Origin of the sequence: Maribacter algicola, from assembly GCF_003933245.1 — a bacterium.
GTDB lineage: Bacteria > Bacteroidota > Bacteroidia > Flavobacteriales > Flavobacteriaceae > Maribacter > Maribacter algicola.
The window spans coordinates 2075903-2133414 of record NZ_QUSX01000001.1; the positions used below are offsets into that span (position 1 = coordinate 2075903).

Annotated in this window: 59 protein-coding genes and 1 tRNA gene (2 of these 60 running past the window's edge); 32 read left to right on the top strand and 28 right to left on the bottom strand. The window is 38.5% G+C overall.

Going from position 1 to position 57512, the window contains the following annotated elements:
- Both DZC72_RS08755 and cls (DZC72_RS08760) read right to left on the bottom strand, forming a co-directional pair.
- Positions 1-393 carry the 5' portion of a hypothetical protein gene (locus tag DZC72_RS08755; RefSeq protein WP_243641683.1) on the bottom strand. It extends 207 nt beyond the left edge of the window, so 393 of the gene's 600 nt are visible here — the first part of the coding sequence; the start codon lies at positions 391-393; its stop codon lies beyond the left edge, outside the window.
- Positions 394-405: 12 nt separating this feature from the next.
- Positions 406-1830: a cardiolipin synthase gene (gene cls / locus DZC72_RS08760; RefSeq protein ID WP_125222444.1), complete on the bottom strand. Its 1425-nt coding sequence runs from the start codon at positions 1828-1830 to the stop codon at positions 406-408.
- A gap of 135 nt (positions 1831-1965) precedes the next feature.
- Here cls (DZC72_RS08760) and DZC72_RS08765 point away from each other — a divergent pair, with 135 nt between their 5' ends.
- Positions 1966-2370 carry an arsenate reductase family protein gene (locus DZC72_RS08765; RefSeq protein ID WP_125222445.1) on the top strand — a complete coding sequence of 135 codons (405 nt, stop codon included), beginning with the start codon at positions 1966-1968 and terminating at the stop codon, positions 2368-2370.
- A 58-nt stretch (positions 2371-2428) separates the two neighbouring features.
- A complete protein-coding gene (locus DZC72_RS08770; protein ID WP_125222446.1) occupies positions 2429-3985 on the top strand; it encodes a DUF748 domain-containing protein in 1557 nt (518 codons plus the stop codon).
- Positions 3986-4034: 49 nt separating this feature from the next.
- Here the strand turns inward: DZC72_RS08770 and DZC72_RS08775 are convergent, their stop codons facing one another.
- Entirely contained in the window at positions 4035-4217 is a 183-nt protein-coding gene (locus DZC72_RS08775) for a hypothetical protein (RefSeq protein ID WP_125222447.1), read from the bottom strand.
- A gap of 48 nt (positions 4218-4265) precedes the next feature.
- Positions 4266-4427, bottom strand: coding sequence for a DUF1328 family protein (locus DZC72_RS08780; protein ID WP_125222448.1), 162 nt, complete (start codon positions 4425-4427; stop codon positions 4266-4268).
- 250 nt (positions 4428-4677) lie between these two features.
- Here DZC72_RS08780 and DZC72_RS08785 point away from each other — a divergent pair, with 250 nt between their 5' ends.
- Both DZC72_RS08785 and DZC72_RS08790 read left to right on the top strand, forming a co-directional pair.
- Positions 4678-5721 (top strand): helix-turn-helix domain-containing protein, encoded by a 1044-nt coding sequence (locus DZC72_RS08785; RefSeq protein WP_125222449.1) that lies wholly within the window; start codon positions 4678-4680, stop codon positions 5719-5721.
- Positions 5722-5882: 161 nt separating this feature from the next.
- On the top strand, positions 5883-6911 hold the full coding sequence (locus DZC72_RS08790) for an AraC family transcriptional regulator (protein WP_243641684.1): 1029 nt from the start codon (positions 5883-5885) through the stop codon (positions 6909-6911).
- Between the two features lie 5 nt (positions 6912-6916).
- On the opposite strand, the gene DZC72_RS08795 is transcribed toward DZC72_RS08790, so the two are convergent.
- The gene (locus DZC72_RS08795) at positions 6917-7591 is read right to left on the bottom strand and encodes an SOS response-associated peptidase family protein (protein ID WP_125222450.1); all 675 of its coding nucleotides are present in this window, start codon (positions 7589-7591) and stop codon (positions 6917-6919) included.
- A 227-nt stretch (positions 7592-7818) separates the two neighbouring features.
- On the opposite strand from DZC72_RS08795, the gene DZC72_RS08800 reads away from it, so the two are divergent.
- Positions 7819-8856 (top strand): helix-turn-helix domain-containing protein, encoded by a 1038-nt coding sequence (locus tag DZC72_RS08800; protein WP_125222451.1) that lies wholly within the window; start codon positions 7819-7821, stop codon positions 8854-8856.
- A 33-nt stretch (positions 8857-8889) separates the two neighbouring features.
- Here the strand turns inward: DZC72_RS08800 and DZC72_RS08805 are convergent, their stop codons facing one another.
- Both DZC72_RS08805 and DZC72_RS08810 read right to left on the bottom strand, forming a co-directional pair.
- A complete protein-coding gene (locus DZC72_RS08805; protein WP_125222452.1) occupies positions 8890-9339 on the bottom strand; it encodes a ferritin-like domain-containing protein in 450 nt (149 codons plus the stop codon).
- A gap of 66 nt (positions 9340-9405) precedes the next feature.
- Positions 9406-9663 carry a hypothetical protein gene (locus tag DZC72_RS08810; RefSeq protein WP_125222453.1) on the bottom strand — a complete coding sequence of 86 codons (258 nt, stop codon included), beginning with the start codon at positions 9661-9663 and terminating at the stop codon, positions 9406-9408.
- A 291-nt stretch (positions 9664-9954) separates the two neighbouring features.
- Between DZC72_RS08810 and DZC72_RS08815 the strand changes: the two genes are divergently transcribed.
- Positions 9955-10164, top strand: coding sequence for a hypervirulence associated TUDOR domain-containing protein (locus DZC72_RS08815; RefSeq protein WP_125222454.1), 210 nt, complete (start codon positions 9955-9957; stop codon positions 10162-10164).
- Positions 10165-10181: 17 nt separating this feature from the next.
- On the opposite strand, the gene DZC72_RS08820 is transcribed toward DZC72_RS08815, so the two are convergent.
- The 3 genes from DZC72_RS08820 to DZC72_RS08830 all read right to left on the bottom strand — a co-directional run bounded on the left by DZC72_RS08820 (position 10182) and on the right by DZC72_RS08830 (position 12852).
- Positions 10182-11072 (bottom strand): mechanosensitive ion channel family protein, encoded by an 891-nt coding sequence (locus DZC72_RS08820; protein WP_125222455.1) that lies wholly within the window; start codon positions 11070-11072, stop codon positions 10182-10184.
- Between the two features lie 10 nt (positions 11073-11082).
- Positions 11083-12171 carry a DNA topoisomerase IB gene (locus tag DZC72_RS08825; protein ID WP_125222456.1) on the bottom strand — a complete coding sequence of 363 codons (1089 nt, stop codon included), beginning with the start codon at positions 12169-12171 and terminating at the stop codon, positions 11083-11085.
- Positions 12172-12270: 99 nt separating this feature from the next.
- Positions 12271-12852: a hypothetical protein gene (locus DZC72_RS08830; protein ID WP_125222457.1), complete on the bottom strand. Its 582-nt coding sequence runs from the start codon at positions 12850-12852 to the stop codon at positions 12271-12273.
- A 258-nt stretch (positions 12853-13110) separates the two neighbouring features.
- Between DZC72_RS08830 and DZC72_RS08835 the strand changes: the two genes are divergently transcribed.
- From DZC72_RS08835 to DZC72_RS08845, 3 genes are all read left to right on the top strand, one after another.
- Complete coding sequence (locus DZC72_RS08835; RefSeq protein ID WP_125222458.1) at positions 13111-13716, top strand: DUF2652 domain-containing protein; 606 nt, start codon at positions 13111-13113, stop codon at positions 13714-13716.
- A gap of 127 nt (positions 13717-13843) precedes the next feature.
- A complete protein-coding gene (locus DZC72_RS08840; RefSeq protein WP_125222459.1) occupies positions 13844-14326 on the top strand; it encodes a Dps family protein in 483 nt (160 codons plus the stop codon).
- Between the two features lie 176 nt (positions 14327-14502).
- A complete protein-coding gene (locus tag DZC72_RS08845; RefSeq protein ID WP_125222460.1) occupies positions 14503-15549 on the top strand; it encodes a helix-turn-helix transcriptional regulator in 1047 nt (348 codons plus the stop codon).
- Positions 15550-15558: 9 nt separating this feature from the next.
- On the opposite strand, the gene DZC72_RS08850 is transcribed toward DZC72_RS08845, so the two are convergent.
- The 3 genes from DZC72_RS08850 to DZC72_RS08860 are packed head-to-tail and all read right to left on the bottom strand — an operon-like array spanning position 15559 to position 16439.
- A complete protein-coding gene (locus DZC72_RS08850; protein WP_125222461.1) occupies positions 15559-15753 on the bottom strand; it encodes a hypothetical protein in 195 nt (64 codons plus the stop codon).
- A 2-nt stretch (positions 15754-15755) separates the two neighbouring features.
- Positions 15756-16103, bottom strand: a complete 348-nt coding sequence (locus DZC72_RS08855; protein ID WP_125222462.1) for a hypothetical protein — start codon at positions 16101-16103, stop codon at positions 15756-15758.
- Positions 16104-16439: a YtxH domain-containing protein gene (locus DZC72_RS08860; protein WP_125222463.1), complete on the bottom strand. Its 336-nt coding sequence runs from the start codon at positions 16437-16439 to the stop codon at positions 16104-16106.
- 205 nt (positions 16440-16644) lie between these two features.
- Between DZC72_RS08860 and DZC72_RS08865 the strand changes: the two genes are divergently transcribed.
- The 6 genes from DZC72_RS08865 to DZC72_RS17760 all read left to right on the top strand — a co-directional run bounded on the left by DZC72_RS08865 (position 16645) and on the right by DZC72_RS17760 (position 24343).
- On the top strand, positions 16645-18006 hold the full coding sequence (locus DZC72_RS08865; protein WP_125222464.1) for an NAD-dependent succinate-semialdehyde dehydrogenase: 1362 nt from the start codon (positions 16645-16647) through the stop codon (positions 18004-18006).
- A gap of 91 nt (positions 18007-18097) precedes the next feature.
- Complete coding sequence (locus DZC72_RS17755) at positions 18098-18268, top strand: hypothetical protein (protein ID WP_165869292.1); 171 nt, start codon at positions 18098-18100, stop codon at positions 18266-18268.
- 35 nt (positions 18269-18303) lie between these two features.
- Complete coding sequence (locus tag DZC72_RS08870) at positions 18304-22041, top strand: ShlB/FhaC/HecB family hemolysin secretion/activation protein (protein WP_125222465.1); 3738 nt, start codon at positions 18304-18306, stop codon at positions 22039-22041.
- A gap of 21 nt (positions 22042-22062) precedes the next feature.
- Positions 22063-23274 (top strand): Pycsar system effector family protein, encoded by a 1212-nt coding sequence (locus DZC72_RS08875; protein WP_125222466.1) that lies wholly within the window; start codon positions 22063-22065, stop codon positions 23272-23274.
- Positions 23275-23669: 395 nt separating this feature from the next.
- Positions 23670-24113, top strand: a complete 444-nt coding sequence (locus tag DZC72_RS08880) for a BLUF domain-containing protein (RefSeq protein WP_125222467.1) — start codon at positions 23670-23672, stop codon at positions 24111-24113.
- 92 nt (positions 24114-24205) lie between these two features.
- The gene (locus tag DZC72_RS17760; protein WP_162850207.1) at positions 24206-24343 is read left to right on the top strand and encodes a hypothetical protein; all 138 of its coding nucleotides are present in this window, start codon (positions 24206-24208) and stop codon (positions 24341-24343) included.
- 78 nt (positions 24344-24421) lie between these two features.
- Here DZC72_RS17760 and DZC72_RS08885 read toward each other — a convergent pair whose 3' ends face one another.
- Complete coding sequence (locus DZC72_RS08885; protein WP_125222468.1) at positions 24422-24955, bottom strand: lipid-binding SYLF domain-containing protein; 534 nt, start codon at positions 24953-24955, stop codon at positions 24422-24424.
- A gap of 349 nt (positions 24956-25304) precedes the next feature.
- Here DZC72_RS08885 and DZC72_RS08890 point away from each other — a divergent pair, with 349 nt between their 5' ends.
- Both DZC72_RS08890 and cls (DZC72_RS08895) read left to right on the top strand, forming a co-directional pair.
- Complete coding sequence (locus DZC72_RS08890) at positions 25305-25490, top strand: CsbD family protein (RefSeq protein ID WP_125222469.1); 186 nt, start codon at positions 25305-25307, stop codon at positions 25488-25490.
- 197 nt (positions 25491-25687) lie between these two features.
- Positions 25688-27094, top strand: coding sequence for a cardiolipin synthase (gene cls / locus DZC72_RS08895; RefSeq protein WP_125222470.1), 1407 nt, complete (start codon positions 25688-25690; stop codon positions 27092-27094).
- A gap of 28 nt (positions 27095-27122) precedes the next feature.
- On the opposite strand, the gene DZC72_RS08900 is transcribed toward cls (DZC72_RS08895), so the two are convergent.
- From DZC72_RS08900 to DZC72_RS08930, 7 genes are all read right to left on the bottom strand, one after another.
- A complete protein-coding gene (locus DZC72_RS08900; RefSeq protein ID WP_125222471.1) occupies positions 27123-27758 on the bottom strand; it encodes a hypothetical protein in 636 nt (211 codons plus the stop codon).
- A gap of 95 nt (positions 27759-27853) precedes the next feature.
- Entirely contained in the window at positions 27854-29224 is a 1371-nt protein-coding gene (locus DZC72_RS08905; RefSeq protein WP_125222472.1) for an MBL fold metallo-hydrolase RNA specificity domain-containing protein, read from the bottom strand.
- Positions 29225-29227: 3 nt separating this feature from the next.
- Positions 29228-30070, bottom strand: coding sequence for an ATP cone domain-containing protein (locus DZC72_RS08910; protein WP_125222473.1), 843 nt, complete (start codon positions 30068-30070; stop codon positions 29228-29230).
- Positions 30057-30971 (bottom strand): mechanosensitive ion channel family protein, encoded by a 915-nt coding sequence (locus tag DZC72_RS08915; RefSeq protein WP_125222474.1) that lies wholly within the window; start codon positions 30969-30971, stop codon positions 30057-30059. Before DZC72_RS08915 ends, DZC72_RS08910 begins: the two co-directional genes overlap by 14 nt.
- An 11-nt stretch (positions 30972-30982) precedes the next feature.
- A complete protein-coding gene (locus DZC72_RS08920; RefSeq protein WP_125222475.1) occupies positions 30983-31393 on the bottom strand; it encodes a hypothetical protein in 411 nt (136 codons plus the stop codon).
- Between the two features lie 149 nt (positions 31394-31542).
- Positions 31543-32391 (bottom strand): universal stress protein, encoded by an 849-nt coding sequence (locus DZC72_RS08925; RefSeq protein WP_125222476.1) that lies wholly within the window; start codon positions 32389-32391, stop codon positions 31543-31545.
- Positions 32392-32395: 4 nt separating this feature from the next.
- Positions 32396-33232, bottom strand: a complete 837-nt coding sequence (locus DZC72_RS08930; protein WP_125222477.1) for a universal stress protein — start codon at positions 33230-33232, stop codon at positions 32396-32398.
- Positions 33233-33434: 202 nt separating this feature from the next.
- On the opposite strand from DZC72_RS08930, the gene trxA reads away from it, so the two are divergent.
- Positions 33435-33734, top strand: a complete 300-nt coding sequence (gene trxA, locus DZC72_RS08935) for a thioredoxin (RefSeq protein WP_125222478.1) — start codon at positions 33435-33437, stop codon at positions 33732-33734.
- 24 nt (positions 33735-33758) lie between these two features.
- Here trxA and DZC72_RS08940 read toward each other — a convergent pair whose 3' ends face one another.
- Together DZC72_RS08940 and DZC72_RS08945 are read right to left on the bottom strand one after the other, a co-directional pair.
- Complete coding sequence (locus tag DZC72_RS08940; RefSeq protein WP_125222479.1) at positions 33759-34604, bottom strand: universal stress protein; 846 nt, start codon at positions 34602-34604, stop codon at positions 33759-33761.
- Positions 34605-34714: 110 nt separating this feature from the next.
- Positions 34715-35560: a universal stress protein gene (locus tag DZC72_RS08945; protein ID WP_125222480.1), complete on the bottom strand. Its 846-nt coding sequence runs from the start codon at positions 35558-35560 to the stop codon at positions 34715-34717.
- A 192-nt stretch (positions 35561-35752) separates the two neighbouring features.
- Here DZC72_RS08945 and DZC72_RS08950 point away from each other — a divergent pair, with 192 nt between their 5' ends.
- Positions 35753-36529, top strand: a complete 777-nt coding sequence (locus DZC72_RS08950; RefSeq protein ID WP_125222481.1) for an RNA polymerase sigma factor — start codon at positions 35753-35755, stop codon at positions 36527-36529.
- 22 nt (positions 36530-36551) lie between these two features.
- Here the strand turns inward: DZC72_RS08950 and DZC72_RS08955 are convergent, their stop codons facing one another.
- On the bottom strand, positions 36552-37265 hold the full coding sequence (locus DZC72_RS08955) for a VIT1/CCC1 transporter family protein (RefSeq protein ID WP_125222482.1): 714 nt from the start codon (positions 37263-37265) through the stop codon (positions 36552-36554).
- A 509-nt stretch (positions 37266-37774) separates the two neighbouring features.
- Between DZC72_RS08955 and DZC72_RS08960 the strand changes: the two genes are divergently transcribed.
- From DZC72_RS08960 to DZC72_RS08980, 5 genes are all read left to right on the top strand, one after another.
- The gene (locus DZC72_RS08960) at positions 37775-38326 is read left to right on the top strand and encodes a helix-turn-helix domain-containing protein (protein WP_125222483.1); all 552 of its coding nucleotides are present in this window, start codon (positions 37775-37777) and stop codon (positions 38324-38326) included.
- A 10-nt stretch (positions 38327-38336) separates the two neighbouring features.
- Positions 38337-38777 carry a response regulator gene (locus tag DZC72_RS08965; RefSeq protein WP_125222484.1) on the top strand — a complete coding sequence of 147 codons (441 nt, stop codon included), beginning with the start codon at positions 38337-38339 and terminating at the stop codon, positions 38775-38777.
- An 80-nt stretch (positions 38778-38857) separates the two neighbouring features.
- The gene (locus DZC72_RS08970; RefSeq protein ID WP_125222485.1) at positions 38858-40411 is read left to right on the top strand and encodes a sensor histidine kinase; all 1554 of its coding nucleotides are present in this window, start codon (positions 38858-38860) and stop codon (positions 40409-40411) included.
- Positions 40412-40560: 149 nt separating this feature from the next.
- Entirely contained in the window at positions 40561-41562 is a 1002-nt protein-coding gene (locus tag DZC72_RS08975) for a helix-turn-helix domain-containing protein (RefSeq protein WP_125222486.1), read from the top strand.
- 124 nt (positions 41563-41686) lie between these two features.
- Entirely contained in the window at positions 41687-42088 is a 402-nt protein-coding gene (locus DZC72_RS08980) for a hypothetical protein (protein WP_125222487.1), read from the top strand.
- A gap of 15 nt (positions 42089-42103) precedes the next feature.
- Here DZC72_RS08980 and DZC72_RS08985 read toward each other — a convergent pair whose 3' ends face one another.
- Both DZC72_RS08985 and DZC72_RS08990 read right to left on the bottom strand, forming a co-directional pair.
- Complete coding sequence (locus DZC72_RS08985) at positions 42104-42541, bottom strand: BLUF domain-containing protein (protein ID WP_125222488.1); 438 nt, start codon at positions 42539-42541, stop codon at positions 42104-42106.
- Positions 42542-42707: 166 nt separating this feature from the next.
- A complete protein-coding gene (locus DZC72_RS08990) occupies positions 42708-43157 on the bottom strand; it encodes a response regulator (protein WP_125222489.1) in 450 nt (149 codons plus the stop codon).
- A 269-nt stretch (positions 43158-43426) separates the two neighbouring features.
- Between DZC72_RS08990 and DZC72_RS08995 the strand changes: the two genes are divergently transcribed.
- The gene (locus DZC72_RS08995) at positions 43427-46657 is read left to right on the top strand and encodes a WD40/YVTN/BNR-like repeat-containing protein (RefSeq protein WP_207891719.1); all 3231 of its coding nucleotides are present in this window, start codon (positions 43427-43429) and stop codon (positions 46655-46657) included.
- An 11-nt stretch (positions 46658-46668) separates the two neighbouring features.
- Positions 46669-47400, top strand: a complete 732-nt coding sequence (locus DZC72_RS09000) for an SOS response-associated peptidase (protein ID WP_125222491.1) — start codon at positions 46669-46671, stop codon at positions 47398-47400.
- A 244-nt stretch (positions 47401-47644) separates the two neighbouring features.
- Here DZC72_RS09000 and DZC72_RS09005 read toward each other — a convergent pair.
- Positions 47645-47717 (bottom strand) — tRNA-Met (locus DZC72_RS09005).
- 145 nt (positions 47718-47862) lie between these two features.
- On the opposite strand from DZC72_RS09005, the gene DZC72_RS09010 reads away from it, so the two are divergent.
- From DZC72_RS09010 to DZC72_RS09035, 6 genes are all read left to right on the top strand, one after another.
- Positions 47863-49227, top strand: a complete 1365-nt coding sequence (locus DZC72_RS09010; protein WP_125222492.1) for an alanine/glycine:cation symporter family protein — start codon at positions 47863-47865, stop codon at positions 49225-49227.
- Entirely contained in the window at positions 49214-50098 is an 885-nt protein-coding gene (gene era / locus DZC72_RS09015) for a GTPase Era (RefSeq protein WP_125222493.1), read from the top strand. The genes DZC72_RS09010 and era overlap by 14 nt, the downstream gene beginning before the upstream one ends.
- Before the next feature lie 174 nt (positions 50099-50272).
- Positions 50273-51007 carry an acetyltransferase gene (locus DZC72_RS09020; protein ID WP_243641685.1) on the top strand — a complete coding sequence of 245 codons (735 nt, stop codon included), beginning with the start codon at positions 50273-50275 and terminating at the stop codon, positions 51005-51007.
- 56 nt (positions 51008-51063) lie between these two features.
- Positions 51064-52368, top strand: coding sequence for a ribosome biogenesis GTPase Der (gene der / locus DZC72_RS09025; RefSeq protein ID WP_125222494.1), 1305 nt, complete (start codon positions 51064-51066; stop codon positions 52366-52368).
- Between the two features lie 74 nt (positions 52369-52442).
- Entirely contained in the window at positions 52443-54725 is a 2283-nt protein-coding gene (locus tag DZC72_RS09030) for a hypothetical protein (protein ID WP_125222495.1), read from the top strand.
- Positions 54726-54845: 120 nt separating this feature from the next.
- Positions 54846-57161: a hypothetical protein gene (locus DZC72_RS09035; RefSeq protein ID WP_125222496.1), complete on the top strand. Its 2316-nt coding sequence runs from the start codon at positions 54846-54848 to the stop codon at positions 57159-57161.
- A gap of 63 nt (positions 57162-57224) precedes the next feature.
- On the opposite strand, the gene DZC72_RS09040 is transcribed toward DZC72_RS09035, so the two are convergent.
- Positions 57225-57512, bottom strand: the end of a protein-coding gene (locus DZC72_RS09040; RefSeq protein ID WP_125222497.1) for a TPM domain-containing protein. The gene runs 576 nt beyond the window's last position; the window shows 288 of its 864 coding nt (coding positions 577-864); its start codon lies off the right edge, out of view — the gene reads right to left on this strand; its stop codon occupies positions 57225-57227.

Here is a 57512-nt window from a genome sequence, read left to right on the forward strand (position 1 = left end):
TGTTAAGTATTTAATTCCAAAACCAATTAAATTAAGTCCGCTCCGATCTTTAAAATCCATGATATGACCTAGTTCATGGCCCAACCAGCCTATCATGATTTCAGAAGGCATATCCGTAGTGCTGTATAGTGTATCCGCTATTTTGATTTTTTCACTGATAAGGATCTTATAGCTACGTTTCCCTTTTTTCTTAAAAACACTCCAAAAAGCGGGCTGTGCCTGCATCGTGGATTTTTTTATATGCTCCTTGAATTTAAACTCGATAGGTGTATCTGCAAGTTCGGGGTAATGCGATAGGGCCACTAGGGCCTCTCTTCTAATTTCATCGGGTATGATATGGGGTTCCAAAGTGGGCATAAAAAGAGCAACAATTACATGTATCAATAAGAGCAAATCATCAAAATTTTAGAGCAAAGGGCTAAAGAATTTGGCAAGGCCTTCCATAAACTTAAAGTAAATGGACCGTTTTTTAAAGGACTCCTTTTCCAGCAAAATTTCCTTTTTACAGTGGCCGAAAAAAAACTTTTCAATTTTTTGGGCAATCTCCTTATCGTAGACAAGGACGTTGGTTTCAAAGTTATGTTCAAAACTTCGGTAATCAAAATTTCCAGAACCCACCGATGCAATTTCACCATCGATGATGATGACCTTACTGTGGGAAAAATCGGGTCTCAGGTAGATGTTGGCCCCAACGTCGAGCAAAGCCTCGAATCCTGAAAACATACTGTATTTGGCCAGCAGGGAGTCCGATACTTTTGGGGTCAACAGATTCACCTCAACACCGCTCAAGGCGGCTATTTGTAGGGCTTCGCGCACGGGCATACCGGGTATAAAATAAGGGTTTGCAATGCAAATGCTTTTTTTGGCCGTATTGATCATAGCCAAATATTGCTGCATGATGGCCGGATACTTGGAATCCGGGCCACTGGAAACTACCTGGGCTATGCTGGTACCATGGGCCTCGATTTTTGGAAAATACGTATCATTTAAGAGTATGTCCTCATCACCTGCAAAATGATAATCTTTAATAAAAATACGTTGTAAACTGTTTACCACCGGACCTTCCAGTCTCAAATGGAGGTCTTGCCAGAGACCAAGATTGGAAATAGGATCAACATACTTGTCCGAGACATTAAATCCTCCTGCGAATCCTACCTTGCCATCAATGACCACAATTTTTCTATGATTGCGATAATTGAGCGTAAACAATAGGTTCCCAAATCGTATGGGCATTGAGGAGAATGCTTTTACACCTATATCCTTAAAGCGTTTTACCACCTTTCCGCGCAGTGAATGACTGCCCAGGGAATCATAGAGCATTCTGATCTCGACCCCTTCTTTCACCTTCTTTGAAAAAAGGTCATAGAATCTATCCAATAATTTGCCTTCCTCTAAAATGTAATATTGGATGTGAATGAATTTTTCAGCCTTTTCGATGGCCTCAAAGATGGCTCCAAAAGCCTCTTCGCCATTATTTAACAAGTCGATCTTGTTTCCCTCATAGGGAGCAAAATAGCTGTTTTTTCGTATTAGGGAAGCAATCTTATCGTGTTTGTAATTATCAAAGTCATGTACGCTTTTCTCGCCACCCTTAAGTTCCTTATAGGTTTCTGAATAGAGTTTTCTTTTTTCGGTCTGTTTTAGTTTAAAAAGCTTGAATTTTCTGCGGTTGATACCAAAGAGATAGTACAAAACTGGGCCCAAAAAGGGCAATATTATTACGGTAAGGGACCAGCTTATCATCTTGGTGGAACGCTGGCCGTAGAATATAATATTGACTATACTCCAAATGGTAACGGTAAAATAGCCTATCCACAGAAAGGTGTTCATTTTGTATCTTTAAAGGAATCAACAAGATAGTGCATTTTAGGGTGTTTGTTGGGCTGGCATAGCGTTTCGAATACTTTTAATGCGATATGAGTTAAGTTTTGGCAGGTGTAGCTATTAATTTTAAAAATAAATTATATGGGAGTTATTGCAATGGACAAAAGACAGATTACCTTATACTACAGTTCAAAAAATTCAATCGGAAAGCAAATCCATGCCTATGTTGAATCATCCGGCAAGAAAAACTTGGCCATCGACATATCCAAAACCAATGTCACGGGCACCCAATGGGCGGAAATAGCTTCCGGACTTAACATACCAATTAGAGATCTTGTTGCCCAGCACCATCCTGATTTTTTAGAAATCTATGGGGAAAATAAACAGGATTTGGATGAAAATGATTGGCTTAAAATTTTGGAGAAAGAACCCCATCTATTAAAGCACCCCATTGCCATTGATGGCGAAAACTATATTGAACTTGAAAGTGCGGCTAGTTTTAAAAAATTTATGGAACCCGATAGTGCCGGTTTGGAGAAATCCTAGTTACACCTTTGGTGTAAAGGGTAGGATTTAATTGAACCTATTAAATGCTTGGTAGCTTATGAATTTTAAACGTATTATTACATGGGCGCTGGGTGTTATAATTTTCTCTATAGGACTATACTTTTTGGCCCAATGGCAAATGAAAAGGGCCATTGTTGAATTCTTGGAACGAAAAGTTCCTAATCATATCCAATATTCCTTTGAACAAATAGATATTAACCTTGTCAAGGGTGATTTGAAGTTTGGAAATACTAATGTCAATAGTACCGGACGCCAAACGGCTTCTTGTGAAATCCTACTACAAACCAACGGAATCCTTGTAAAAGGATTTAGTTATTGGCGATTCTTTTCAAAGAACCAAATCCATGCCCGTAAAATCGAATTGGTCAAACCCTTTTTAAACTTCAAGACCTGTTCAAAGGATACTACCAATATTGGTAAAACAAACTCCATTAACCTCTTAAAACCCATTTCCGTAGACGAAATAGTATTTAGGAAGGGGAGCGTGGAGATAACGGATTCATCTGGGGAAAAGAATCTCCTAAAGGTGGAGACCATAGATTTTTCCATAAAAGATGTAGGGACAGATGCTATTCAGATTAAGAAGTATATACCATTCAAATTTGAGGATTATCATTTGGCTTTCTCCAATGTAAGTGGTCCCTCGGGTGAATTTGAAGAATTTTTTATTGGTAACTATATTATGGATAGCGCTTCCATTGAAATTTCGGACTTGAAGTTCAACACAAAATATTCAAAACAGGAATTAAGTGAAAAAATAAGGTATGAGAGAGATCATTTGAAATTAAAAATACCATCTATCCGAATAAACGGGCATAATCTAGATGTGGTAGATGAAATCCTTTATTTAAATTTTGATACGATAAACGTAGAAAAGCCCAAATTTGATGTGTACCGGGATAAAGAGTTATTGGAAAACCAAATAAGACGTCCATTATATGCAGAGTTGATTAGGGGGTTACCGGTAAAACTCCGGATTGCGCAGGTAGCCATACGTGAAGGGTATTTATCTTACGAAGAAAACGCTCCAAATAATGCCAGACCTGGAATCCTAACTTTTGAAGATTTAGGTGTAACCGTAACCAACTTCTCGAATATACAGGGAAATGATGATATGCTAAGCATTAAAATTAACTCTGCATTCATGGGGAGCGGCATGTTTACCATGGATTGGAAGTTTAACGTTTTTGATCAAAAGGATGAATTTATAGTTTCTGGGGGACTTAGTAATTTGGAAACGTCCAACTTAAATGATTTTTTGATTCCCAATGCTAGGTTAAGAGTGGAAGGGACCATAGACCAAATGTATTTTACAATTAGCGGAGGAGAATATACCGCGCAAGGGGATATCAAAATGAATTATGAGGACTTTAAACTGCAATTATTGGACAAGGAGCGTGATCATGTTAAAAAAATAATTTCCTTTCTTGGCAATTTGTTCATCAATGATGGTTCCAAGGCAGATGATAATGGTTATAGGCATGGCACCATAGAAGTGGGAAGAAACCGTAATAAATCTTTTTTTAACTATTTATGGATTGGTCTGGAAGATGGACTTATAGATGTCATTACCGGGAGCGGTAAAAAGGAATAAAAAAAGAGGGCTTTTAACCCTCTTTTAATACGTGTTTATTGTTTAGCTGTTAATGATCGTCGGCAACGTCTTCAACGGCATCCTCAACTTCTTCGGCACCATCTTCAATACCATCACCAATATCTTCTACGCCTTCTTCAATTTTTTCACCTGTTGATTTTTCTTCCCTACAGCTCAGCGCAATTCCTATTGTCATTAGACAAAAAAGGAACATAAATAATGACTTTCTCATGATTTTTGTTTTAAAATTATTAATTGGGTAAAGGTTGTTGTGTAGTTTCTATACCACTTTTTTCCCTCTGATAAGGGATACAATGAAAAGAACTATAAATATAAAAAATAGCACTTTTGCTATACCTGCGGCTCCCGCAGCTATTCCTCCAAATCCTAAAATCCCGGCTATAATAGCCAATATTATAAAAGTTATCGTCCAGCGTAACATAGTATGTGTGTTTAAAAAGTTAATATACTAAGGGGACTATCCCCATTTCTATATTTCAAAGATCATGTAAATGTTCGTATAGTGTTTGTTGTAAAAAAGTTATGATTGACTCATTCAAAGGGTTCCCCAATATCTCTAATGAATTGATTCATCCACACTTATAACAAATGGGATTATCTTTAACACTATCGGGCTAGGATTTTTCAGTTGACTGTATTTTGTTATATCTTGTGGGTTATTGCAACAGTATATGGGCGATAAAAAGGAACTTAAAGAACTCAACGTAGTTGATGTTGTAAAGGATATTGCAAATCGTTTACATGTGGACTATGAGACCGAAAACAATGAGATCTGTATCGATATTCCAGAAGATGCCGGTACAGGTACCATAAGGGCCATGTCCTTTTCCCATGGCGTAGGTCTAATGGATTTGAACGTTCGGCTTAAAAATGATATACATTTTGAGCTTAATCAATCTTTGGTCCAACCCTTGGAACTCATTTACAATAGGGAATCCAGCTTTAGACATAGATTCAACGGTAAGGAAGACGCCCATGATATAAACCAGTTGGAAAGTGCCATGTTGTCCAGTAATGGGAAACATTCCAATTTGGTGGTGTTACCGGCCAAGGAACCCATATGCTTCTTTTTTATCGAAATTAACCGAAAGCGTTTTGAGGAAAAGATCGGTGATTTTCTACCGGATATGAACTCCGATCTTGAGGCCTTGTTTCGGGATGTCAATGGTGTAAACCTTTTTTTTTACAAGAGCAATTACAGCCTAGACATTGCCAAGTGTATCGAGGAAATTATGGAATGCGAACATACAGGTTTTCCAAAAAGTGTTTTTATAGAGGGAAAGTGTTATGAAATGTTGGCACATCATTTAAGACAATATATCGATGATTCTTCCGATGATGATAACAGAAAAATTTTAAGGCAGGCCACCGTTAAGAAGTTGGAGCAAGCCACCGATATAATTTCTGCCGAACTTGAACAAGTGGATAATATAATAGCCTTGGCCAAAAGGGTAGGGCTGAACCAGAATACCCTTCAGAATGGATTTCAACACCTATATGGAATGTCCGTCAATCAATACATTAGAAACGAGCGAATGGAAATGGCCAAGAACCTCATGGAGAAAACCGATTTGAATATCACCGAAATAACCTATAAAATTGGAATAAATTCGAGAAGTTACTTTTCCAAGCTGTTCAAGGAGAGGTACGCCATGACCCCTACCCAATACTTGAAGCAATTGAAATCCAAAAAAAACGGGATAAAAACCGCATGACCCATAGATGCTTACCTTGGGAAATTCCCTTCTTATTAATTCATTTAACAAAATATTTATTCCAAAAACATCGCAAAAGTGTTAACGAACGTTTCATTATTGTTAATCTAAACCGTCAATTTATAATTTCTTTGCCCTAGTTGTTTTTAAGTTAAATAGCTTTGAAAGAGATTGTTATACATAGTGTTAAGGATGAGGATTTGCTCATGGGCTTTAAAGAGTACCTAAACGGTACACTGGTGGAGCAGTGGGGCGAGAAGGTCGTTACCTTTGACAATGATTTGGCCAAAGGAAGTATTAGAAACATAGAATTTGACTGGGGCGTATCCCTTTTTGATTGTCATATCACCTTTTTTGAAGATGTAAAGCTTACAGTTAAGTCCAAGGGAATTGCCCCGTTGGAGTTTATTTTTATTTCCAAAGGGAGATTCTTTTACAAGGAAGGTCATTTGGGGGAAAAAATGGAGTTGGAACAATTTCAAAACATTATTTTGTCATCGGAAAGGTTTCAGGAAAAAAATTTCATTTTTCCATCTAACAGGGAATTGAAGGTGAATAGTATAAGAATATTCAAAAAGGAATACCTTAAAAAGAAAAATAATAATGTAACCTACCTGAACGAATTGCTCTTTTCTATTTTCAAGGATGAGAAGAATACATTTCCATACTCCCACGGTGGGAGCTACAGCCTCAAGATTGCTGATGAGGTTAAGAAATTGGAGAATGTATATGAGTCTGGTATCATGCGAACCTTGTCCATTGAAGGAAGGATATACCTCATTCTTTCCTTGCAATTGTTGGAACACCACAATTTTGAAAGTAAGGATACCGCTAGGGAATCCTTATCCAAGGAAGATATTAAAAAAGTACATGTCCTTACGGAATATATTATAGACAATATTTCCGGACCTATTTCCATAGAGGTGCTTTCCAGAAAATCAGGCCTGAGCCCCAAAAAATTGCAATTGGGCTTTAAGGTCCTTTATTCCAAAACGGTAAACGAATATATAAGGCAACTGAAACTCGAAGTATCCAGGGACCACTTGAAAAACTCGAATTTGACCATTTCTGAAATCGTCTATCTTATCGGTATAAAGAGTAGAAGTTATTTCTCGAAAATATTTCATGAAACCTATGGAATTCTGCCAACGGACTATCGTAAACATTTAAAATCTGGAAGAATGGAATGAATGGACTACGGGCGATTGAGAAATAATTCAGTGTTCCCATAATTGTAATAACTATCCGAAATGGAGGTTGCCCTAAAATCCTGTTCAATATGTTTTTTCAAGATTTGCCGCGTTCTTAAAGGTGTTGTTTTGAGACTTAGCCATTCCTCCATTATATCGTCAGAAATGGTTATAGGCATGGTGTCCACCACGTTCTGTACCTGTTTAATAAAGTCATTGGATTGGCCCACCAAAAGGGAACAGGTTATGAATCCGTCCTCCAAAACCGTATAGATTCCAGCTAAATAAAACGGATTCCCATTTTTAAGTCCGATCTTGAAATGGTAGGCTTCCCCATTTTCTATAAAAGTGGTAAAGTAACCAGTCACAGGAATTAAACATCGTCTGTCTACCAGTGATTTTGTATACCATAATCCCGAATCCATGGAGGTCTCGTGGAAATTTAGCGTGTTAAAACTGTCTTGGAAAAGGCTCCAATCGTCCGTATGATTTTCAGGTAAAAGTCCCCAAATGGCCAACGAAAGTTCTTTGTGGTCCTCCATGGTGATGATAGGAATGGTAACTTCTTTTAGTCCGTGGATGATATATTGTGGCTTGTAAAGGTTTGGATATTTAAAAGAGGCCTTAGTCATCCTCTCCAAATTTTCCTTCTCTGCTGTATTCGACAGTTTAAAATACATGTGCCTCCTCAATTTTGTCCTTGCAAGTAAATCAAACTTTGGAATTGGTTTTGATTGAAACACCAGAAAAGGTAACCCATTAAAAATTAGCAACTTATTTCCGTTCAAAAATGTAGGTGTTTACCGTATTTCGTTAAAGATTTATGGTATTTCGGCAAACTACCGGATAAAATCAGGTTATCTTTAAAATAAGGTAAATTCCTACAAAATAAAGAAATAATACCCATATGAAAACACGAAGAAGAAATGCTTTACACGAGCTTAACCTCTTAAACGAGAGGTTTAAAGGTGAAGTTTCAAATGACAATGGAGTTCCGGTTTTGGTTGTAGGTTCATCACTTGGCTCAGGACAAATCAATATAGTAAATCTGGAAAAAGGCTTAATGGCCATGGAGTTTGACCTTTCCTTAAAACAGGATTTTGAACTCCCTATGGATCAGACGGACGATGAGACCGTATTTTTGTTTTACTGTCTTAAAGGAAATTGCCTGCATAAATTCAGCGGTGGCGAAATAGTAACCAAGTTGGAAGAATTGCAAACGGCGGTCGTATTTGATGATGATGCACACACTAGCAAATTGATCTTTAAACGGGATGCCCATGTTATCTTCAATTGTCTTAAAGTGAATATGAGGGAATACCAAAAAGGTACGGAGGATTCTGAACGGGAAACGGTGGCATCCCTGTTGAATTCCTATGACAAGAAAATTATGGGACATCTGCATGTAGGAAAATTCAATTTGGAGATTGGCGAACTTATCAAAAAATTGGAGGATGCCAAATTTGCAAATTCACTTTCTTCCCTAAGCTATTTTAACGGCGTCTGCCATATGATCTTGGCAAAACAGATAGAGCAGTTCCAAAAGGATTTGGAAAAGGGTCTAAAACCGGCTACTACCCTTCTTAAAGCGGAACTGGAAATGATCAGCGAACTAACGGATTATATAAACAACTATCCTGAGGTGGAACATAGCATTAGTAGCATCTCTGAAAAATCCGGGCTTTCCCCTTCAAAATTGCAGCTTGGATTCAAGTTTATGCATGATACCACTTTGGGCGAGTACATCAGACTCGTGAGACTGGAAAAAGCTGAAGAGCTTATAAGGACGACAGATCTCAATATATCCCAAGTGGTGTACTCCATAGGTTTTACCAGTAGAAGTTATTTCTGTAAAATATTCAAGAAGAAATATAGATGTAGTCCCAAAGCCTATAAAAAGAATGCAAACAAAATCGCGCTACAAAATGAAAAGAAGGCTGCTTAGCCTTCTTTTTTTCATATCAAATCGCTTTGGTTTTTATGCCAGGTCTTCCAATGTTTTAATATTGGAGAGCCCATTTTCTATTGCCATCTTTTGACTTTTCAATAAAGTGGACGTGCTGCTTGGCAAGGAAGTTTCCCTTAAAACATCATCGTATTCCTCAATGGCCGCTTTTTCTCCCCGAATGGCCTCCTCTAGCATGGCCTCCGCATCGTCCGATGTAAACATCGCCTTAATGTCCATCCAGGTTCTATGGGCTTTGCTGGTTAGACTGTCTCCCTTTTCCACTTTCTGACCAAAGCTTGTGATTTCGCCTTTCAACTCGTGTCCAAAATCATAACGTTGCTTTGCCTTGTTTTCAAAATAGGTTTTAAGGGCAAGGTTGTCTGTATTGTCCGCGGCTTTTTTAAAACCTTTTTCGGCATCATAGGTCTTTTCCAAAATGTCGTTTAATTTATCCCCAACTTTTTCAGTGTATGTACTCATATCAATTTTCATTTAAGTGATAGGCCTTTTTACTGGGATGTAGGCCATTTAACATCCTTTGATTTATTATGAATGGTAGAATTTGTTCCTTAGTTTAAAAGATTCCAATCGTCTTTTTTTTTCCCGTATTTTCTCCGGATTGTCATTGGTGGACCCATCTACCGTGAGGTTATCCATATCCATATTTATAAAGGATTCACTGTTATTGGTTTGATGAAATCCAAGTCCTTGTTCGTTGTTTTTTTCAAAAACTGTTTCCTTGATGAAAATTACAAGAAACCCTAAAGCGGTAAAGATGGATACCGCCCCAATTATTTCTACCATGGCGATCATGTTTTATTTTTTTACAAATCTAGTTGGCAATTAATCTACCTTTTGGCTTGATAAATTTGAGTTTTGGCTCAAACCGATACGGTCAATTATACTAGTAAATGCGTTAAAATTGAAGGCGCTAATAGTGGGCAACTATCATAAAATTTCAGAATTTCACACTCATAGTTAATATTCCAAATTGGTTAGAATTTGTGGGTTGCCTAAAACCATCTTCCCATTGCCTTGTTCTCCAAAAAATTTTGGCAGTGGGAAGCACAAGTTCAAAAGTCGACAATCTTAGTTATGATTAAAAAAGGAGCGGAAGTACAGTGGAAATGGGGCAATGGCTATGCCAAGGGTAAGGTAAAGGAAACCTTTGACCATGAAGTAACAAAAAAATTAAAAGGAACCGAGGTAACTAGAAAAGGAAAACAGGGCGATAAGGCCCTTTACATTCAACAAGATGATGGAGATTATGTACTTAAACGTGAAAGTGAGGTTGAACACATTTGAGTACTATCCAAGAAAATTTATTTCTCATCTTCCTTCCCCGATACAATTTTCAATTTTTGTGGTAAGTCCAGTGTTCTAATAGGGAACGGTATGTTGATTCCATTATCATCAAACGCTTTCTTGACCGCGATCATAGCAGTGGTCTTGGCTTTGGCCACTTCTAAGGCTGAGGTTGATTTTATCCAAAAACGTGTTTCAAAATTAATTGAACTGTCCCCAAACTCCTCGTATAGAAATATAATGTCCTCTTTATTCTCTATTGAGTCGAAATTTTCCAAAATGGTTTTTTTCACCAAATCCCGAACAAAGGTCAAATCTGATTCATAGCCCACCCCACATTCCAAAATTACCCTGGACTGGGCCGTGGTAGAATAGTTTTTAATTGGATTTTCAACTACCAATTTATTGGGCAGAAACACCAGATTATTGTCCGGCTGTCTTAAGGTTACAGATCTAAGGTCTAAATCGATTACCTCCCCTTCAAACCCATTGCTTTCTATCCAGTCACCAAATTTTATATGTTTAATGTATGACAGCACAATGCCGGAATAGGTATTGGCAAGAGCTCCTTGAAGAGCTAAACCAACAGCTAATCCCACTACGCCCGCACCTGCCAAGACTGTATTGAGGGCCTTGCTCAAATTTAGGATTCCCAAAACCAAAAATAGCCCCAATAATACAACTGTGATTGAAACGATTTTTGACAACAAGCTTCTCATCGAGGCTTGTAATTTTGTTTTTTCCAGAAGTCTGGAAACACCCTTACTAATGTATCTAGATATAATAACCGAAATTGTAAAGACGACAATGGCAATTATAATATTAGGTAGATTAAGGATAAAGGTATCAAACCAACTCCCCAGTTTTTCCAACATTTTGGACCATGCTTCGGAAAATTTTTCGTTCATGTTTGTTTTTTTAAAGATTCTTTAATGGTTTGTAATCCTTTATAAGTTTTAGGATTTCTTTCTCCGTATTAGTTAGAAAGGTAGCTTCGCTCGTTTCTTCGGAATCTTCTGTTTTCAGATTAAGATCTCCTTGTTCGTATTTTTTTACTACCAAAGGATGGACATAGTATTTTCGGCAAACATTCCTGGTATTCCCTAATTCCTTGGCCGTCCGGTCAAAGGCAGCCAATATATTTTTTTTAATGTTTTTGGTCGAAGTAGCTTTTGGCAGTTCAATTAGGGTTTCATAAAAGATTATAGTTCCTGACCAGGTTCTAAAATCCTTTGCCGTGAAGAGATGCCCACTTATCTCATGAATATAGTCGTTCACCATACTGCTATCTACACTGGTTTTAATACCATCCTCATCATAAAATTGAAACAATTCCCAACCAGGTATTTCCTCACATTTACTCACCAGACTCAGGAGTCTTTTGTTTCTCAATGTTATTTTATGTTTTTTTCCCTTTTTTCCGGTGAATTCGAATCTGAGTTTCTCCTTGAAGAATTTAATGTGTTTTTTTCTAAGCGTAGAGAGACCATAAGTTTTATTTCTTTTGGCATATTGTTGGCTCCCAATTCTTATATGGGTTTCCTCCATAAGCTTTAAAATTAGGGCCATGACCTTTTTTCTTGGCCAACCGCTCAATGATAGGTCTATTTCTATTTGCTCCCTAATCTTGGGGAGTGACTCCCCAAAATGTACCATTTTAAAGAACTTGGTGCGATTCCTGATTTTCACCCAAATAGGGTGGTACTTGTATTGAAGTCTACTTTTAATGTCATATCCAATTGCCTGTAAATGGGCATTTTCAAAAGAGGAAATTTTCACATCCTCCCATGCGGGTGGTATTGCCAAACGATCAATTCTATCCAATTCCCTTTTTTTTTGAATCGGTTTCTTATGAAGAATATAGTTGAACCTTTTTCCATTTCTGACCCTAAGTATAGATAGGTTTTCCCTTGCCACATATCGAAGGTCCAAATGAGACGCAGCCTCACTGGGTTGGTTCATGAGTTTCTCAATGAAATCTATATCGTAAGTAAGATTTGTTTCCATTTTATGCAATACTTGGTATTACGTTGAAATCGAAAAAAAATGACTCAAATATGTATTACCATACGAGAATCATTTTTCATCAACCAATCAACCAAAATTTTATTTCTCGTAAATCACTTTATTGTCCTTCATTTCATTTTCAATTTCAGACATGTTGTTCACATATTCATATTTGGTATTGAACATGTTATCCGGTCTTTGTCCAACGATGTAATATTTTACATCCAATTCAGGAGCCTTTAATACTACCTGATCGGAAACCCTCATCGTTTTGTCGGCAATGGAGGTATCCGTACTTGTTAATTCCGAAACAACATATAGTTTGTTGCCTGAGGCATAAATCTTCGTTATATCGAGTTTATGTTCTTTATCCGTAACTTCTGCCTCCACCATAATGGTTCTTTCAGATATTTGGGTACTATCGCTTTCTGGCATGTCAAAATCAATAAAGGGAACTTCTACTTCTTCCTCTTCCATTACAACGACTACTTTAGGTACATTGACCGTTTTGGTGGTGGTGCCTACATCGATATCTGCCCAATTAACTTCGTACTCCGGTAATTCACCTGCATCTGCCATGATATCTACATCAACTTCTGGCATTTCACCTTTTTCCTCTTTCTTAATATTACAACTTGTGATGAGAACTCCCACTCCCATAATGAATATCAATTTTTTCATTTCTCTTAGTTTTATGTTCTACTTTGTTTCCTTACAAAACTAAAAGGACAATACTGATTCCCTTTGCTGTATCCCTAGCAATCTTGACGTGAATACGTAGCATTTAGGACTTAATTTTCCCTTATTTTGTACGTAGCAATAATTTTGCTTTTTGAGTTACTAAACACTTTGAAAAAAGAATATTTTCGACTAGTTGAGCAAGTCCATTAACATGATTAAAGTTGACTTATAGCTGACTAATTCCAATAAAAATTGAAAATGAAAGCGACGCCTACCTTACTGTGTATACCCGATATAAGTGGTTTTACGGAATTTATGAGCGGAACCAATTTTGACCTGAGTTCCAAAGTTATTCCTACCCTATTGAACAAAATAATATATTCCAATAAAATAGGGCTCAAAGTTTCAGAAATAGAAGGGGATGCCGTGTTGTTCTTTAAAACAGGAAAACTGCCACCTATTCGTAAATTAATCGAGCAGTGTGAACATTTTTATATAGAGTTTTATGAGCAATTGGAAAAACTAAGGGAGCAATACAAGGAGGAGAAGGACGCCTCCACAATTCCAGAGGTATTGGGTCTTAAGATTATTCTGCATTACGGAGAAGAAGTGGCCTCAACCAAGGTAGGAAATAGGATAAAACTTTTTGGGGAGGATTTAATCGTTGCCCACAGGCTCTTAAAGAACAAGATTAGGATGGATGAATATATCTTGATAAGTGAAGGACTTTCCAGCTATTATAAAGAGCATGATCTTGATGAGCAATTCGAATGGGGAACCTTAAAGAAAAACTATACCGAATACGACCACGTTGGAAAAATCCATTACCATTACATCAATTTAAAGCCCTTGGTTAAGCCGTAGCGTTAGGTATGTTAAATGATTGCCAATATTTGATTTGCGTTAAGTGTTGATTCTATAGAGATAAGGAGTATAAAGGCCTGTCACTAAATTGTTTGTTGAATCAAAATCATAATTAAAATATTAATAAATGAGTTATTTAGTCATAGACAAAAAAGAGGTTAAACCCGTTGTGGAAGAGTTGAATATACTTCTGGCGGATTATAATATTTATTATCAAAATCTAAGAGGGTTTCATTGGAACGTTCTAGGGAAAAATTTCTTCGACCTGCATGAAAAGTTTGAAGAACTGTATACCGATGCCAGAATAAAAATCGATGAAATTGCTGAGCGAATCTTGACTTTGAGACAGCATCCGGAAAGTCGTTTTACCGAGTATTTAAAACTGTCAAAGGTGAAGGAAGTTTCATCCTTGATAAGTGATCAAAAAATGGTGGAACACATCTTGACCAATCATGAATATATACTCAAACAAATGAACACGGTAATCAAAAAAGCCGATGAAGCAGGAGATGAAGGTACCATAGATATGATGGGTGGCTACATTGCCAGTTTGGAAAAAGTTAGTTGGATGTTGGATGCTTGGTCCAAAGAGACGAGAGACCAATTGTAATACTATTTTTTGTACCGTAAAAAGCTCCTTTTTAGGGGCTTTTTTTTGTTAAAGAGCATAAATCTGGCGAAAAGGTTTTAACTTTCCCCAGTTGGGGATTCCATGAGATAACGCCTAGTCGTACATCACAGAAAAGGAAATCCTTCTTTTTATGGATTGTCAATAAATGGTTGTTTATGATAACGATAAAAACTACGGGGAGCTCTACCAGTGACAATGTTCGCCAGATTCAACAACAAATTGGCGGAGTGATTACTGAACGATGGGGAGAGTATACGCTAACCTTAAACAATGAAAATGCAACGGGTAATATAAGGTTTGTTCCCTTTGAATGGGGTGTTACATTGCTTGAGTATGACATTACCTTTCATGATGAAGTTATTTTTGAAAGTAATTATGCTGAATACAACCCAATTAGGTTCTATTATTGCTTGGAAGGAAATTGTGGACATAGATTTGGTAACCAATCGAAAAATGAATTTAAGCAACTGGAACAGTTTCAATCCGTTATTATTGCTAATACGGACGATACCCCCAGCTTGGGATATTTTACCAAAGGACTAAAATTGTCTATAAATGTGATTTTGATAACCAGAAGAAAATTTCTTAAAAAGCGTTTGAACGGGGTACAAGAGTTGAACAAACAATTATATAATGTATTTATGGATACGGACCACGAACGGAGGTTCGCTTTTTTTGGATCTTACAATTTGAAACTCGCCAATAAAATTTCCGCACTAAGAAAGGTTCGTAATAAGAACGGTATGATCAGAATTATGCAGATTGAGGGTCTGGTCTATGAAATCTTGGCCATGCACATAGCACAGCATGAGCGGGAAAATAAAAATTCCCTACCCGCAACCTCGTTGTTACGAAGGGAATTGAAAATTATAAGGGATTTAGCCAATAAAATCGCCAAAAATGTCGCAAAGGATTATACCTTGGAGCAACTCTCCAGGGAATCCGGATTGTCCCAAGCTAAATTACAGGAAGGTTTTAAGCTTTTGTACACCCGTACGGTTACTGAATATATTCGGCATGTGCGATTGGAAGCTGCAAGGGATTATTTAAGTAATTCAGATATGAATATTTCTCAAGTTGTCTACTCCATTGGTTTCAGCAGCCGAAGCTACTTTTCTAAAATTTTCAAGAATAAATTTGGTATTAGCCCAAGTGAGTTTCAAGCCCACGTAAAAAGACCTTTAACGTTCGAGGCTATTTAATGTATATAGCTATTTTAAAATTTTCTTGATCAAATAAAGGATACCGTATTTTTTGACTACGGAAATTGCGGTAGACAACCAATTATATGGACTCAAGTCTTCCTTAACTTCCTGTTTGAGTCCCTTAAGCTCTTCCATGGCAATTTGTCTTTCAAGGTCCAATCTTTGAAGGTCAAATTCTATTTCATCAAAGTTTTTGTACATATTTAATTGAAGAATTTACTGGATAATTTCCTTATGATCAAATTGTCTATTTTATTTCGAATCATATAAAGAACAAAGACTATGATAAAGAATGAGAACCCCATTAGTAAGCAAGAATAGATAATGCTGCCCAGGACTTCTCCTAGATAAATCGTACCTCCCACTGTTAAGAACAATATACCTAAAAAGGCCAAACTACCAAGGATGGCCATTTTACAGAACATTCCGGTAGTTAGTGCCAATTGGTGAAAGACCTTTAGTTTATAGTACTCCTGGGTCTTTTTATAATACTGTTCACTTATATCAACAGCCTTGTTGGAAGTATTGTTAAGTGATTCAAAAACTCCCATTTACGAAGTCTTTTGAAGTTTCTTGTTTTTCGCTTTCAGCTCTGCCAACTTCCTTTCCAAGGTTGTAATTACGTCCTCTGTCTTATAACTCACATCAGATACCAAGGATTCTACCCTGTGGTCCAAAGATTGTTTCTCAGAGGCAATGCTACTGGCTACCCTGTCTTTTAAGGTGATAGCATTTTCAGTTAAATGATCTTTTGTTTCATTGGCCTTGTCGGCAATTCTTTTTCGTGTCACTTCTCCTTTATCGGGAGCATATAAAATTCCTAGAGCCACGCCTATGGCTGATCCTGCAAGGATGGCCAAAAGTGTATTTCCTGTGTTATTATTCATAATGATTGATTTTAGATTCTGTCATGATGTCTCTCATCATGTACCATACAAAGGTGAACATATACCGGCACGTGGCTTAGCTCAAATACATTAAATATTGACGGCAATGCGTAAAGTGCAAAAGGGTCAACAAAATATGGAAAAGAACTAAGGCGAAACCCCACATGAACTTAACTTTGAAGGTTATACAAGCAAACGAATAAATATGTCTAGCATTTGGTCAAAAAACCCATACACAGGAGAAAAGTTAAAGGAATATCAAAAAGATACTTCAACGTCCATTCAAGAAAAATTAAAGATGGCGCAATCGGTGCAAAAGGAATGGTCGGATAAAACGATTGAGGAGCGTTGTGAATTGTTGCAAAACGTATCCGAGCTGCTTCTAGATAGAAAGGAAGAATACGCAAAGCTGATAAGCACGGAAATGGGAAAACCAATTTCCCAAAGTACCGCTGAAATAGAGAAATGTGCATGGGCCTGTGATTTTTATGCCTTTAATGCTGAAGACCTCCTGGCCGATGAAATTATCGAAACCGATGCCGAGGAAAGCTTTATAAGCTATGACCCCTTGGGATGTATCTTGGCCGTTATGCCTTGGAACTATCCCTTTTGGCAGGTTATTCGGTTCGCGGCGCCCACACTTACCGCCGGTAATACGGGTATTCTCAAACATGCCCAAAATGTTCCCGGCTGCTCCATGGCCTTGGAGCAGTTATTTTTGGATGCAGGTTTTCCCAAAGGGTGTTTTCAGGCCATTCTTGCCGGTCATGTGGAAATTGAAGAATTGATCGGTAATGATGGTATAAAGGCAGTGACCTTGACGGGAAGTGAAAAGGCGGGAAAGGGCATCGCCCAAGCCGCAGGTAAGAACCTTAAGAAAACGCTTCTGGAGTTGGGGGGCAACAATGCCTGTATTGTTTTTGAGGATGCCAACTTGGACAAGTATTTGGATACTATGGTGCAGGCCAGGATGCAGAATACGGGACAAAGTTGTATTGCTGCGAAACGATTTATTGTCTGTCCGGAGATCTATGACGAATTTCTGGAAAGGTTTGTTGGGGCCACCAAAAAACTGACCGTAGGAAATCCAATGGATAAGGACACTTACATAGGAGTTCTTGCCAGGGCGGATTTGGCGGATACCTTAAAAGAACAAGTGGACAAATCTCTGGAAAAAGGTGCTCAACTGATTGTTGGCAACAAAAAGGATGGAGCATTTTTTGAACCCACTATCCTTAGCGAAGTAACACCTGGAATGCCGGCATTCGATGAGGAAACCTTTGGACCCGTTGCGGCCATTGTCAAAGCGGAGAATAGAAAGCATGCCATAGAATTGGCCAATAATTCCAGATACGGATTGGGGTCTATGTTGTTTACCGAGGATATTGAGGGGGCATTGGAACTGATACCCGAAATTTCAGATGGGGCATTTTTTATCAATGACATGGTAAAATCGGATCCCAGATTGCCTTTTGGGGGCACCAAGGCCTCCGGGTATGGAAGGGAACTGTCAAGGGAGGGCATTTTGGCCTTCGTAAATAAGAAAACAGTGTATATTAAAAATTAAACATATGGAATGAGCCACAGCCAATATTTATAGGCATCAACATTTTTGATTGGCTAATTACATCTATTATTAACTATAAAAATTTGAACGGATGAAGAAACAAGGTGAAGAAAAAACAGAATTTGTTAAAGACCCTGAAAATGAAAAACGGGGCTATATTTTTCAAAAGGATAAAAAGACCAAATTAGGTGCGGCCATTGTCATCGGTTTCCTAATCCTAATGATTTTGGGCGTAGTGTTTAGCGGAATAGCCTTCGATTAGTAAGCTAATTTTTAGTAAGAAATCAAATTGACTTTATGATTAGACCCTTCAGTCGTATTAAACTCCCATCTTTTTGGATAAACCAATTTCTTTGTGCTCTAACACTCTTGTTTTTGGACTCTTGTGCCAGTTTTAAAGAGCATCAAAATATTCCAGATGTTCCACCGGGTAATACCCAAAATATTAGCTATACGTTCTATTTGGCAGGTGGATTTGGTAACCCTTCCAAAACCTCTAACAAACGACTCTTGGAAAAATTTAGGCAAGAAATCAACAAGGCTCATGATAATAGCATGGTCATCTTTACCGGGGATAATATTTCAACGGAAATGGGGGGTTGGTCCAAGGATAGTTTATTAATACGGGAACAGATAAATCTGGTAAAGGATTTTAAGGGAAATACCATATTTCTTCCAGGAAATAACGAATGGAAAAGTTATGAACTGGATAAAATGGAACGTGTTGAGGATTATTTAAAGGATGTTGATTTGGAGCGTATAGAGGCCTTTCCCGAAAACGGTTGTCCCATAGAACATAAAGTCATAAATGATGATTTGGATTTAATCCTGATAGATTCCAAATGGTTCATTGCCAATTGGTCCAGATTGGTGGATATCAACAAAAAGTGCGATAATATAGTCACCAGAAGGCGCTTCATGGAAGAATTGGAGGGCTACATTAATGATGGACAAGGGAAGAATATAGTCATAGCCATGCATCATCCGGTAATGAGTAATGGTACCTATGCTGGGACCCAATCTTTTAAATCACATATGAGTCCGCTTCCCATCTTGGGAACACTTAGGAGTACCGTTATGGATTTGGGGGCATTTAATCCAGACCACCTAAATTCAAGAAGATATAATTACTTAAGAATAGCGGTAAGTGCATTGGCTCAGGCCAATGACCGTATTACATTGGTTTCAGGCCATGAGGAAAATTTACAGTTGTTGTCCGGTGGGGGAATTCATCAAATTATTAGCGGCTCACTGGGCAATAAAAGTCCAACAAGGATTGAGAAAAAACATATTACCGCCATTGGGGGCTCCATGGAATATGAGGGTGATTATGCCTATGGGGAACGGGGTTTTGCCAGATTGGACTATTATGATGATGGAAGTTCTAAAGTAACCTTTTTTTCAGAAGATGATTTGGATGATCTGGAGACCTTTGATGTCCTAGAACCTATTGAAAAGAAAAAAGAATATAAAGGTTTTGATGATAGTTTTGGCGAATCGGTTACCGGTCCCATTTTGGACAATCCTGAGGACTATGATAAAAACGGCTTTTATAAGTTCTTGTGGGGGGAGAGGTACCGGTCTTATTTTGGTAAGTCGGTCACTGCTCCAGTGGTGAAGTTGGATACCTTATATGGGGGGCTCCATGTAGTAAAGGAGGGCGGAGGTCATCAATCTTTCTCCTTACGATTGGCAGATAAGGATGGCAAACAATATGCCATGCGCTCCCTTAGAAAGAGCGCCCTAAAGTTTTTAAGGTTCAAGCTTCCGGGTATATCTTATAATTCCGATGATTATAGGGATACGTGGGCGGAAGAGGTTATATCCGACTTTTTTACGACAGCCCACCCTTATATGCAACTGGTTGTAAATCCACTTGCGGAATCGGTAGGTATCAACCATTCGGATACCCAGTTGTTTTATGTTCCCAGGCAGCCTCAGCTAGAGGAGTACAATGAAAATTTTGGCGATGAACTTTATTTTATACAAAGACGTCCTTCCGATGAACAATTAAATTATAAGGGGTATAGGAGAACAATTGACAAGGTATCTGGTAAGGTCAAGGATTTTGAGAGTACAACGGATATGCTCGAAAGAATAAAGCGGGACGAATCCTTCGCAATCGACCAGAAGAATTTCATCCGTGCCCGAATATTTGATATGCTCATTGGCGACTGGGATAGGCATCAAGATCAATGGCGGTGGATAGAATACGAAACCCCGGATGGTGAAAAGGAATTTATGCCCGTGCCAAGGGACCGAGACAATGTTTTCCCCCGGTTCGATGGAAATGCAATGAGACTTGTAAAACTTTTTGTTCCTACTAGCAAAAGATGGCAAACCTTTGACGGTGATATTGATAATACCAAATGGCAGAATATGGGGGGCAATAAATTGGATAGGGCCTTATTGACAAAATACGGGGTAGATACATGGGTGGAGGAAGCAGAGTATATACAAGAACATATGACACCTCAAGCGATAGAACAGGCATTTATGAGATTACCTGTTGAGGTTAGGGACAATACAGCCCAATTCCTTGAGCAAAGTTTGAAGGAACGACTCAAAACGTTGCCCGATAAGGCAAGGGAATACGGGGAATACCTAAACAAGGTGGTGGCCGTAACGGGAACAGAAAAAGATGATCTTTTTGAGGTGGAAAAATTACCCGATGGGGCCTTGTCCGTTACTATAAGGAGACTCTTGACCGACAGGAAAAACGAAATTTTCTTTCAAAGAATTTTTAAGGAAAGTGAAACTAAGGAAGTTTGGTTGTACGGTCTTGGGGACGATGATATTTTTAGGGTTACAGGAAACACCGACCCCGGGATAAAAATTAAGGTTATAGGAGGATATGGTGAAGATATCTATGAGATAGCAAACAAGAAGCGTATTAAGGTCTATGATTGGGAACATGAAGAAATCCATTTTAAGGACAAGGAGCCCAAGAAACAGCTTAGTGATATCTATACGACCAATAACTATCATTGGCGGTATTTTAAGCCCAATACGAATGTGATAGTTCCCACAATGGGTTTTAGAACGGATGATGGGGTGTTTTTAGGGGCATCAAACACCTATACCGTTAACGGTTTAAACGGAAACGATTTTAAGCAACGGCATACTATAAAGGCAAATTATTATTTCAATTTCGATGCCTCTGAAATTCAATATTCAGGTGCTTTTGGGAATGTTTTTCCTAAATGGAATTTTATTTTGGACGGATACTATACCAGTGACAGGTATGCGAAAAATTATTTCGGGACAGGGAATGAAACCTTCAATAACGAAGATAACCTTGGAAGGGATTTCTACCGGGCCCGACTAAAACAAATCAAGGCTAGTGCAGGTATTTCGTATTATTCCTTAAAAATTAGGGGCTTGTTTGAGTCCTTCAAGGTGAACCAAAATGATCAGAGGTTATTCAATCCCAGTAATTTACCAGTGGACTTGTTCGAAAATCAGAGTTATGGCGGAGCGGAAATTTCAGGATATTATGATAATGAGGATGCGGACGACTTTCCCACCAAGTCCATATTGATTGGATTGCGAATGGGTTACAAGGCCAATTTTAAGCTCAAGGATAATAACTTTGCGTACGCTTCGCTGAAATTGGGTTTCAATCATAAATTGATCTCCTCCGGAGCCTTGGTTTTGGGAAGCACTGCGGAGTATAGTACGGTGTCCAAATCCAATGATATCTTCTTTTACCATACACCATCTATTGGTGGCGATAACGGACTCAGGGGCTTTAGGGACGAACGCTTTACGGGAAGGTCGTCTTTTTACCATAGTTCAGATGTAAAGTGGAAAATAAAACGGTATGTAACCGCAGTTTCCCCTATAACGATTGGGATGTATGGAGGCTTCGACTATGGTAGGGTTTGGAGTTCCAACGAAAGTTCCAATACATGGCATACCTCCCAAGGGGGTGGGTTATGGATCAGTAGTTTAAAAGCATTAACTTTTAACATAGGTTATTTTAACTCTAGGGAAGGAAATATGGTGCAAGTAGGATTTTTGGCACCTTTTTAAAACCTAAAAATTATTTTTTAAATGGATTCTATTATTGCAAAGACAGAGGCTTTCGTAACCGATAAATTGGGAAGTGGGATTGATGGGAAATATCTATATCATAACCTCAGACATACGGAGCGCGTAGTTAAAAGCGCCAAAGAACTTATGGAAGGGGAAGAATTGCATGGCAAGGATCGGGAAAAGCTAATGGTAGCCGCTTGGTTCCATGACGTAGGCTATCTAAAGTCTAATGAGGACCATGAAAGCCATAGTTGCCAAATGGCAAGGGATTTCCTGACCTCTGAATCTTGTGATGAGGCATTTATTGATGAGGTTTGCGTACTTATTTTGGCTACAAAAATGAATTATGAGCCTAAAAACCACTTGGAGGAAATAATGAGGGATGCGGACTCGTCCCATTTTGCCAAGAAAAGCTTCATTCAGACTTCAGAATTACTTCGAGAGGAACTCAAACGTCTGGGCTTACGGAATAGTTCCGTGGAAGACTGGCGTGACGAAAACATTCATCTCTTGAGGGTGAAACATAGATTCTACACTGATTTTGCCAAGGAATATTGGCAAAGCGAAAAGGACAAAAATATCAGGCGTCTAGTAAAGGCTAAGAAAAAGAGCAAAAAACTAATCAAAAAAGAGAGTCTTAAAGCCAAGTTCAAGGGGCAGATACCTGATAGGGGTGTACAGACCCTATACCGTGTTACCCTTAGAAACCACATCAAGCTCAGTGACATTGCAGATACTAAGGCCAATATTCTTTTATCTGTCAATGCCATAATAATTTCATTGGCATTGGCCAATCTGATTCCCAAACTGGACAATCCCAGAAATGACTATTTAATATACCCTACATTCATCTTCATATTTTTCAGTATCATTTCCATGATCATGTCCATTTTGGCAACTAAGCCCAATGTAACCAGTGGTGAATTTACTGACGAAGATGTGAGGACCAAAAAAGTGAATCTGCTGTTCTTTGGCAATTTTCATAAGATGAAATTGGAAAAGTACCAATGGGCCATAAAGGAAGTCATAAAGGACCAGGATTATATTTACTCCTCGTTGACCAAAGACCTCTATTACCTTGGTATTGTCCTGGAAAGAAAGTACCGTCTGTTAAGATGGACGTATACTGTATTCATGGTGGGTATGATTTTGTCCGTCATCGTTTTTGCCATAGCCTTAAAATACTATGGTCCGGACAGGGTATTGGACCTTCCGGTAATGACACAATAATATCTGCTGATAAGGTGTTTCCTAAAAGGAAATAAAGGTTTTAAAAAGTGTTTTTCGCTAGCAGGATTATACAGAATACGATACCGATCGCCGCTACCACTATAGAAAACTTAATGGTCAATATCAACGGAGAATTTCTATTTTCCTTTGATGTTATTTTATAGTTCATTTTTTCTTTTTGCATGCCCAAAATGGTTGGTGTGTAAATGTACCTCCATACTGTTAAAAAAATTAACTCTTTTAACAAATTTTTTGTTTTTAAAAAGATTGGGCTGCAGTTTTATAATTGTCTATAACCGTACGGGTTGTGCGGCTCATATTATTAAAATATTTCCTTTTTGGGCTAATAGGTCGTTTTTGTTACTCTTACATTTAATGGAAAAGAATCATTTTCTATGTTTTCAATTATTTATCGTTCCAAAGCGGCCGTTGGCCTGCCCCATGAAGATATTTTGGGAATCATGAGGAAGTCTGGTCGCTACAATGCAAAGAATGACATTACTGGATGTCTTGTGTACCATAGACAATGCTTTATACATTTGTTGGAAGGAGACGAGGAACCTGTACGTAGCTTGTTTGAAAAGATAGGTAGGGACAAAAGACATAGGGATATTTCATTATTAAATCTGGAGGAAAACAACGTTCGCTTGTTTTCCCAATTTTCAACGGTTTACAATAATTTTGATAACATTTCAGATCAAGTACGGCACAAGAAAATGCTATTTCATCAAATTTTTCATGGTTCGGAAATTGTAAAATCACCTGGATCATCCAAACTAACGTTATGGGCACAGGTCAATAACTTACTGGAAATTGAAAATAAACTGTATTCTGGTTAACCCGGAGTTTAACCGAAATTTGAAAAATTATTCATAACCTTTACAAAAAACAAATCTTCGTTTTGTCAACAACAATTATTTAATTTTAAAATATGAAAAAACTAATTCAAATTATTGGGGCCTGGTACGGGGCAAGAAAAATTGGTGGTGGAAAATGTGGGTGTATAGGGACTATTTTTGTCTTCCTGATTCTCTATTGGATTTTTGGCTATGTCCTAAACTACTTCTAAACGTTTGGTCCTTATCAGTATGAAATATAAAAGCCGGAACAATTCCCGGCTTTTCTCTTTTAGTGACAATGGATATTTTTATTTCCTATCCATCTCATCGTATTCGAACTTTTGACCACCAATTGAAAGGTCTGCCATCAAACCTTTTTTGGGCTTGGTAAATACCACAACGCCATCTTTGTAATTGGCGTTAGCAGCAATTCCTTTATCCAGGGCTATGGCGGTAGCATTTGCGGATAGTTCGTAGTTTCCATCCTTAAAATCGTTCAAGGATTCCTCCGTTTCAAAGAAAATGATTTCAGTAAGTGCCTGTCCGCCTGCCTGAAGTCCTATATCTACTTTTTTTAAACTGGCCATGCCTTTTGGCATTCCATTTTCATATAGGACACCATTTCCTGACGCCCCTCCAACGATCAATCCGCCTTTGCCTACATTGGGGAAAATTACATAGCCGGAAGCGTTGTTAAAGAATCGGTCCATTCCCTCCATTTCCTTTAACTCCATTTTGGCCTTTTCAGCATCGGCCATCACTTCCTTATCCTTATCGTTTTGTGCAAATAGGTTTGCAGATACTACCAATAATACAGTAGCTAATATTGTTTTAAATTTCATAATAGGTGTTTTTTAATTATACAAATGGGTTTAGCAGAATGTGATAATTCTTTTCGCCCGTTTTATTTTCCTTTCTAAAGTACGGTTGAGAAACATTGTGGGCTGCCGCTATTAACGCTATTTTTGATGCGATAGGTAAATAGCTGAATTATAACATATTATAGTGTTAATCAAATCTCAAATTTTGGGATTTTATTAAGGTTTTAGGGGGTGGTTTTTTCCTCTTGACCTTACGGTTCTTAAATGGGTACGTCCCTCATGAAATGAATCAATAAATACCTTAATCAAGTCATTCCGTGCCTTCTTTTCTAAGTACAATGAGGTTAGTTGAATTATTAAAATAAATATTATGAACAAGGAACAATTAGAAGGAAAATGGAATCAAGTGAAAGGTGAGTTCAAACAGAAATACGGTAACGTAACGGATGATGATACCACTTTCGCGGAGGGTAAGTTTGACGAAATGTTGGGCAGACTTCAAGAAAAAACAGGAAAGAAAAAGGAAGAAATCAAAAAGGAAATTGAAACTTGGTAAACCATTTTTCAAATACAATGAGCCCCTGAGTCACAATTCAGGGGCTTTTTTGTTTTTTGGATTAGTCTCCCATATGCTAGTTCACCTGCCTTACTAGCTTTTTTGTCTTAAATTAGGTGACCAAAGTCATCGGTATCTGACAAATTGTGCTTTAAATTTCCAGATATCGTGTCTTAGACTTCAAAATTCATAATGCAATGTGGACATCCATTTTATTCGGTATTTATATATTGATTACGTTGTCCATTGTAATTGCCATTCTTCTGTATGGTGCCAGGCCTTCCAAAAGTTTGGCTTGGCTTCTGGCCATTTTTGCCATTCCCGTTGGGGGAATAATCCTTTACCTTTTGCTGGGAAGAAATAGAAGAAAGAATAAACTGGTCCAGTTAAAAAGGAACTTATTTAAAAGACTGCCCAAACCAGACCAGAATCAGGTGGGGGCCTTTGAGGGCAAATATAAAAGGTTGATGACCCTGTTCTATAATAATTCGCACTTTCCGCCTATCGGGAACAATAAATTGCAATTATTGAAGGACGGCAAGACCACTTTTGATGTCATATTTAATGCTTTGGAGCAGGCACAGCGTGAAATACATATCCAATACTATATATTTGAAGAAGGGGAATTGGCCAATGCATTATTGCTTCTTTTTGAAAGAAAAGTCTTGGAGGGTGTTAAAGTAAGAATGATTTACGATGGTATTGGAAGCTTTTCATTGAGCAAGGTATACTTGAAAAAATTGGTGGCCCTGGGTGTGGAGGTCTATCCCTTTCTCCCTTTTAAATTTGGCCGATTTTTCTCTTCCCTGAACTATAGAAATCATAGAAAAATTATTGTTGTGGATGGTCATACCGCCTTTACCGGAGGTATTAATATTTCCGATAAGTATTTGAAAGGGGAACCCGGAGTGGGCAAGTGGCACGATATGCACCTAAAGATAGATGGTCCTGCAGCCTCACATTTGAACCAAGTTTTTATGATGGATTGGTATTTGGTTTGCCAAGAGTTGCTGGAACCCCTGGAACACGTAGATAGCGTTTACAAGCTAAAAGAGGATTCTTTGGTGCAAATCGTTTCTGGAGGGCCGGATGATGATTTTTCTGCTTTGGAGCAGACCTATTTCTCAATTATCAATACGGCAAAAAAATATGTATATATCACCAATCCATACATAATTCCAAGTCAGGCACTCCTAAAAGCCCTACAAACGGCTGCCTTGAGCGGAGTGGATGTACGTCTTTTAGTTTCAGAAAATGGGGATAACAGATTGGTGAGCTGGTCCGTACATTCCTATTTTGAATCGTTTTTAAAATCCGGCATAAAAATTTACTTGTTTCCGGACGGATTCCTGCACAGCAAGATCATTGTAAGTGATGACGCCATATCTTCCATTGGAACTGCCAATTTGGACGATAGGAGTTTTGAGCAGAATTATGAGGTAAACGCCATTGTATACGAAAAGGAGTTTGCAGAATTGCTAAAATCCGATTTTTTAAAAGATAGTGGTTCAGGACACTTGTTGACGTATGATGAATATGTTGAGCGCCCATGGACCAAAAAGCTCAAGGAAGGAATCGGTAAAATATTTAGTCCCTTGTTTTAAGTGTATAACGAAAACCGCAAAACGTCCTTTAAAAATCTTTAATAAAGATTAAATCTTGCTCTTCCAATGCGGTAACGACTAAATTGACATAGTCTTTTATGGCCTTGTTCACATTACTGGGGTCCATAATCTCTATAATGCCCCGCCAAATCATGGCCCTTTCTTTTCCCTCGCAAATGCAGTAAAGCGTGGTCTCCGCAAAATAGACTTTGAAGTTTTCATAGTAGGCTTCCTCAAAATAAATGCCTTGGTGCTCCAAGTAATCATCGTTGAACCTTACTTGGCCATCTTCCCATCGCGACATGGATTTCAAAAAGTTCTCCCTGTTTTCGGAGCCCGTAATTTTGGTAAACAGGATGGCATCAAAACCTTTGTCCAGCAGACTTTGCTCCACCATATCCAACTCTTCCTCGCTTTTTTTGGAATTTGTAAATGAGACATCAAAAACATCCATGCTTTTCCAAGCTTCCACATCCCTTTTTTCGAATTCATTTTGGAGTTGTCCCTCAAAGGCGTTTCGTGCCTCTTGGTTTTGGGTCATTCCAACCAATAAGACCTTGTTCGCGTTAAATAGTACGGTCTCTGGATCTTTCCAGTTTTCAATTAGACTAGTGGAAGAACATCCCATTAGAAGAACGGTGAAAAGTGAAAGTATTTTTTTCATGACTTGTACATTTAAGCGTTAATCAAATATATGCCTTGACCCCAGCATTAAAAATGACAAAAGTCATACTCCGGTATGAAGCGGTTTGCATTCTTTCAACAAATAATTTCTATGGTTTCGTATTGCTTAGGGATTTGGCAATTCCAGCTTTTTGTGTCTTTAAGTTTTACACGTAAGGCATCCAGAGCACTGGGCTCCCCATGGATAAGGAATACCTTTTCCGGAACGTTTTCAATGGCATCGGTCCAATACAACAATTCGTTTTGGTCCGCATGGGCAGAAAGACTTTCCAGAAGGTGGACCTTTGCCTTTACCGGATAATATTTTCCGAATATTTTCAATTCATGTGCTCCATCCAAAAGTTGTCTGCCCCGGGTGCCTTCAGCTTGGAAGCCAACCAAAAGAATTTGGGTCGTTGTCCTATCAAGCATCTGTTGCAAGTAGGTAAGGACACGCCCACCGGTGACCATTCCACTGCCGGCAATGATAATTTTTGGTCTTTGGTCATCAATGGTTTTCCAAGTATCGGCATAGGAAGAAATAATATTAAAATGGTGCATCATGGCATGGTAATCGGCAATGGATACATTATGCCATGTAGGAAACCTTTCAAAAACGGAAAGTACATTGTTGCCCATAGGGCTATCCACAAAAATGGGAATATTGGGAATTTTGTTCTTCTTGAACAATAACCATAAGGTGTACATGAGGGATTGTAAGCGCTCCACGGCAAAGGAGGGAATGATAAGATTTCCCCGTTCCTGGATCGTCTGTTTTATCAAGGAGCTTAAAATTACGGGAACGTCTTCTTCCGGGTGCAATTTATTGCCATAAGTGCTTTCCAGAAATAGGTAATCTGCCCATTTGGGCCGTTCTGGAGGGGATAAAAGTAAATCTCTGCTTCTTCCTATATCCCCGGAAAAAACAAATACTTTTCCACTTATTTCCAGTTCAATAAAGGTAGCACCAATAATGTGGCCGTTGTATTGAAACCTGGCCCTTACATTTTGGGAAAGGGAAATCCATTGCTCTTTTTTACAGGATTGAAAATATGTAAAGGTTCTTTCTGCGTCTTTAACAGTATAAAAGGGTAGTGCCGGTGCATGCTTGCTGTAGCCCTCTTCATTGGCTGACTGGGCCTGTTCTTCTTGGATTTTTCCGCTATCCATCAAAATAATCCGTGTGATGTCCAAAGTAGGGGCGGTTCCAAGAATTTTTCCCTTAAATCCTTCTTTGAGCAACCTTGGCAAGTATCCGGTATGGTCCAAATGCCCATGGGTCAACAACACAAAATCTATTTTTGATGCGTCTATGGGCAAAGGTTTCCAATTGATCTCCCTGAGTTCCTTCAATCCTTGGAACATGCCGCAATCTACCATAATATTTACGTCTGGGGTTTCCAGATAAAATTTTGAACCTGTAACGGTACCACTGGCTCCAAGAAAGTGAATTTTGACTTTTTTCATGGTTTATGGGTTACAAAGCTGGCCTATTTCATCCAATATTTTCGCTTTTCGGTTTGTGGATATACCCAAATGATCAAGGAAGAATTTATCCTTTTTAAGTTGCCTGCAAAGTACTACATCCCTACTGAGCAGGAATTGTTTTTCTCGATTGCTTAAAAGCGTGGAAACCGTTATGGGGTATAGTCCCAAGCGATCAATACGGTCCTTGAGACCTTCGTTTTTAGGATAGTCCCAGCTTAGAAGGTGGAGGTTGGCACAGACCCCATATCTAATGGCATCTTGTGTAAAACGGGTATTGGTAACCACCCAACCTTTTTCCAGTGTACTCTTTGCTCTCTTTCCTTTTACCCAGTGCTCCTTTATATCATTATATCTGGAATGGATGTAGAGGGGGATTTTTACATTGCAATTGAGACCTTTATCGTTATGGAACTTACATTCAATAATGGTGGTATTTTCATTTTTTTCGGCCAGTACATCTATTTCATGGGTTACACAATGGCCTTCTAAAAAAACGCCAACTTCAACCTGGTACCCCGAGTATTTTAAAATGGCGGCCACGAACCGTTCAAAAGGAAATCCCGTAGGTCCCAACTCATAGATCGCTTTTTTGAGTTTGTACTTGGAAGCAAAAACCGACTTCCTCTTTTTCAAAAGGGCATAGGCACGATTGTAGATTTCATTGGTAGTGATTCCCGGATATATCTCATCTCGCACCTTCATCACAATATCCTCTACCAATTCATGGTCCGCTCCACTATGTTTAAGTGAGCTTCTAAGTTTATCCATGGAGAATTGTACTCTTTCCCCAGAGGATTTTTGTACCTCAATGTTAGATTCCTTCATATCCTTTTTTTAGTTGAATCTCAACCTCCGGTATTTTTAAAAGCTGAAGGGTGGTGGAGGCCAAGGTTACCTTACCTTCTGTTTCTTTTAGGGCCTTTTCAATACTTGAAAACAATCTGTTTTTGGTATCCCTTCTTAGTTTGTAATCCGTAATGTAGCGTAAGTTCAGGGCTATCCAATTATCGGTAAGTTGGACGGCTATCGTAGGTTTTATGGTCGCATTTTCAATATAATAGCGTTCTACCATCTCTTGCCATTGTACCATGGATTTTTCCGTGTAATCCGACAAAAATTCATTTGCCTTTTCCAATATAATGGATTTGGCAAGTTCCATATTGGAGCCGTAGGTAATCAGAACATTAAGTTCATCCCAAACGAAAGGAAAATCCATGGAATAATTCTTAATAGGCCCCTTAAAGACAAATGCATTGCTAATTTTTACTATTCTTCCGGAATAATTGTCGCTACTAACCCATTCTCCTATTTCCATTAAGGTAGTGTAGATGCTGTCTATATCGATTACATCACCTTTGATATTATTGATCTCTATTCTATCACCAGGTTTATAAACACGCACAAAAAAAATATAAAACGAACCTGCCAGGCTTAAAATAAGTTCTTGAAGGGTAAAAGTGATTCCGGCCGTAAATAATCCAATGATAAGGGTGTAGTCCTTAATGTCACCCACGGTAATAGCCATGAAGACCATAAGAAAAATTAGAAAATACCCAATGATTTCCACCCCTTTTTGAGCCTTATATCTAATAGAGGTATCCTCTATGCGCTTTTTGAGAATTTTTCTTAAAAAACCTATGATGATAATAATGAGCAAAATCCACAATCCAAGTTTTAGGAACTTTAGGACCGTAGGATTCTCAAAAAGCGCAAGAAAACGTTCCATAGGCGATTGGTTTATCTATTGTTGAAGAAGTCTCTAATGAGAGCCTTTATTTGATTTTCGGTCATGCTATCCGCTTTTTCTACGGCAACTATTTTTCTACCTATGGTTGGATAGTTTTCTTCTAGTTCCTTTTTAAATTTTTCATTGATATCCGCAGGGCCAAAAAGTGCCAGTGCATCACAGTCCGCTACCGCATGGGCCACCTCCTTAAAGTATGTTTTAAATTGCTGTTTTTCCTTTTCCAAATATTTCTGTTCATGTGTTATATCTTGGGTTCCACCCCATTTGACCCTTGACCCAGAGGTGCTGGTTCTATTGAAAAATTCAATACCGGATTCTATTTTGTTAAAAGAGTCTCCGTTTTCATTGAAACGAACGATCAAAGCGTTTTTGCTGTCCAACCAAATACCTATATTTTTCATATGTTTGCTTTTATTGTTTGTCATAGGACAGATGCAATTCGCCAATAACCATCTCATTGGGTATCAAGACTTGTTATGGCGCATTTCATATCCGTAATATTAATTTCTTATAAATTAGGGTAAAGAAGGTATTTAAAGTATGATAATTGTCATTCCCTATGCGGTAGAATGAGAAAGGGTACTGTTGAATACATACTTAAATCCAAAAGTACCGGTTTTTTAAGCAGCCGTTCAAAAAGACTCTCTTTGGTGTGTACCAAGGAGAAAATATCTACCTCCCTGTTTTTTACAAAAGTGTCAATAACCTGTGCTTTATCCGTAAACTCAATAATTGATGAGAAATTAGGGTTGAAATCCTTAAAGGAAATGTGCAATAACTTTTTGTTGGATGCTTGCAAGGGAGACAAAAACTCCTCTTCGATGATGTGAACAATATGTACCGATGCATCAAGGATTTTTAACAATTGCAAAAGAGGTTTTATGGTTTTTAGATTGCAGCCCTTTTTAAAGTCTGTAATGAAGGCTATTTTTTTTGGTAGTTTGAACTCTATTTCCTTCGGAACGGCCATGAGAGGACATTTTCTTAAATCCCTGATGGTTTGTACCGTATTACTTCCCATAAAAATTTCCTTGGCCCCGGTAGTTCCCTTGTTGCCCATGAACACCATATCTATATTAAAATCTCCTATTGTTTCATGAATGGCCTCACTTAGAAGTCCTTGCTTGGATAGCGTTTTAAATTCGTGTAATACATTCTTTTCGTCCAAGTGGATTTTATGGAAAGTCTTTTTCAAATTCTCCATGGACTCTTTTTTCAAGAGGTTGATTTTTTCATCGATCAAGTGATTTGGTTTTGGTAGAATGCCTGTCGGTTTTTTGAAAACATGTAGGATATAAAAAATGCAAGGCTTCTTAGCCAACAGCTTGGCAGCGTAGAAAAGGGCATTATATGCCTCATCTGAAAAATCAGTGGCCACAAGTATTTTAAGGGTCTTCATAATGTCAAGGTTGTGGAATGACCATAAAAGGAACCTTTACATGAAAACCAATTTTTTTGATAGTAGGTTCAATAAACAGTCGTTCCATGAACGTATGCTTGTTTTGTATCATGACCAACATATCAACTGTTGTATGCTCCTGAAATTTGTTGATAGCGGTTATGATCTCGTCATTTTCCACCTCATGAAATATACCGTTTTTGCCTAAAATTCCCTTTAGTGTATTCTGATTTGATATTTGAACGGAATCCAGCTCCAATTGGGTAAAAACATGCATAACATGTACTGTGGCATCCTGTTTCTTGGCAATTTGCAAGAGGGCGGAAACCTTTTTTTCCGAATAGGAAACCTCATAATCCGTAGGGAAGAGTATTGATTTTGGCGGTTTATAATCATATCCTTGGGGAATTGCCAAGACCGGACACTTACTTTTCCTAATGGTATGTACCGTATTGGTCCCAAACAATATTTCCTCGGCCCCTGTAGCACCTTGCGTACCCATAATGACCAAGTCAATTTTCTCTGCCTCCGTCATGTGGCTTACTTCCTCGGTGAGCATGTTAAATGCTGAGTGCGTAATGAAGGTGTGCAACGGATTTTTGAACTCCGCTTCCAGCTTTTCCTTTAACTCATTCAGGTTGTTCTTGGATTCTTCCCGTATCATATCCCCAAGACCAATTTGTCCCGGGCTTCCCAAAAGGTACTCTGTATGGTATACCGGGGGCATATAGGTGTTCAAGAGATAAAAGGTACAGGGTTCTTCCTTAAAGAGCGACAATCCATAAGAAATCGCCTTAAATGAATTATCTGAAAAATCCGTGGGTAAAAGAATACGTGTCATGGCCTTGAATTTATGTACAAAAGTTACACACTCTTATACCCAAAATCCATGATATTTATCATGTCTTCATTATTATGAATTTAGTAACTTGGATATTAAAACGATTAAAATTTAAGTATCCAGACCTAGATCTTTCTATGCAGATCTAGGATCTTCATGGTTGTTATAGGTGTCTTTACAAAACAAAAACTAGAAAAAACAGATGAAGAGCTCGTTTAAGAATATAGTAGATTCTGAAATTCCCGTCCTGGTTGATTTTTATGCAGATTGGTGTGGGCCGTGCAAAATGTTGGCTCCCATTCTTAAGCAGGTGAAGGATGCAATGGGAGACCGTCTAAAAATCGTAAAGATAGATGTGGACAAAAACCAAAAATTAGCCGCAAAATATAATGTTAGGGGCGTACCCACCATGATGCTCTTCAAAAATGGCAAGCAGGTATGGCGGCAATCCGGAGTACTTCAAAAGAACGATATCCTTAATGTAATCAAGCAATATATCTAACAATCGCCCCGGTGCTCCAATAGCTTATTTTTCAGGGAGGAATAGCAAGGGGATTTCAGAGTTAAATGCTAGTTTCTTCACTACCGGTTCCCCAATGATCTTTTCCCAAAAGGTATGTTGGTGCCTGATAATACCGAGTATATCCGAAGTCCTGTTGTTGGTATACTGTGCTATAGTGTATGCCGTACTGGAGTTGAAGGGAAGATCGGTAAATGTAAATTCCAAACCAGAAAGCCGTTCTTCCAAAATATTTTTGTTGGTTTTCTGTGTTTCGTTCAGGGTGAACTCTTCCGTTACATGTATAATTTCGATTTTCGCATTCCAAATGTTCACGAGTTCCAAGAGACTGTCCAATTCAAATTTGTCATACCCCTTCATATAATCCGTAGAGAAAAGGACAGTTTTCAACTTTTGAAAATTGAAGGAATCCGGAACGGCCAAAATGGGAATATTTGGTAGCTTTTTGAGCACTTTTACCGTATTGCTGCCCAAGAACACCTGTTTGGCTCCTGTAGCTCCCTGGGTACCCATGATGATAAGGTCAGCATCCTTTTCAGAAGCCAATATTTCCATGGCTTCCTCAAAGGTATTTTCCATGGAAACCGTCTCAAAACTGTGTTGTAGGTTGGTATGGTTTTTATCGAGATAGGTATGTATTTCTGCCAATTCCTTTTCTGAATGCTGTGAAAGGGAATCGTAAATCACATCCAATCTTTTGTGACCTTCAGTGCCCAAAGGTTTTAAAACACCTGGTTCATAGGCGTTCACGATATAAAAATGACACTTGACATCCGCATAGATCTTTAGGGCCGTAAAGATGGCGTTCCAGGCATTTTCAGAAAAATCTGTAGGTAGAATTATTTTTTTCATACGTTTAAATTTAGGTCAATAGCTTAATTCTTAAACATTTATTTTTGTAGAGGCATTCAACTTATCATAACAAATCCCTCGATGAGGGTTTCATGGCTCAAATGTTAAAGTTAACGAGGTAGGTTTTGTAAAACTAAAAATGGTATGACTGGGTTAAGGGCTATTTGGTCAACGGTGGAACGGTAGAGCATATCCTCCAAAAAAGAGTGCCTGGAATTTACCATGACCAACATGTCCATACCATGTTCTTGGGCGTAATCCATAATGGCAATTCCCCTGTTCTTAACTTCCGTTCTTATGAAGCTAAGTTTGGCCTTGGGCAGCGATCCCTTGAGGAACAACTGATTATCCGTTTGCCTATGGCTCAAATCCTCAAAATCCGAAATGTAGAGCGAATGGACTTCGGACTTAAATCGGCCAGCCAAAGTATCCAATAGTTTAAGTTCCCTTCGTTTGTAGGGAATCATATAATCTGATGGGAACAATATCTTTTTGGGCTGTGAAAATGTATAATCACTGGGAATGGCCAAGACTGGGCACTTTACATATTTAAAGACCTGAACGGTATGACTTCCAAAAGTGATGTTCTTGTTCGCTGTCTGACCTTTGGTTCCCATTAGTACCAAGTCAATATCCTTAAGGTTGACAAAATCGTTGACCCCGTCTACCAGGGATTCAAATACAGAAATGGATTCAAAGCGATGCTTTGGGTTGTGCTTATCCCGTTTAGCCCTTGAAATTATCTCAATAAGTTTTTCTTCTGAAGCCTGAGCCATTTTTTTCTTCTCCGCACTGAAATTGCCGTCTTCCGTACTATGGTTTTTCTGATAGAGTTCATCGGCATAGGCATGCATCAAATAAAAATTGGTGCGGTCACATTTAAAGAGATCCAATGCAAACGCGATGGCATTCTCGGCATTGGCAGAAAAATCGGTTGGAATAAGAATATTTTTCATAGCTCTTGATTTAACACTTTTAAAAGTAAAGGGTTTCCTTGTTACAAAGTATGACATTTATCATGCGACATATATTGGCATCTATAAAGTATATACTTTAAATATTTGATTTTTAATGATATAAATCATTTTTTTGATCTTTGTTTCAAGGTACATTACATGCAATAATTCAATGTTTAAAACAAATTAGCCATGAATGGAACAAAAGAGAATACAGCAAATATGGGAACCGTAGTTTGGGTGGTTCAAGAGACCTATAACAATCTGGTTAATTTAAGAAACCAAGAGAACCGTGAAGCTTTTAATAAGGAATTATTGCGTTTGATGCCACCGGTTCAAAACTATGTTGCCAAAAGGTTGAAGACAGCTATACGTACCGGTACATTGAATAAAGGAATGTTCAGCCCCAATGACTTTACGGATCAATTGTTTATTGAAGTGTACGACAATTGGGAATTAGTGAAAAATGAATATGACCTTCGCCCTTTTCTTTTTAAAAAAGTGGATGACCTGTTGGACGATCGTTTGACCGAAGAGGAATTCGATCACATGTTTTTCGAGAACATCGATACCTATTCCAAACAGGAATGGGATTCCATGGAAGAGGAGTATAGCACGGATGGCGATGGGGATTTGGTGCTTTTGGAAGAATTGGACGATCGTTCGCTAACCAAGGACGATTATATTTTAAAGCATGTCTTCATAACCGAAGAGGAAAAGGAGCTTGCTGAAAAACTGGATGAAAGTCTGGAGCAAGAACGTGTGGAAAGACACGTACATATGGTTTTGAACAAAATGTCCATGCCTATGAGGACTGTATTTCAACTATATGCGGATCAAGGTTTTACTACCGCTGAAATTGCACATATTAGGGAGGTTACCTTAGATGAAGTGGAAACACTTTTGTCGAGAGCAAGGAAATTATTAAAAGATAGTTTTGTTAAACGCTTTTTAATAGACAGCAATTAACTCAATTACATTTTTATGGTGCCTAGGCCACGTTTACCCCAAAAAAGTGACCTACCAAGGCCGTAAGCCCCATGGCCACGGTACCCCAAAAGGTAATCCGGCCTACCGCTTTTAGGATGCTAGACCCCCCTGCCTTGGCAGCCATGGCTCCTAGAATGACCAGAAAAAATATGGCAAATCCATATAAGTAATATTCCATTCCTTTCAGGGGCAAAAAAAGTGTCACCAAAAAGGGCAAAACTCCGCCTATGGTAAATGCGGCACCAGATGCCAAGGCCGCTTGTAGGGGATTTGCAGCACTTATTTCATTGATTCCCAATTCGTCCCGTACATGGGCACCCAAAGCATCATGGGCAGTTAGTTCCTTGGCTACGGTCAATGCGGTTTCTTTCTTTAAACCCCGATCTTCGTATATTTGGGCCAAGCGTTTTAACTCTAATTCCGGGGTTTCGATTAGTTCCTCCTGCTCCCTTTCTATATCGGCCTTTTCTACATCTGTTTGAGAACTTACGGAGACATATTCACCAGCTGCCATTGACAAGGACCCTGCGACAAGTCCGGCCAAAGTGGCCAAAATGACCGGTTCCCTAATATCACTGGCTGCCGCAACACCAATGGCGATACTCGCGGTGGAAAGTATGCCGTCATTGGCTCCCAAGACCGCTGCCCGCAACCAATTACTTCGGTGAATGTAATGGTTGTCCAAATAGTCGTCCAGTTCGTTGTTCTCTGCCATACATTTCAGTTTTGGATAATGGGTCTTTAAGTTAGCTCTTTCCTGTTAAATGTATGAAATTAATGGGTTTAATGGGCAGGTCATCATCCGTATAGGACTTTATTCGTCTCTCGTGAGACAGTGATCGGCCTTTTACTGTCTTACCAATGTATCGTATTCCATACAATGACTATGCTTTTTTGAAAAGGGGAAATTCCTGGTCATTTCAAAATTTAAAATTTCATGATATGAATGGGGAAATTACGACCATTTAGAAACGATTCAATAAGGATTTTGGTTGGATCACTTTATGAAGATACCCATATATTATTTAAAGGGATAATTCCTAAAGATTTGTTAATCCCAACATTTAGTCGTCCCGGGATACTTTTCTAGGCGTATATATAGCAGGAAATTACATTTTTCCGAATACGCTCTGGGCCAAAAAACGTTAAAGAAAAACCGTATTTCGTTATTGGCATTCCTGAATTGTAAATATTTTAGAGGTTTATAAAATTTGAATTGGAAAGGTGAAATTTGAGCTCACATATGAAGTGGATAAAGTGGTTAAGGAACTGGTAAAAAGGACCATGGATTCCTTGGAAATAAAGGTGGAGCGAATTCATGAGGATTTGGTTGTACTTTCAACCGAAATTGAGGAAAAGGATTTGAAGAAACTCTCGGATCACCTGGCCGCTTATGGAATAAAAATTCAAAGAGGCAATTCAATATCATTGTTGGAGCAGATAAAGTCTTTGATAAAGAGATATGTACATGGGGAATATGATGGAAATGTTTCCATTTCTAAAATGCTTTCTGATGAATTGGGTTACAGCTATTCCTACCTATCCAATCATTTTACTTCCAAAACCTTTACTACCATTGAGAACTTTTATGTTCTTATCAGAATCGAAAAAGTGAAGGAGCTATTGATGGATGAAGAAAAAACATTGTCTGATATCGCTTATAGCTTAAATTTTAGCAGTGTTCCTCATTTATCCGCCCAATTCAAAAAAGTTACAGGTTTGACCATTACACAATATTTAAAAATTAGGAATAATTCGATAAACACCTTTAATTAATGAATATCATATGACGAAAATGAAAATTTTGTTGGTAGACGACGATGAGGACGATAGGGAATTTTTTGCCGATGCCTTGGTGGGCGTAAATCTAAATACTCAATTGCATCAATTGGATAATGGTAAGAGCTGCTTGGATTATTTGATGCAGCAGGTTCAAAATTTGCCCAATCTGATTTTTTTGGACCTTAATATGCCCATAATGAATGGTTTCGAGTGTTTAGAGGAGATTAGGAAAAATCCATTGCTAAAGGATCTCCCCATTGCAATATATTCTACCTCTTCCTCAGACGACGATATTGAACGGACATTTTTGAGCGGTGCGAATATCTATATTAAGAAACCGTCTAGTTTTGAGGACCTCAAGAAATCCCTCACCCAAGTAATTAAAATGAATTGGGCCTATCAAATGGAAGACTTTAAAAAGGAAAATTTTTTATTAAGAATATAGCCATTGGACCTGAGCATTTAATTGGTCTTTTTATAATAGCACCTATAAATATTTCAATTTTTTAAAAAACTAGATAGACTATGCCCGATAGAATTGCGCTTAGAAATAGGATTTCTGAATTGGAGATTTCTAAGATGTTCAATGAAAAACTATTGGACAGTAGCAACAATGTTATTGCCTATTTAGAACCATTGTTCGGTGAGGAAGGTCTAATTGAAGATTTTGTTATTAAATATGTTAATAGCAGGATAGAGGAGATTACGGAATTGAAAGTAGAGGACATGATCGGGATGCGCTGGCTGGAATACGATCCTCAAAATTTTGAAAATGGAGCCTTTGAAAACGCTAAAAAGTGTTTTATCACCGGCGAAACCATCAATTATTTTCCTAAATACGTATTTGATGAGCAGGTGGTCTGGTTCAGCGTAAGGGTAGTAAAACTGGAGGATGGAGTCGTTCAATTTCTAAAGGATATCAGTAAAGAAAAACAGTACGAACGGCAGCTCGAAATACAGAATAATCTGCTATTGGAAGCGGAACATGTTGCAAGTACTGGTAGTTTTCGGTGGGACTTAAATAATGGCACCTTGAACCTGTCCGAGAATGTCTACAAACTGCTAGGTTATGAGGAACCGTTAGACGCGAATCCCACCCTTGATTTTATATTGAAATTTGTACATGAAAAAGACATTGCTTGGGTACGTGATGTGATAACCAGTAGCAAGGTCACCAAAGAAAGAATTGATATTAGCTTTAAGGTTGTTACCAGTACAGATGAGATTAAATATGTTAATACGATCGGAGAGTATTATCCTTCTGAGGATAACTGGTATGTTGTAGGTCTATTTAAGGACGTTACCAAACAAATAGAACATGAAGTCATATTACAATCCAAAAATGCCGAACTAAGAAAAATAAATTCTGACTTGGAAGCCTTTAACAGAATTGCAAGTCATGATTTGCAGGAGCCTCTTAGAAAGATTCAAATGTTTATCAGTAGATTGAATGAAGAAGAAAAGGACAGATTGGGCCCAAGGTCAAAGAATTATTTGGGTAAGATAATATCTTCTACGGAGAGAATGCGTAACCTGATCTCCAACTTACTGTCCTATTCCAAAATAGATGATTTGGAAGATAGGCCAACAAAAATCGATCTTAACGAAATACTGGCAGAGGTTTTGGATGATTTAGGCGAACGGATAAAAGAAACAAATGCGTCCGTAAAAGCCGATAAACTTCCAGAGATTAACGGGGTACAATTTCAAATGGAACAACTCTTCTCCAATCTAATTGGCAATTCCCTAAAATATATGGCCCAGGACACCATTCCAATTGTTTCCATAAAACATAGTATTATTAAGGTGGACGCCATAAATCGAATTTCCAAGCTTTCAGATGGAGCATATCATAAATTGGAATTTATTGACAATGGAATTGGTTTTGAGAATCAATACAGTGAAAGGATTTTTGAAATCTTTCAAAGGCTTCACGGTAAGAATGAATATTCCGGAACCGGTCTTGGGCTGGCCATCTGCAAAAAAATTGTGGAGGCCCACAACGGCCTCATAACCGCGACAAGTCAGAACAGCCAAGGGGCCGTATTCACCGTTTTTTTGCCATCATTGTCAATTTAACAACATCTTTTTGAGTGTAAGGTCAAAAGAGAAGTTATAACATATTCTAAAAATGTTATAACAAATTTGAACGGCCTATTAAGATCTTTGGAATTGAAAATGTGGGTGATTTAGTTTCACTTACTCAATAATTCTAAAAACGATCGACCATGAATGCAACACACGCAAAATTAAATCAGCTTAACAATAGTCTAGGAGGAAGTATTTCGATATACGATACGGAACGTATATTGATGTTCGATAACCATAAAGGAACTGGACGTGTCCAATCCGTAGAATTGGAATCGGGTATTGGATATAGTCAATTTGACTTATCGGTCAAGGAGGAGGTGAAATTGAATTTAAAAAATCCTTCTAATCGTAGTTTGTTCTTCATTTATTGTTTAGAGGGAAGTTTTACGTTAAAACTACCAACAAGTAAATCCACCATAGAAGTAGATTCATTGAGGACCGTTATCCTTGGAGGAAAGGAAGAAGATGTGGATATTGTGCTTGAACCGGGAAAAAAGGTCCATTTTTCAGTCATTCAAGTCACTGATGGACACGGTTCCGAAGCTTCGGTGGAAAAGACCGAAAAATTAAAAAGCCAGTTGTTTTCCCAATTTCTTAAAAATAAGAAATATGAATATGTGGGAACGGTCAACCTAAAAATTAAGGAGCACTTACTGCAGATTAAATCAATTGCCCAAACCGGGGTCGTACGTAAGTTATTGATAGAAGGAATTGTACACTTTACTTTGGCGCTTGAAATATTACACTATAATAGTGATAGCTCTAAAAAAACCTTGCATGAATCCTCATTGACAAAACGTGAGTTGTTACGTGTGGAAGATGCTATTGAAGAAATAAGAAAAAAACCAGAGTACCCATATTCCATCGATTATTTCGTTAGAAAATACGGTCTGTCTGCGGCCAAACTGCAGTCTGGCTTTAAAGTGTTTACAGGCTCAACGGTCGCCAGTTGTATAAAAAATCAACGTTTAGATTTAGCCGAAAAATTAATTCAGGAAACGGATTTGAATGTCTCTGAGATTGTATATACCATTGGATTTTCAAGTAGAAGTTATTTCTCTAAAATTTTCAACAGACGTTTTAAATGTTCTCCAAAAGATTATCTAACGAAGGCCCGTGGAACAAGGCTGTCAGCTTAATTTTTTTGCTTGGTAATTGTAAAAGTGCCCTAAGAAAGCTCGATTGTTAAGGACAATTCAACCAATCTTGGGGTTCATGGTTATTGAAATAGACGATTAATTTTAATTTAGAAAATTGGAATCAATGATTAAAGAAGCATTACAGGATGGAACTCCAGACCTCTATCTAGAAATAAAAAAGGATATCGAGTCCCGATTACAACTTTTGAATTATTGGAAAAAAAGAATTAACGAGGATTTTGAGCTCATTGTTTCTAAAAACCCTATTGATGAAATCAAAGATCTCATGGTACAAATAGAGGACAATCATGCTAGAAACAGGAAATTAAGAGTTGCAATTTTTCTAAAGGAAAATCCTGACTTTAAAGAACAAGGGAAAAATCAAGTAAATTCATTGATTTTAAGTTCTTTGGACTTTTTGAACGAAAATGCCGAAAAAGAAATTATTAACTTGAAAATAGCCATGGCTAATCTAGGGTTGAGTAAAAGCAAGCAAGGACAGCCTTATTTTAAAAAAGTGGGATAGTATTTGAATGATTGTTTAGGGCATTTTTGCTTCATTCAAGCATAAGTCTTTCACAATAGACCAAAATATTCGAACAGAAGCGGAATCTGCCTGATAGAAGGAAGATAAGGTAATTAGGTTTCTTTCAAAATCGATAAGCTCTTCAGATGGCTTATTGGAATTTTTTGGTGAGAAGAAAGCCATATGCCAGCCTTGAAAAACTTCTTTTTCTGCAGGGCCTTCCCAGACTAGATTCAAATTGGAGTGTCTATTGTCCGATTTAATTGATTTCAACAAATTAAAGATTACCTTTTTCTCGCCGTGCAGTGTCTGTACAAAAAGTCCATTATGATATACCAAACAACCCGTTATGGAGTGGGCTTTATTAAATTCATTGGCCTCATCCAATATATCGTTCAGGTCTTTAAGTCCAATATTTTTTTTTGCCAGGGAGGTATACGTCAGTTCATGCATGAAGCCAATGGATTTTGGCTTACAAAGTAATATAATTTTTAATGCAACATCACTTTTAGGATGGTTTTTAGTGACCCAAAATAGTTGTACGATGTGTTCGCATAACAAATTTTAAATGTGATTCCTACCTTTGGAAATTACTTTCTATAATCAGTACAGATTTCTGTTAAATTGAAATTAGAAATTGTGGGTCAGTAGTATTCTTGCCTGCAGACTTTTGTGCCAAATGTGAAAGACATTTATGTAAAAGCGTTTTTAATTGATTAAAGGAAGAAGGTTTTTTTAAATAAAGGGTCGCTCCCATTTTTTTTAGTCTTTCCACATCTTTTTCATGATAGGAGGTAGAATAAATGATAACTGGTACCTCTGAAAGCGCATCCAGGTCTCTAATATCAGTCAAACATTCAAAACCGTCCATCATAGGCATTTTCAAATCTAAGAAAATAGCATCGGGTTTTTTATGCTCTCCATTCAATAAAAAGGACATTAAATCGACTCCGTTACTGAACTCCTCTATAGTAGTGGTAATAGGTATTTCGCTCAACGCATCGGAGAAAAATGCACGGTCGTCGCTATCGTCATCCGCCAAATAGATTCTTTGTGTGGTCTGACTCATTTATTGTATTAACTATTTATGATTCTGTGCAAGGTAAAATTTTACTCCATTTCTCGCTATAGCAAAACGTACAATTACTGACTCAAAAAAATAAAGTTGTTTTCAAAATTTAGGAAATGCTACAAAATAAAATAATGTTCAAAAAATAGCGCGTAATAATCTAAATGTTAAACGCGGTTCATTATTTTTACTCAAGTACACATTTTCATATCAAACAAACTAAAGATTCAGCCATGTATCTAAAAAATGCCATCAAAACGCTTTTTATTTTGCTACTAGTAAATATTAGCCTGGTCCGTTCTCAAAATCCCAATTTTTCAAGTTTGTCAAATGACCTAAATGGCTTGGAGTTCAGAGCCATTGGACCAGCACTCATGGGAGGTAGAATTGCGGATATTGCCGTAAGCCCAGAAGATCCAAGCACTTGGTTTGTTGCCGTAGGTTCAGGTGGTGTGTGGAAAACAGAGAATAGCGGGATAACCTGGGACGCGGTCTTTGAGGAGCAGCCTTCCTACTCGATTGGCTGTGTGACCATTGACCCGAACAATCCTCAAACCGTTTGGGTTGGAACCGGCGAAAATGTTAGTGGTAGACATGTTGGCTGGGGTGATGGCATCTATAAATCCAATGATGGTGGAGCTACTTGGAAATCTATGGGATTGGAAAATTCTGAACACATAGGGAAAATTTTGGTTGACCCCAGAAACAGTAATGTGGTATTGGTGGCGGCCGAAGGTCCTTTATGGTCTTCCGGTGGTGATCGTGGTGTTTATAAAACAACGGATGGAGGCCAAACTTGGAACCACGTACTAAAAATTAACGAGCATACCGGCGTTACCGATATTGAGTTCGATCCAGAGAATCCAGATGTTGTATATGCCGCGGCCTACCAGCGTAGAAGGCATGTATGGTCATTGCTATCCGGAGGTCCCAAATCTGGGATCTTTAAATCTATGGACAATGGTGAAACGTGGACCCAAAAATTTACTGGTCTGCCCAAAGGGGATATGGGTAAAATAGGACTGGCCGTGACCAAGGCGAATCCTAATCTGGTCTATGCGACTATAGAGGCGGATGATAAAGAAAAGGGCTTTTACAGGTCCATGGACAAGGGCGAAAGCTGGACAAAACAGAATGATTATATATCCGGTGGAACAGGCCCTCACTACTATCAGGAAATAGAGGTTTCACCATCGAATCCAGACTTGGTTTATCAAATGGACGTATTCATTAGGGTAACCAGGGATGGCGGTAATAGTTTTAAGGTTTTGGGAACCGGTCGCGAGAAGCATAGCGACAACCATTCTCTTTGGATCGACCCTAACAATGGCAAGCACTTGCTCGCAGGAACGGACGGCGGTTTGTACGAAACCTTTGATGAAGGTACTACTTGGAGGCATTTCCCAAACCTGCCCATCTCCCAATTTTACAAGCTCTCCTTGGACAATGCCCAACCTTTTTACAATATTGTGGGAGGTGCCCAGGATTTGGGCACTTTAATAGGTCCTTCCAGAACCATGAATACAGAAGGGGTACGCAATCAGGATTGGTACGTGCCCTTGGGTGCTGATGGTTATGACAATGCCTTTGACCCAAAAGACCCTAACACTGTTTACATGGAAATACAGGAAGGGAATTTATATCGACATAACAGGGAAACCGAAGAGGGAATGGATATTCAACCCCAGTCAACCGATGGTATGGCCGACAGATGGAACTGGGACAGTCCCTTATTGATCAGCCCCCATGATAATCATAGGCTATATTATGGGTCGCAAAGACTCTGGCGAAGTGATGACCAAGGAAGTTCTTGGCAGCCTATCAGCAAGGATTTAACGACCAATAGAAACAGGTATGAATTGGACATGATGGGCAGGGTCTGGAGCGTGGATGCCCTGTATGACACGGGAGCTATGTCCAAATATGCCACTTTGACCTCCATTGCAGAATCCCCTAAACAAGAAGGTTTATTGTATACTGGTTCCGATGACGGTTTGATACATATAAGCGAGGACGGCGGTCAGACCTGGCGGAAAAGTGGGGCCTTGCCCAAAGTCCCCGAGCTTTCTTTTATAAACGATATAGAAGCCTCCGCTCATGACGCCAATGTTGTATTCGTTAGTGCCGATGCCCATAAAATTGGGAATTATATCCCGTATTTGTTCATGAGCACGGACCGTGGACGTTCGTGGACTTCCATTGTGGGAGACCTCCCAAAAGAGACTATTGTATGGGTCATAAAGCAGGACTTCGTTGATCCAAATCTATTGTTCATCGGGACTGAATATGGCATCTATTTTTCTCCCAACAAAGGGACTAATTGGATACCATTAAAGTCCGGGTTACCAACCATACCGTTTCGGGACATCGAATTGCACCCAAGGGACAACGATTTGGTGGGAGCATCCTTTGGAAGGGGGTTTTTTGTACTGGACGATTACACTCCGTTACGGGGATTGGGTGAAAGAGTATCGGATAAGAACAACCAACTATTCCCAGTGCGGGATGCCTGGTGGTACGTGCCAAATGTTCCCATGCAGGCCAAGGGGATGCCATCATTAGGATCTACAAGCTTTGCGACGGACAATCCTCCTTTTGGGGCCACCTTCTCTTACTGGATAAAGGATGTGCCAAAAACAGGTAAGACCTTACGAAATGAAAAGGAAAAGGAGCTGAGGTCTAAGAATATTTCGGTACCCTTTCCAGGTTGGGAAGCCTTGGAAGAAGAAAGAGGACAGGAGGAAGCTAAAGTGCTTTTTTTAGTGTCAGATCAAGACAAGCAGCCCGTACGATGGTTGCATGGAAAAACAGGTAAAGGCTTACAACGTACATCTTGGGATTTAAGGCGTTCCGCACCCAACCCAATTGATTTATCCGTCCCCGACTTTAGGCCGCCGTGGGCCGGAGAGGATCAAGGACCCTTGGTGTCTCCGGGCAACTATAGTGTTCAAATGTACGTGTTGTTTAATGGAAAATTGCAACCACAAGGTGCGCCCCAAAGTTTTAAGGTAATTCCCGTACACGACCAGAAGAAAAATGTAGATTACAGTGATATCCAAATTTTTATGAATCACACCGCGGAGCTTTCCAGGCAAATATCCAACGCCGGTGAAAAAATGGGAGAATACAATGAGCAAATCAAACACATGAAGGAGGCCTTGCTTAAAACACCTTTGGCAAACGAAAGCCATTTCAATAAATTAAATGAATTAAGGTTACTGCTAAGTTCCTTGCGGAAGACCTTATATGGCGACCCTATAAAACAATCATTGGACGAGTCCACGCCACCTTCCATTAGGTCCAGGGTAGGGCAGGTGGCCGGAGCACATTGGGAAACAACACAAGAACCGACAAAAACGCAGATGGAGAACATTGAAATCGCCGCAAAGGATTTCAATACCTTCGAAAAGGAGTTGAAAGCATTTAACAACGCAATGGAAACCTTTGAAAAAACCTTGGAGGAGTTAAAGGCTCCATATACACCAAATAGAAAATTATAAATATTGGCATCATGTGTTTTTCAACAGAAGAATTTGGTGATGTGAAATTGGTAGAGACCTATTACCGTTTGGATCACAACTATGTGTATGCCGAACCTGAAAATGAATACAAACGTTATTTTAATAATGGATTCGTACACAACCGCTCTTGGATTATTACCCAAGAAAACCCGAGCATATTAACTGATGCCTTGTGGGGAATCATACCCAACTATAAATCCAATGTAAACCCTAGGGAATATTATAAAGAAACCATTAAGTACGGGTCTGGATTGAATGCCAGATCGGAAAAGCTTTTCGACTCCTCCAATTACAATGGCTTCAAAAAATGTATCATTCCCGTAAAAGGCTTTTTTGAGCCTCATACTGCAAAAAACAATTTTAAGATTCCGTTTTATTTTAAAAGAAAGGATGACAATCCAATAAGTCTGGCAGGTATTTACACGGTCATTTCAGATGGAACCATTACTTTTTCCATTTTGACCAAACCAGCAAGCCCATTATTTATCAAAATTCATAATAAAAAGAACAGGAGGCCGGTTATTTTACAGGAAATGGATATTGAGGTTTGGCTTGATCCTACCTTAAGCAAGAATCAAATCCTTGATGTGATAGCAGATGACCTACCCGATGATAAATTGCAAACCTGGCCTATTAGTAAAGATCTGTACCGAGGCAATGCAGGGCAAAGAGCCGATATTACGGAGCCGGTAGAATATGAGGCATTGGAGATAGCCTATTGATCTGCCTCTTATGGTTTTTGAAAAATAATTAACAACTCGTTAAATACGAAAAAGCCAATTGAAAGGTCAAGTGGCTTTTTTTAGCTAGCGGGAACTCTCGACTTGCACCGGCTTCGCTCATGATAAACTTCTCGTTCAGTCTTGATTTCAAGACTTACCAAAAAAAAACATCACCTTGTTGGATTCAAGGTGAAACTTTTTCTTCAAAAGAAAAAGCCATCAATTATATTGATGGCTTTCTTAGTAGCGGGAACTGGACTCGAACCAGTGACCTTCGGGTTATGAGCCCGACGAGCTACCTACTGCTCTATCCCGCGATATGGACGACAAAGATACAATTGTTTTCATGTAAATTCCAAATATGATTCACTTTCATTTTGAATAGGGAATAAAAATCTTGACTTTCTTGTCCTTATAGGTTCCAAAACTATATTTTCAATTTTATTGGCTACTTTAGAACACATGAAACAACTGAATGATTTTTTAATACAGGCAATTTCCGGAACGGAATGGCCCATGTTTGTTCTATTGATTGGAGGAGGTCTTTTTTTAATGCTGTATTCCAGATTAATGCCCTACCGTTATTTTGGACATGCCCTAGCAATAACTCGGGGAAAGTATGACGATAAGAATGCAAAAGGGGATGTTAGTTCCCTTCAGGCATTATCGGCGGCTGTTGCGGCTACCGTTGGACTTGGAAATATTTCAGGGGTCGCCATTGCCATTCATGATGGTGGTCCAGGGGTGGTTTTTTGGATTTGGATGACCGCGCTTATAGGAATGTGTATTAAGTTCTACTCCTGTAGTCTTTCCATAATGTTCAGGGGAGAAGACTCGGAAGGTCATTTACAGGGAGGTCCCATGTTCTATATTGTAAATGGACTAGGTAAAAAATATAAACCTTTGGCCATATTCTTTGCCCTGGCCGGACTCTTTGGTTTTTTAGGTGTTTTTACGGCCAATCAATTTACGGAAACATTCATGAGTGTTATAAATCCATCCGAAACCATCATACAAATGAGTGAGTTTAACTGGAAATTGACCATTGGTTTTGTGCTAGCCATTGTGAGTTCTTTCGTTATTTTTGGGGGGTTGGAAAAAATAGCCAAGGTGGCTACAGCAATAGTCCCCTTTATGGTGATGGTATATTTGGTTGCTGTTTTATTTGTGATGTTCATGAACGCATCCCAGGTAATACCCTCGCTCAAGATGATTATTACAGAAGCTTGGAACTTTAAGTCCGTTGTTTCGGGAGGGTTTTGGGGACTTGTGATTATAGGAGTCCGCAGAGCAATGTTTTCCAATGAGGCCGGTCTGGGTAGTGCTCCCATGTATCACGGTCAGTCTAAAAACGATGAGCCCATACGGGAAGGATTGGTGGCCATGTTGGGCCCGTTTATAGATACAATACTGGTCTGTACTTTTACTGCCGTTGTTATTATTCTAAGTGGGGCTTATTTGGAGGATGGTAGCGGAATTGTAATGACCTTAAACGCTTTTCAAAAGACATTGTTCGGTTTTGGAGATCAACTTTTGATGGTAATTGTAACGGCCTTTGCCCTTTCTACCTTGTTTACGTATTCCTACTATGGAGTTAAGTGCCTTTCATTTTTGACGAATGCGAAAATTGGTAGATGGTACAATATCTATTTTGTGATTATGATTGTTTTTGCGGCTATTGCTTCTTTGGAACTAGTTAAAAATCTTATCGATCTCTCCTATGCCCTTATGGTAATTCCAAATATGATTGCCGTACTTTTGTTGGCTCCTAAGGTTAATGCTGCCACCAAGGTTTATTTTGAAAAATTAAAGAATGAAAGATCATAAAGCTGGTTTTGTAAATATTATTGGTAATCCCAACGTGGGCAAGTCCACCTTAATGAATGCCTTTGTGGGTGAAAAATTATCCATAATTACTTCGAAGGCACAAACTACAAGACACAGGATTTTAGGTATTGTAAACGGAGATGATTTTCAGGTTATTCTTTCGGATACTCCTGGTATTATCAAACCTGCCTATGATCTTCAATCCTCTATGATGGATTTTGTAAAGTCGGCTTTTGATGATGCCGATGTACTATTATATATGGTCGAAATAGGTGAGAAGGCTTTGAAAGATGAAAACTTCTTTATTAGGATTAAGAATTCTAAGATTCCTGTACTCTTGCTTTTGAACAAAATCGATAGTGCCAGCCAAGAACTTTTGGAAGAGCAGGTACAGTATTGGCAGGAACAACTTCCATCCGTGGAAATACATCCCATATCGGCCCTGCAAAACTTCAATGTTCGGGGTGTTTTTGAAAGAATTTTAGAGTTGTTGCCGATTTCCCCACCCTATTATCCCAAGGACCAATTAACGGATAAACCGGAACGTTTTTTTGTCAACGAAACCATACGGGAAAAAATACTCTTGTATTATAAAAAGGAAATTCCATATGCCGTGGAGGTGGAGACCGAGGAATTTCTTGAGGATGAAGAGATAATTAGAATTCGATCCGTAATCATGGTCGAGCGAGATTCCCAAAAAGGAATTATAATCGGCCATAAAGGTAGCGCACTGAAAAAAGTAGGGGTTGAAGCCCGAAAGGATTTGGAACAGTTTTTTGACAAGCAAGTACACATTGAACTATACGTAAAGGTGAACAAAAATTGGCGTAACGACACTAGACAATTAAAACGGTTTGGGTATAATAATTAATGTTAGCCTATAATTTTGTATTTGTTTTATAATCTTCTAATTAGTAATCGTTTGAGGGTAAAATGAGCTCTCCAAAACAAACGATTTCACTTTTATGCATTAAAACTTTTATCGAAAAAATTGCTTTAGGTCAGTTATGATGTAGAACTTTAACTATCTTTGAATATCGATGAAATGCAAAAAAAATACGATGAAATGCAGAATATAATCATTTTTGGTGCTTCAGGCCACGGTAGTGTTGTACTGGATTGTATAGAGAAGGAAGGGAAGTACAAGGTGATAGGATTCATCGATTCTTTCAAAAAGAAAGGTGCCATAATTAATGGTTACCCAATTTTAGGTACCGAATTTGACTTACCATTTCTAATAGATAAATATAATATTCGTGGGGGTATTGTTGCTATTGGAGACAATTGGATTCGTAGTTCTATGGTAGACCGTATCAATAAGATTTCACCTAATTTTTCTTACGTCTCCGTTGTTCATCCAAGTGCTGAGGTTGGCAAGGGAGCGCAATATGGTGTTGGGACAGTTATAATGCCTGGTGTTATTGTAAATGCAAATTCCGTAATAGGTAATTTTTGCCTTTTAAACACCAATAGTTCGTTAGGGCATGATGGGTTTATGCAAGATTTTTCCAGTTTAGCTCCAAAGACGTGCACTGGTGGTAATCTCATTTTGGGTAAGTATTCCGCCTTGTGTTTGGGAGCCAACGTTATTGATTCCATCACCATTGGCGAACATACCGTTGTAGGGGCAGGTTCTTTGGTAGTGGGTAATTTGGAAAGTAACATTCTCGCTTTTGGTTCTCCGGCCAAGAAAATTAAGGTAAGGAATATCGGCGAACCATATATGTCCGGTAGGAAAAACAAATTGGACGTCATTCCTCTTTACAAGTGGGAACAATAAACTGGTTATCATTTTTCTGAATACTTTAATTACTACCTTTGCGCCAAATTTAAGCTATGGGTGCTATTGTTGCTATTGTGGGAAGGCCAAATGTGGGTAAATCGACTTTTTTCAATCGGTTGATCCAACGAAGGGAGGCAATTGTAGACGCTTCGAGCGGGGTTACGCGTGACCGCCACTATGGGAAAAGCGATTGGAACGGAAAGGAATTCTCACTCATAGATACCGGAGGATATGTTTTGGGCAGTGATGATATCTTTGAACAGGAGATAGATAAGCAGGTAGAACTTGCCATAGAGGAAGCAGATGCCATTATTTTTATGGTGGATGTGGAAACTGGTGTAACAGGTATGGATGAAGATGTCGCCAAACTTCTTAGGCGTGTCAATAAACCGGTTTTTTTGGCGGTGAACAAGGTGGATAATGCCATGAGAGAAGAGGATGCGGTTGAATTCTACTCGCTTGGCCTGGGGGATTATTATACTTTATCAAGCATTAATGGTAGTGGTACCGGCGAACTGTTGGACGCATTGGTAGAGAAATTACCGGAAGGCGAAAAGGAGGAAAGTGAACTTCCCAGATTTGCCGTTGTCGGAAGGCCCAATGCCGGTAAATCCTCTTTCATAAATGCATTGATAGGTGAGGAGCGGTATATAGTTACCGATATTGCTGGCACTACACGGGATAGTATCGATACAACCTATAACCGATTCGGGTTCGAATTTAATTTGGTGGATACGGCAGGAATTCGAAGGAAATCCAAGGTTAAGGAAGATTTGGAGTTTTATTCTGTAATGCGCTCCGTAAGGGCCATAGAGAATTGTGATGTTTGCTTATTATTGTTGGATGCCACCCGTGGCTTTGACGGCCAGGTTGAAAATATTTTTTGGTTGGCGGCCAGGAACAATAAGGGTATTGTAATTCTGGTAAACAAATGGGATTTGGTAGCCGATAAAGAGACCAATACCATTAAGCAATACACCCAAAAAATAAAGAAGGCCATTGAACCTTTTACCGATGTGCCCATTCTTTTTATATCTGTACTAACAAAACAACGCATATTCAAAGCCATTGAAACGGCCGTGGAGGTGTATCAGAATAGAAGTAAAAAAATTAAGACCCGTGAGTTTAACGATGTCATGCTACCTTTAATTGAAAATTACCCGCCTCCTGCTTACAAAGGCAAATACGTGAAAATCAAGTTTTGTACCCAACTGCCTACACCATATCCTCAATTTGCCTTTTTCTGCAACCTGCCCCAGTATGTCAGGGATCCTTATAAAAGATATCTCGAAAATAAAATCAGGGAAGAATTTGATTTTACGGGCGTGCCTATTAAGGTTTTTATGCGAAAGAAATAAAATAAGGTAGGCACGATTTTTGGGGATTCAATGCCACTATGACCTTCTCTTGTATGCGTGGAATTTACTTTCTTATGGGATGTCTAATTGGTTCATTGGTCTTGGCTCAGCCACAGTCCAAAGATCAAGGACTTTATACAATGGAGAACATCCATCTTCATCTAAACAAAACTAAATATTTGATGGGAGAGCAGCTTTGGTTCAAAGCTTATGTTTGGGACCAAAAGCAAAAAGTGCCATCGATGGGGACGACCAATCTTCATGTTGGGATTTACAATAATCAGGGAAAAGAAATCAAACGAAAGCTCTTGTTGGTTGAATCCGGTATGGCTCAGGGTGAATTTGTTATCGATTCTGCTTTATCGGACACAGAATACACCATAATGGCTTGGACTAACTTCATGCAAAATTTTGAGCATTTGCCCCCTTTTCAACAACGTATTCAAATTTTGAAGGATGGGATAAAAAGTGAAGATTCCCTTGAGAAAAAAATGAAAATTTCAATCTATCCGGAAGGTGGACAACTGATCGAGGGAGCATATAACAACATAGGAATATTTATAGACAACGGTCTGGGCCAGGGAATTCAGATTAATGATATTGAACTCATTGATGACAGAGGTAAACGCATTCAACACAAAATTACCACAAACAGTTTTGGGATGGCCAAAACGGCCTTCTTGGTGGAAGCAGGAAAAAGTTACTACCTACAAAGTAAACAGCAAGAACTTCCTCTGATACGTCAACGTTTGCCCAACGCCATAAAAAATCGGGTAGGTCTCAGTATCAATAATCAAGGAAAGGAAAAGGTACTTTTTAGACTTGTTTCCTCCAAAGAAACCCTTTCAGCAAAGGATGGGGATACATATATGTTAGGTGTTTACCAGGATGATTTTCTAATGCTGGAAAATATTGAGATAGATAAACGGGAACCGGTGATTTCACTAGCTCGGGAAAAATTGCCTTTTGGTACTTTAACGGCAACCCTCTTTGATGAAGACTTAAGCCCAGTTGCCTATAGAATGTTTTTTAATCATAAAAATCAGAAGAGTGTCATTCGCCATGTGGAAATTGACCATGACTTTACCGAATTCGACGATTCTCTCAAGTTGAATCTTAGACTGCCCAAGGATATGCAGGAAGCAGAGGTAAGCCTATCTGCCCTTCCCAAGGAGAGTTTAGCCTATGATGCCTATAATTCGATTTCTTCCTCGTTCCTCTTAAGACCCTATACAAATAAAACGTTTCAAGACCGATACTTTTTTGACGTTATGGACAGAAGAAAACAATACGAACTGGATTTACGTTTAATGATAGAGGGTTGGGGAAAATACGACTGGTCTTCTAAAGAGCAAGGAGAGGTGGAATTGGCCTTTGAAATGGAAAGCGGCATTCCATTTTATGGAAAAGTATTGGACGCCAATCTGATGGAAGAAAACCAAATTGCACTGCTTGCCGAATTATCGCCGGACGTGGCTTTTGCTGAACTTGATAGGAATAAGTCTTTTAAAGGTAATATGGTTCTTTTTAATGGTGATTCCCTAGGAGTGAGTCTCTTAGATGGAAAAGGAAAGCTTAGAAAACCCAAAGCGGAGATTTCGTTTGGAAACCCTGAAGAAACAGATTTGTCGATATTAGAATGGTTAAACAATAATATGCGTAAAAAGCAAAATGATGAGGTTAAGGAAAAATTTAGGTATGAACCATTAAATATAGGGGAAAGGACCATTGCACTAGATGAAGTGATAGTCACTGAAAATGCTTACAAAAAGAAAAAAACAGAAATGTTTGTAACAGATAATGGAATAATTAGTGAGGGCAGAATCATCAGAGACGCGGATATTGAAAGATACAATAGTGTTTCGAGTTATTTGGCTACCTTAGGTTATAGATATTCAAAAGGTTTGGATGCTGACGGCTTTTATGTTGATGTTCTGCTGAACCCTAAAAACAATAGTCCGGTCAGCGTAGATTCAAGGCTTCTAAGCCTGCCTCTTTCTAGTGTAAAGGCCATTTACTTTGATATTGAAAAGGAAATATTTGTAAGTATAGTACTTAGGGATAGGGCTTATGAAAGTCCAGAACAACGTATGAAATTCGTCAAGTTTGCTATTGAAAATGGGTTTACCCTTCCTCAAGAGTATTTTCGGCCAAACTACTCGAATTATGGGAACCAGTTGTTCAAGGATTATGGTGCTTTGGATTGGAAAGCCAATATCTCGATAAACTCAGAAATACCTAAATCAGTAAAAATACCCCTTAAAAATCAGAATGGAATCCAATTGTATATTGAAGGTATGGATAGGGAGGGTTCTCTAATTTCCCAAAAAGAATTTATAGGCATTCAAACTTATTAGTGGAAAATAAGATTCGCAAAGAGTTTGATTTCTATAGAGTTCCGATAACTATCCTTATAAGGAAAGAAATAGGGTTGTAATACGAATTCTGGGTTTTTTTTTATAAGTTACCAATGCCTTATGGGGAGAACTGTATTTTTATTCTTTTTCATTGTCACGTTAGCTGTATTTGCTTTGGGCCAAGAAAATGGTCATGGCGAAACCATTGAAACATGGGAAAACATCCATCTACATATAAACAAAACCACGTTCTTACAAGGAGAGAGACTTTGGTTCAAAGCTTATGTAAGGGAACAGAAAACAGGACTCCCTTCATTGTTAACAACGAATTTACATGTCGCCTTGTTCAATAAAGAAGGTGAACAGGTGAAACGGAAATTAATTTTCATTCAAAATGGTTTAGGTCAAGGAAGCTTTGCTATAGACTCTGCAATGACCGACACTGAATATACCCTTCTGGCATGGACTAATTACATGCGAAACTTTAAAAATTTAAAATCTTTTAGCCAGAATTTAAAAATAGTTAAATATGATACTGTTAGCGAAATAAGCTCTGAACCCACAATTCAAATTTCGGTATATCCAGAAGGTGGGCAATTAATTGAAGGGGCATATAATAATATTGGCATATTGGCGAAAAATGGTTTCGGTCAAGGTATAGCAGCTAATGATTTAACATTAATTGACAATTTGGGAAATGTAATTCGCAAGAACATTGTTACCAACGAATTAGGAATAGGCAAAACCGGATTTATGGTTGAACCTGACAAGCGTTATTTTCTGCAATTCGAGAGAGCGGCTCTCCCAATGATAACTAAAGAGCTTCCTAAGGCCGTACAAAATCAAATCAGCATAAATATCGATAATAATGGCAAGGATGAGGTGCTCATTAAGTTGGTTGGCTCTAGAGATACATTTGAAGATAAATACAGGGAGAATTATACTATTGCAATTTATAAGGATGAGTTTCTTAGTTTAGAAGATTTGGTAACCAGTCGAGATGAATCCGTAATTTCATTTGATCGCGAGCAACTACCGTTTGGTGTTCTGACAGCCATACTTTTTGATAAAGATTTGAAACCAATTGCTTACCGTATGTTCTTTAATCACTATAGTACTGAAAATAGGATAGTGGAGTTGGAAATTGAGCATAACCTAATTTTAAATGATTCTATAGAGTTAGATTTATTATTACCGGAAGATATCGACATTGAAATTAATGCGAGTATTTCCATAATTCCAGACGGGAGTTCCGCTTATGATCCAGATAATTCAATCCTTACTTCTTTTTTGATTAGTCCATATTCAAAATTTCATTTTGAAGACTATTACTTTTTTGAAAATCAAGATAGAAGAAAACGTTTTGAATTGGACATGCGATTACTGATTGAAGGTTGGGGAAGATACAATTGGGATTCTAGAAAATTGACAGAGACTTACAGTGCTTTTAATAGGGAAAATGGTATTGCTTTTCAGGGAAAAATCATCGATGCTGATTTGGATTATGAGCAGCAGGTGTATTTAGTGGCCAAATTATCGACGGCTATGGAGTTTAATGAATTGCAGAAAGATAAGTCCTTTAAAGGAAACATGGTACTTTTTGAGGGTGACTCTTTACAAGTCAGTCTCATAGGTAAAGGAGGAAAGCTTAGAAAACCAAAGGCCGAAATCAGATTTACAAACACCCCTAGGGAGTTAATGAATAAGAATGAATGGTTGAATCATGAAACAGTAAGAAGAAACAAAGACGATAGCGGAAAATCAATATCAAATCAACCCTTAAGTATTGAGGAAAGGACTATTTCTTTAGACGAGGTAACTGTCACTGATAATTTGACGCGAGATAATAAATTTCAAATATCTGCAGAAGTTGAAGGTCGAGTAATAGGAGATTTGGACATTAAGCGTTCACCTTCCCTAAGTACCTATTTGGCAAGGCTTGGTTTTATTATTGGGGGTAATAATGGCAAACTAGGAGTATATCTTCCAGATAGATTGGGGGGGCTTATCAAAGTTCCAATTATAATTGATGGAATGGGAGCTTTACCGGGCGAGGTTATCGGCTTACCTCTATCCAGTGTTCAATTTCTAACTTTCAGTAAATCCAGAATGACTCCACCTTTTATCTCCATCTCAATGAACAAAAACTATGTAGATCCGGAGAATAGAAACAAATTTGTCAAATTCGCGATTGAAAATGGATATGCTCAACCAGAAGAATATTTTGCTCCAGATTACCCCGATTATACCAGCTCGATATATAAAAGCTACGGTGCCATTTATTGGAAGGCCAACGTATCAATTGATTCCAGGGGTCCAACCACCATTACCGTTCCTATTAAAAATCAGAGAAAAATATGGGTTAATGTAGAAGGAATGAGTTCTGATGGCTCATTGGTTTCTTTTAAAAAAAGAATAACACTTGGAAACGAGTAATGTGTTTTTAATTTTCAATAACTTAATATGGAAATTGTGTAATGTCCTTTAGCAGAATCAACATCACCAACCTCCAGAAGCACCGCCACCACCGAAGCCACCACCTCCGAAGCCTCCACTGAAGCCACCTCCTCCAAAACTGCCTCCTCCAAATCCACCGCCCGATGAGCCACTTCTACCCATATTGCTCAATATGATTACGTCCCAAGGACTAAGCCCACGCCTTCTACTTCCTCGTCCATTGTTTCCTCCTTTACGGTTCCATAAAATAAATAGAATCACAAGGAAAATTATAAAGGGTAAAAAAGCGGAGAAAGGTGGACCGTTGTTTTCGTTGAAACTCCTTTCTTC

Bases quoted from the DNA above. Each gene is read 5' to 3' on its own strand.
- cls (WP_125222444.1), bottom strand. From the start codon at position 1,830: ATGAACACCTTTCTGTGGATAGGCTATTTTACCGTTACCATTTGGAGT.
- DZC72_RS08765 (WP_125222445.1), top strand. From the start codon at position 1,966: ATGGGAGTTATTGCAATGGACAAAAGACAGATTACCTTATACTACAGT.
- DZC72_RS08770 (WP_125222446.1), top strand. From the start codon at position 2,429: ATGAATTTTAAACGTATTATTACATGGGCGCTGGGTGTTATAATTTTC.
- DZC72_RS08775 (WP_125222447.1), bottom strand. From the start codon at position 4,217: ATGAGAAAGTCATTATTTATGTTCCTTTTTTGTCTAATGACAATAGGA.
- DZC72_RS08780 (WP_125222448.1), bottom strand. From the start codon at position 4,427: ATGTTACGCTGGACGATAACTTTTATAATATTGGCTATTATAGCCGGG.
- DZC72_RS08785 (WP_125222449.1), top strand. From the start codon at position 4,678: ATGGGCGATAAAAAGGAACTTAAAGAACTCAACGTAGTTGATGTTGTA.
- DZC72_RS08795 (WP_125222450.1), bottom strand. From the start codon at position 7,591: ATGTATTTTAAACTGTCGAATACAGCAGAGAAGGAAAATTTGGAGAGG.
- DZC72_RS08800 (WP_125222451.1), top strand. From the start codon at position 7,819: ATGAAAACACGAAGAAGAAATGCTTTACACGAGCTTAACCTCTTAAAC.
- DZC72_RS08805 (WP_125222452.1), bottom strand. From the start codon at position 9,339: ATGAGTACATACACTGAAAAAGTTGGGGATAAATTAAACGACATTTTG.
- DZC72_RS08810 (WP_125222453.1), bottom strand. From the start codon at position 9,663: ATGGTAGAAATAATTGGGGCGGTATCCATCTTTACCGCTTTAGGGTTT.
- DZC72_RS08815 (WP_125222454.1), top strand. From the start codon at position 9,955: ATGATTAAAAAAGGAGCGGAAGTACAGTGGAAATGGGGCAATGGCTAT.
- DZC72_RS08820 (WP_125222455.1), bottom strand. From the start codon at position 11,072: ATGAACGAAAAATTTTCCGAAGCATGGTCCAAAATGTTGGAAAAACTG.
- DZC72_RS08825 (WP_125222456.1), bottom strand. From the start codon at position 12,171: ATGGAAACAAATCTTACTTACGATATAGATTTCATTGAGAAACTCATG.
- DZC72_RS08830 (WP_125222457.1), bottom strand. From the start codon at position 12,852: ATGAAAAAATTGATATTCATTATGGGAGTGGGAGTTCTCATCACAAGT.
- DZC72_RS08835 (WP_125222458.1), top strand. From the start codon at position 13,111: ATGAAAGCGACGCCTACCTTACTGTGTATACCCGATATAAGTGGTTTT.
- DZC72_RS08840 (WP_125222459.1), top strand. From the start codon at position 13,844: ATGAGTTATTTAGTCATAGACAAAAAAGAGGTTAAACCCGTTGTGGAA.
- DZC72_RS08845 (WP_125222460.1), top strand. From the start codon at position 14,503: ATGATAACGATAAAAACTACGGGGAGCTCTACCAGTGACAATGTTCGC.
- DZC72_RS08850 (WP_125222461.1), bottom strand. From the start codon at position 15,753: ATGTACAAAAACTTTGATGAAATAGAATTTGACCTTCAAAGATTGGAC.
- DZC72_RS08855 (WP_125222462.1), bottom strand. From the start codon at position 16,103: ATGGGAGTTTTTGAATCACTTAACAATACTTCCAACAAGGCTGTTGAT.
- DZC72_RS08860 (WP_125222463.1), bottom strand. From the start codon at position 16,439: ATGAATAATAACACAGGAAATACACTTTTGGCCATCCTTGCAGGATCA.
- DZC72_RS08865 (WP_125222464.1), top strand. From the start codon at position 16,645: ATGTCTAGCATTTGGTCAAAAAACCCATACACAGGAGAAAAGTTAAAG.
- DZC72_RS17755 (WP_165869292.1), top strand. From the start codon at position 18,098: ATGAAGAAACAAGGTGAAGAAAAAACAGAATTTGTTAAAGACCCTGAA.
- DZC72_RS08870 (WP_125222465.1), top strand. From the start codon at position 18,304: ATGATTAGACCCTTCAGTCGTATTAAACTCCCATCTTTTTGGATAAAC.
- DZC72_RS08875 (WP_125222466.1), top strand. From the start codon at position 22,063: ATGGATTCTATTATTGCAAAGACAGAGGCTTTCGTAACCGATAAATTG.
- DZC72_RS08880 (WP_125222467.1), top strand. From the start codon at position 23,670: ATGTTTTCAATTATTTATCGTTCCAAAGCGGCCGTTGGCCTGCCCCAT.
- DZC72_RS17760 (WP_162850207.1), top strand. From the start codon at position 24,206: ATGAAAAAACTAATTCAAATTATTGGGGCCTGGTACGGGGCAAGAAAA.
- DZC72_RS08885 (WP_125222468.1), bottom strand. From the start codon at position 24,955: ATGAAATTTAAAACAATATTAGCTACTGTATTATTGGTAGTATCTGCA.
- DZC72_RS08890 (WP_125222469.1), top strand. From the start codon at position 25,305: ATGAACAAGGAACAATTAGAAGGAAAATGGAATCAAGTGAAAGGTGAG.
- cls (WP_125222470.1), top strand. From the start codon at position 25,688: ATGTGGACATCCATTTTATTCGGTATTTATATATTGATTACGTTGTCC.
- DZC72_RS08900 (WP_125222471.1), bottom strand. From the start codon at position 27,758: ATGAAAAAAATACTTTCACTTTTCACCGTTCTTCTAATGGGATGTTCT.
- DZC72_RS08905 (WP_125222472.1), bottom strand. From the start codon at position 29,224: ATGAAAAAAGTCAAAATTCACTTTCTTGGAGCCAGTGGTACCGTTACA.
- DZC72_RS08910 (WP_125222473.1), bottom strand. From the start codon at position 30,070: ATGAAGGAATCTAACATTGAGGTACAAAAATCCTCTGGGGAAAGAGTA.
- DZC72_RS08915 (WP_125222474.1), bottom strand. From the start codon at position 30,971: ATGGAACGTTTTCTTGCGCTTTTTGAGAATCCTACGGTCCTAAAGTTC.
- DZC72_RS08920 (WP_125222475.1), bottom strand. From the start codon at position 31,393: ATGAAAAATATAGGTATTTGGTTGGACAGCAAAAACGCTTTGATCGTT.
- DZC72_RS08925 (WP_125222476.1), bottom strand. From the start codon at position 32,391: ATGAAGACCCTTAAAATACTTGTGGCCACTGATTTTTCAGATGAGGCA.
- DZC72_RS08930 (WP_125222477.1), bottom strand. From the start codon at position 33,232: ATGACACGTATTCTTTTACCCACGGATTTTTCAGATAATTCATTTAAG.
- trxA (WP_125222478.1), top strand. From the start codon at position 33,435: ATGAAGAGCTCGTTTAAGAATATAGTAGATTCTGAAATTCCCGTCCTG.
- DZC72_RS08940 (WP_125222479.1), bottom strand. From the start codon at position 34,604: ATGAAAAAAATAATTCTACCTACAGATTTTTCTGAAAATGCCTGGAAC.
- DZC72_RS08945 (WP_125222480.1), bottom strand. From the start codon at position 35,560: ATGAAAAATATTCTTATTCCAACCGATTTTTCTGCCAATGCCGAGAAT.
- DZC72_RS08950 (WP_125222481.1), top strand. From the start codon at position 35,753: ATGAATGGAACAAAAGAGAATACAGCAAATATGGGAACCGTAGTTTGG.
- DZC72_RS08955 (WP_125222482.1), bottom strand. From the start codon at position 37,265: ATGGCAGAGAACAACGAACTGGACGACTATTTGGACAACCATTACATT.
- DZC72_RS08965 (WP_125222484.1), top strand. From the start codon at position 38,337: ATGACGAAAATGAAAATTTTGTTGGTAGACGACGATGAGGACGATAGG.
- DZC72_RS08970 (WP_125222485.1), top strand. From the start codon at position 38,858: ATGCCCGATAGAATTGCGCTTAGAAATAGGATTTCTGAATTGGAGATT.
- DZC72_RS08975 (WP_125222486.1), top strand. From the start codon at position 40,561: ATGAATGCAACACACGCAAAATTAAATCAGCTTAACAATAGTCTAGGA.
- DZC72_RS08980 (WP_125222487.1), top strand. From the start codon at position 41,687: ATGATTAAAGAAGCATTACAGGATGGAACTCCAGACCTCTATCTAGAA.
- DZC72_RS08985 (WP_125222488.1), bottom strand. From the start codon at position 42,541: ATGCATGAACTGACGTATACCTCCCTGGCAAAAAAAAATATTGGACTT.
- DZC72_RS08990 (WP_125222489.1), bottom strand. From the start codon at position 43,157: ATGAGTCAGACCACACAAAGAATCTATTTGGCGGATGACGATAGCGAC.
- DZC72_RS09000 (WP_125222491.1), top strand. From the start codon at position 46,669: ATGTGTTTTTCAACAGAAGAATTTGGTGATGTGAAATTGGTAGAGACC.
- DZC72_RS09010 (WP_125222492.1), top strand. From the start codon at position 47,863: ATGAAACAACTGAATGATTTTTTAATACAGGCAATTTCCGGAACGGAA.
- era (WP_125222493.1), top strand. From the start codon at position 49,214: ATGAAAGATCATAAAGCTGGTTTTGTAAATATTATTGGTAATCCCAAC.
- DZC72_RS09020 (WP_243641685.1), top strand. From the start codon at position 50,273: ATGCAAAAAAAATACGATGAAATGCAGAATATAATCATTTTTGGTGCT.
- der (WP_125222494.1), top strand. From the start codon at position 51,064: ATGGGTGCTATTGTTGCTATTGTGGGAAGGCCAAATGTGGGTAAATCG.
- DZC72_RS09030 (WP_125222495.1), top strand. From the start codon at position 52,443: ATGGGATGTCTAATTGGTTCATTGGTCTTGGCTCAGCCACAGTCCAAA.
- DZC72_RS09035 (WP_125222496.1), top strand. From the start codon at position 54,846: ATGGGGAGAACTGTATTTTTATTCTTTTTCATTGTCACGTTAGCTGTA.